General features: G+C 61.3%; 46 protein-coding genes and 1 tRNA gene (2 of these 47 only partly in view). 30 read left to right on the top strand and 17 right to left on the bottom strand.

All coding sequences use genetic code 11. From position 1 onward, the window contains the following. Positions 1 to 433 carry the 5' end (the start) of an asparagine synthase (glutamine-hydrolyzing) gene (gene asnB, locus DKK66_RS09455; RefSeq protein WP_131357435.1) on the bottom strand. The gene continues 1,424 nt to the left of window position 1, outside the view, so the window shows 433 of its 1,857 coding nt (coding positions 1–433); its start codon is at positions 431 to 433; the stop codon falls past the left edge of the window. Positions 434 to 567: 134 nt separating this feature from the next. Then, positions 568 to 1,170, bottom strand: a complete 603-nt coding sequence (wrbA, locus tag DKK66_RS09460) for an NAD(P)H:quinone oxidoreductase (protein WP_131357438.1) — start codon at positions 1,168 to 1,170, stop codon at positions 568 to 570. Between the two features lie 205 nt (positions 1,171 to 1,375). Here wrbA and DKK66_RS09465 point away from each other — a divergent pair, with 205 nt between their 5' ends. Then, positions 1,376 to 2,587 (top strand): YihY family inner membrane protein, encoded by a 1,212-nt coding sequence (locus DKK66_RS09465; protein WP_131357441.1) that lies wholly within the window; start codon positions 1,376 to 1,378, stop codon positions 2,585 to 2,587. On the opposite strand, the gene DKK66_RS09470 is transcribed toward DKK66_RS09465, so the two are convergent. Continuing rightward, positions 2,539 to 3,345, bottom strand: a complete 807-nt coding sequence (locus DKK66_RS09470) for a DUF3025 domain-containing protein (RefSeq protein WP_242673600.1) — start codon at positions 3,343 to 3,345, stop codon at positions 2,539 to 2,541. The genes DKK66_RS09465 and DKK66_RS09470 overlap by 49 nt on opposite strands. A gap of 80 nt (positions 3,346 to 3,425) precedes the next feature. Next, positions 3,426 to 5,708, bottom strand: coding sequence for a diguanylate cyclase (locus tag DKK66_RS09475; RefSeq protein WP_131357447.1), 2,283 nt, complete (start codon positions 5,706 to 5,708; stop codon positions 3,426 to 3,428). Between the two features lie 181 nt (positions 5,709 to 5,889). Between DKK66_RS09475 and cysG the strand changes: the two genes are divergently transcribed. The 9 genes from cysG to msbA all read left to right on the top strand — a co-directional run bounded on the left by cysG (position 5,890) and on the right by msbA (position 16,102). After that, a complete protein-coding gene (gene cysG, locus DKK66_RS09480; protein WP_062787277.1) occupies positions 5,890 to 7,311 on the top strand; it encodes a siroheme synthase CysG in 1,422 nt (473 codons plus the stop codon). 61 nt (positions 7,312 to 7,372) lie between these two features. Continuing rightward, positions 7,373 to 7,780, top strand: a complete 408-nt coding sequence (locus DKK66_RS09485; RefSeq protein WP_045847764.1) for a PTS sugar transporter subunit IIA — start codon at positions 7,373 to 7,375, stop codon at positions 7,778 to 7,780. Beyond that, complete coding sequence (locus DKK66_RS09490) at positions 7,767 to 8,036, top strand: HPr family phosphocarrier protein (RefSeq protein ID WP_131357450.1); 270 nt, start codon at positions 7,767 to 7,769, stop codon at positions 8,034 to 8,036. The genes DKK66_RS09485 and DKK66_RS09490 overlap by 14 nt, the downstream gene beginning before the upstream one ends. Before the next feature lie 29 nt (positions 8,037 to 8,065). Beyond that, positions 8,066 to 9,805: a phosphoenolpyruvate--protein phosphotransferase gene (gene ptsP / locus DKK66_RS09495; RefSeq protein WP_045847766.1), complete on the top strand. Its 1,740-nt coding sequence runs from the start codon at positions 8,066 to 8,068 to the stop codon at positions 9,803 to 9,805. Between the two features lie 22 nt (positions 9,806 to 9,827). Next, positions 9,828 to 10,910: a putative lipopolysaccharide heptosyltransferase III gene (gene rfaQ / locus DKK66_RS09500; protein WP_045847818.1), complete on the top strand. Its 1,083-nt coding sequence runs from the start codon at positions 9,828 to 9,830 to the stop codon at positions 10,908 to 10,910. Beyond that, complete coding sequence (locus tag DKK66_RS09505) at positions 10,907 to 12,070, top strand: glycosyltransferase family 4 protein (RefSeq protein ID WP_131357453.1); 1,164 nt, start codon at positions 10,907 to 10,909, stop codon at positions 12,068 to 12,070. Before rfaQ ends, DKK66_RS09505 begins: the two co-directional genes overlap by 4 nt. After that, complete coding sequence (locus tag DKK66_RS09510; RefSeq protein ID WP_131357456.1) at positions 12,067 to 13,230, top strand: glycosyltransferase family 9 protein; 1,164 nt, start codon at positions 12,067 to 12,069, stop codon at positions 13,228 to 13,230. The genes DKK66_RS09505 and DKK66_RS09510 overlap by 4 nt, the downstream gene beginning before the upstream one ends. After that, on the top strand, positions 13,223 to 14,332 hold the full coding sequence (locus DKK66_RS09515; protein ID WP_131357459.1) for a glycosyltransferase family 4 protein: 1,110 nt from the start codon (positions 13,223 to 13,225) through the stop codon (positions 14,330 to 14,332). The genes DKK66_RS09510 and DKK66_RS09515 overlap by 8 nt, the downstream gene beginning before the upstream one ends. 18 nt (positions 14,333 to 14,350) lie before the next feature. Further along, positions 14,351 to 16,102: a lipid A export permease/ATP-binding protein MsbA gene (msbA, locus tag DKK66_RS09520; RefSeq protein WP_242673601.1), complete on the top strand. Its 1,752-nt coding sequence runs from the start codon at positions 14,351 to 14,353 to the stop codon at positions 16,100 to 16,102. 69 nt (positions 16,103 to 16,171) lie between these two features. Here msbA and DKK66_RS09525 read toward each other — a convergent pair whose 3' ends face one another. From DKK66_RS09525 to DKK66_RS09560, 8 genes are all read right to left on the bottom strand, one after another. Further along, entirely contained in the window at positions 16,172 to 16,555 is a 384-nt protein-coding gene (locus DKK66_RS09525; protein WP_231588907.1) for a FimV family protein, read from the bottom strand. A 120-nt stretch (positions 16,556 to 16,675) separates the two neighbouring features. Further along, positions 16,676 to 17,785: a 3-dehydroquinate synthase gene (gene aroB / locus DKK66_RS09530; protein ID WP_131357465.1), complete on the bottom strand. Its 1,110-nt coding sequence runs from the start codon at positions 17,783 to 17,785 to the stop codon at positions 16,676 to 16,678. A gap of 3 nt (positions 17,786 to 17,788) precedes the next feature. Continuing rightward, on the bottom strand, positions 17,789 to 18,331 hold the full coding sequence (aroK, locus tag DKK66_RS09535) for a shikimate kinase AroK (protein ID WP_045847771.1): 543 nt from the start codon (positions 18,329 to 18,331) through the stop codon (positions 17,789 to 17,791). A 66-nt stretch (positions 18,332 to 18,397) separates the two neighbouring features. Beyond that, positions 18,398 to 20,527, bottom strand: a complete 2,130-nt coding sequence (pilQ, locus tag DKK66_RS09540; RefSeq protein WP_131357468.1) for a type IV pilus secretin PilQ — start codon at positions 20,525 to 20,527, stop codon at positions 18,398 to 18,400. After that, positions 20,527 to 21,048 (bottom strand): pilus assembly protein PilP, encoded by a 522-nt coding sequence (locus DKK66_RS09545; protein ID WP_131357471.1) that lies wholly within the window; start codon positions 21,046 to 21,048, stop codon positions 20,527 to 20,529. The genes pilQ and DKK66_RS09545 overlap by 1 nt, the downstream gene beginning before the upstream one ends. Positions 21,049 to 21,058: 10 nt before the next feature. Beyond that, entirely contained in the window at positions 21,059 to 21,679 is a 621-nt protein-coding gene (locus tag DKK66_RS09550) for a type 4a pilus biogenesis protein PilO (protein WP_045847774.1), read from the bottom strand. Next, positions 21,676 to 22,272 (bottom strand): PilN domain-containing protein, encoded by a 597-nt coding sequence (locus DKK66_RS09555; protein WP_131357474.1) that lies wholly within the window; start codon positions 22,270 to 22,272, stop codon positions 21,676 to 21,678. Before DKK66_RS09555 ends, DKK66_RS09550 begins: the two co-directional genes overlap by 4 nt. Further along, positions 22,272 to 23,333: a pilus assembly protein PilM gene (locus tag DKK66_RS09560; protein WP_242673602.1), complete on the bottom strand. Its 1,062-nt coding sequence runs from the start codon at positions 23,331 to 23,333 to the stop codon at positions 22,272 to 22,274. Before DKK66_RS09560 ends, DKK66_RS09555 begins: the two co-directional genes overlap by 1 nt. Before the next feature lie 170 nt (positions 23,334 to 23,503). Here DKK66_RS09560 and DKK66_RS09565 point away from each other — a divergent pair, with 170 nt between their 5' ends. From DKK66_RS09565 to DKK66_RS09585, 5 genes are all read left to right on the top strand, one after another. Continuing rightward, positions 23,504 to 25,876, top strand: a complete 2,373-nt coding sequence (locus DKK66_RS09565; protein WP_131357480.1) for a penicillin-binding protein 1A — start codon at positions 23,504 to 23,506, stop codon at positions 25,874 to 25,876. Positions 25,877 to 26,112: 236 nt separating this feature from the next. Next, positions 26,113 to 27,372, top strand: a complete 1,260-nt coding sequence (locus DKK66_RS09570) for an MdtA/MuxA family multidrug efflux RND transporter periplasmic adaptor subunit (protein ID WP_131357483.1) — start codon at positions 26,113 to 26,115, stop codon at positions 27,370 to 27,372. 15 nt (positions 27,373 to 27,387) lie between these two features. Next, positions 27,388 to 30,495, top strand: a complete 3,108-nt coding sequence (locus tag DKK66_RS09575; RefSeq protein WP_131357486.1) for an MdtB/MuxB family multidrug efflux RND transporter permease subunit — start codon at positions 27,388 to 27,390, stop codon at positions 30,493 to 30,495. Then, entirely contained in the window at positions 30,492 to 33,593 is a 3,102-nt protein-coding gene (locus DKK66_RS09580; RefSeq protein WP_131357490.1) for a multidrug efflux RND transporter permease subunit, read from the top strand. Before DKK66_RS09575 ends, DKK66_RS09580 begins: the two co-directional genes overlap by 4 nt. 5 nt (positions 33,594 to 33,598) lie before the next feature. Further along, entirely contained in the window at positions 33,599 to 34,984 is a 1,386-nt protein-coding gene (locus DKK66_RS09585) for an efflux transporter outer membrane subunit (RefSeq protein WP_165494143.1), read from the top strand. A gap of 77 nt (positions 34,985 to 35,061) precedes the next feature. Here DKK66_RS09585 and DKK66_RS09590 read toward each other — a convergent pair whose 3' ends face one another. Then, a complete protein-coding gene (locus tag DKK66_RS09590) occupies positions 35,062 to 35,919 on the bottom strand; it encodes a formyltransferase family protein (RefSeq protein WP_131357497.1) in 858 nt (285 codons plus the stop codon). 88 nt (positions 35,920 to 36,007) lie between these two features. Next, positions 36,008 to 37,735 (bottom strand): Na/Pi cotransporter family protein, encoded by a 1,728-nt coding sequence (locus tag DKK66_RS09595; protein ID WP_131357500.1) that lies wholly within the window; start codon positions 37,733 to 37,735, stop codon positions 36,008 to 36,010. A gap of 353 nt (positions 37,736 to 38,088) precedes the next feature. Here DKK66_RS09595 and DKK66_RS09600 point away from each other — a divergent pair, with 353 nt between their 5' ends. Continuing rightward, positions 38,089 to 40,182 carry an acyltransferase family protein gene (locus tag DKK66_RS09600; RefSeq protein WP_165494144.1) on the top strand — a complete coding sequence of 698 codons (2,094 nt, stop codon included), beginning with the start codon at positions 38,089 to 38,091 and terminating at the stop codon, positions 40,180 to 40,182. Between the two features lie 443 nt (positions 40,183 to 40,625). Beyond that, positions 40,626 to 41,318, top strand: a complete 693-nt coding sequence (locus DKK66_RS09605) for a hypothetical protein (RefSeq protein WP_131357506.1) — start codon at positions 40,626 to 40,628, stop codon at positions 41,316 to 41,318. A 107-nt stretch (positions 41,319 to 41,425) separates the two neighbouring features. On the opposite strand, the gene DKK66_RS09610 is transcribed toward DKK66_RS09605, so the two are convergent. Both DKK66_RS09610 and ispB read right to left on the bottom strand, forming a co-directional pair. Next, positions 41,426 to 41,500: transfer RNA gene (locus tag DKK66_RS09610), tRNA-Arg, on the bottom strand. An 11-nt stretch (positions 41,501 to 41,511) separates the two neighbouring features. After that, positions 41,512 to 42,480: an octaprenyl diphosphate synthase gene (gene ispB, locus DKK66_RS09615; protein WP_131357509.1), complete on the bottom strand. Its 969-nt coding sequence runs from the start codon at positions 42,478 to 42,480 to the stop codon at positions 41,512 to 41,514. 194 nt (positions 42,481 to 42,674) lie between these two features. Between ispB and rplU the strand changes: the two genes are divergently transcribed. The 7 genes from rplU to DKK66_RS09650 all read left to right on the top strand — a co-directional run bounded on the left by rplU (position 42,675) and on the right by DKK66_RS09650 (position 48,234). Beyond that, positions 42,675 to 42,986: a 50S ribosomal protein L21 gene (rplU, locus tag DKK66_RS09620; protein ID WP_045847786.1), complete on the top strand. Its 312-nt coding sequence runs from the start codon at positions 42,675 to 42,677 to the stop codon at positions 42,984 to 42,986. A gap of 12 nt (positions 42,987 to 42,998) precedes the next feature. Further along, the gene (rpmA, locus tag DKK66_RS09625; protein ID WP_045847787.1) at positions 42,999 to 43,274 is read left to right on the top strand and encodes a 50S ribosomal protein L27; all 276 of its coding nucleotides are present in this window, start codon (positions 42,999 to 43,001) and stop codon (positions 43,272 to 43,274) included. Positions 43,275 to 43,419: 145 nt separating this feature from the next. Next, a complete protein-coding gene (gene obgE, locus DKK66_RS09630; RefSeq protein ID WP_045847788.1) occupies positions 43,420 to 44,622 on the top strand; it encodes a GTPase ObgE in 1,203 nt (400 codons plus the stop codon). A gap of 416 nt (positions 44,623 to 45,038) precedes the next feature. Beyond that, a complete protein-coding gene (locus tag DKK66_RS09635; protein WP_062787219.1) occupies positions 45,039 to 45,818 on the top strand; it encodes an ABC transporter substrate-binding protein in 780 nt (259 codons plus the stop codon). A 228-nt stretch (positions 45,819 to 46,046) separates the two neighbouring features. After that, complete coding sequence (locus DKK66_RS09640; RefSeq protein ID WP_131357512.1) at positions 46,047 to 46,736, top strand: ABC transporter permease; 690 nt, start codon at positions 46,047 to 46,049, stop codon at positions 46,734 to 46,736. Next, positions 46,733 to 47,446, top strand: a complete 714-nt coding sequence (locus DKK66_RS09645) for an ABC transporter permease (RefSeq protein ID WP_089085200.1) — start codon at positions 46,733 to 46,735, stop codon at positions 47,444 to 47,446. Before DKK66_RS09640 ends, DKK66_RS09645 begins: the two co-directional genes overlap by 4 nt. A 20-nt stretch (positions 47,447 to 47,466) precedes the next feature. Further along, the gene (locus tag DKK66_RS09650; RefSeq protein WP_045847792.1) at positions 47,467 to 48,234 is read left to right on the top strand and encodes an ABC transporter ATP-binding protein; all 768 of its coding nucleotides are present in this window, start codon (positions 47,467 to 47,469) and stop codon (positions 48,232 to 48,234) included. 75 nt (positions 48,235 to 48,309) lie between these two features. Here DKK66_RS09650 and DKK66_RS09655 read toward each other — a convergent pair whose 3' ends face one another. Then, the gene (locus DKK66_RS09655; protein ID WP_131357515.1) at positions 48,310 to 49,215 is read right to left on the bottom strand and encodes a LysR family transcriptional regulator; all 906 of its coding nucleotides are present in this window, start codon (positions 49,213 to 49,215) and stop codon (positions 48,310 to 48,312) included. A gap of 121 nt (positions 49,216 to 49,336) precedes the next feature. On the opposite strand from DKK66_RS09655, the gene DKK66_RS09660 reads away from it, so the two are divergent. The 6 genes from DKK66_RS09660 to DKK66_RS09685 form a co-directional block, all read left to right on the top strand. Beyond that, positions 49,337 to 50,782, top strand: coding sequence for a M20 family metallopeptidase (locus DKK66_RS09660; protein WP_131357518.1), 1,446 nt, complete (start codon positions 49,337 to 49,339; stop codon positions 50,780 to 50,782). Next, a complete protein-coding gene (locus tag DKK66_RS09665) occupies positions 50,769 to 52,046 on the top strand; it encodes an MFS transporter (RefSeq protein ID WP_131357521.1) in 1,278 nt (425 codons plus the stop codon). Before DKK66_RS09660 ends, DKK66_RS09665 begins: the two co-directional genes overlap by 14 nt. A gap of 106 nt (positions 52,047 to 52,152) precedes the next feature. Beyond that, complete coding sequence (locus tag DKK66_RS09670; protein ID WP_131357524.1) at positions 52,153 to 53,436, top strand: hypothetical protein; 1,284 nt, start codon at positions 52,153 to 52,155, stop codon at positions 53,434 to 53,436. Positions 53,437 to 53,439: 3 nt separating this feature from the next. After that, on the top strand, positions 53,440 to 54,219 hold the full coding sequence (locus DKK66_RS09675; RefSeq protein ID WP_242673603.1) for a hypothetical protein: 780 nt from the start codon (positions 53,440 to 53,442) through the stop codon (positions 54,217 to 54,219). After that, the gene (locus tag DKK66_RS09680) at positions 54,219 to 57,038 is read left to right on the top strand and encodes an ATP-binding protein (protein ID WP_131357527.1); all 2,820 of its coding nucleotides are present in this window, start codon (positions 54,219 to 54,221) and stop codon (positions 57,036 to 57,038) included. The genes DKK66_RS09675 and DKK66_RS09680 overlap by 1 nt, the downstream gene beginning before the upstream one ends. A 74-nt stretch (positions 57,039 to 57,112) precedes the next feature. Further along, a protein-coding gene (locus DKK66_RS09685; protein ID WP_131357530.1) for a DUF2399 domain-containing protein crosses the window boundary here: on the top strand, positions 57,113 to 57,671 show its 5' end (the start). It continues 671 nt past the right edge of the window; the window shows 559 of its 1,230 coding nt (coding positions 1–559); the start codon lies at positions 57,113 to 57,115; its stop codon lies beyond the right edge, outside the window.

Consider the following 57,671-nt stretch of genomic DNA (forward strand, 5'->3'; position numbering starts at 1 on the left):
CCTTGCCCTGGCGCAGGTCGAGAATGGCAAAGGCAAACATGCCGCGCAGGCGCGTCAGCAAGCCGTCAATGCCCCAGGCTTCGTAGGCCCGCAGAATGAATTCGGTATCGGAATGGGTGCGGAACACTACGCCAGCCTGTTCCAGCTCGCGTTTGCCGTCTTCCCAGTCGTACACCTCGCCGTTGTAGCAGATCCACAGCTGGCCATCGTCGTTGCGCATCGGCTGGTCGGCCTCGGGGCGCGGGTCGATGATGGACAGCCGCGCATGCAGCAAGGCGTTGTGGATGGCATCATCCGCCGCGACCTGGCCTTGCTGGTCCAGTCGCAACTGATGGGCAGCATCCGGGCCGCGGCGGGCCAGCTCCAGCAGCATGGCATCGGCGGTGGCCGCTGCCACCGGTTGTCGGGAGAAGAAACCTGCGATTCCGCACATAGTAAAGATGATCCTGATCCTGACCGCGGCACCGGGCTGGCGGTCAGTCGTCGCAAAAATGGAAAACCGGCTAGTTGCGCCGTGTTCAGCGCACCGCCGGTATCAAGCAGACAGCCTGCTGTCTGGCCTGTGGTTTACTGCTGCGTGTTATGCAAACGCAGCGCAGCCTCGGCCAGGCGTTTGCCTTGGGCCAGCGCCAGCTTGCGTTCGTCTTCGGACAGCGTCCGGTCGTTCTTGACCCCCGCCACATGGCTGACACCATAAGGGGTACCGCCGGTCTGGGTGGCTGCCAGCGCTGCTTCGGCATAGGGCAGGCCGACAATCAGCATGCCGTGGTGCAAGAGCGGCAGCATCATGCTCAGCAAGGTGGATTCCTGCCCGCCGTGCATGGACGAGGAGCTGGTAAACACGCAACCGGGCTTGCCGGCCAGCGCGCCCGCCAGCCATTCGCCACTGGTGCTGTCGATAAAGTACTTCATGGCCGCCGCCATATTGCCAAAGCGGGTGGGGCTGCCCAGCGCCAAGCCTATGCATTCGGCCAGATCGCTTTTTTCCACATAGGGTGCGCCCTGTGCCGGAATGGCCGGTTCACTGGCTTCGCACACGGTGGATACCTTGGGCACGGTACGCAGCCGTGCCTGGCAGCCGGGCACACTTTCGATGCCACGGGCAATCAGTCGGGCCAGTTCGGCAGTGGCACCATGCTGGCTGTAATAGAGAACAAGAATGTCTTGCACGGCAATGTCCAGTGATATGTCATCGTCAAAAGATGACCTCGATAACTGGCTGCATGATACCAGCTTCCAATCGTTAATTTGTATGAAGAAGGTGTGTGTAACATTACACCCTCAATCAGTGCGCCTGCATGGCCCTGGCCTTGGGCAGGGCCTGTCTTGTGGCTGTCACTTGCCAGCGGCGAAAGGCTGCATTACCTTGCCGCAGATGAAACTGCCGCATAAATACGCTACTCAGGCAGGCTTTGTCGGTTTTCTGGTCAGACGCATGGGCAGCCATCGTGTGATGCAGGTGGCTGGCAGCCTGACTTTCACCACACTGCTGGCGCTGGTGCCGCTGTTCACCATTGCGCTGACGGTGATATCCGCTTTCCCGGTGTTTTCCGATTACAGCACGCGTTTCAAGGTGATGCTGCTGTCCACCCTGGTGCCGGAATTCGCCGGCAAGGTGATATCCGTCTACATGCGCCAGTTTGCCGATAATGCGGAAAAACTGACCGCAGCCGGCATCGTGATGCTGGGTGTGACGGCCTTGATGCTGATGTCCACCATCGAGCGCACCTTCAATGCCATCTGGAGCGTGCGCCGTGGCCGCCCCTGGCTGCAGCAGAGCATGGTGTACTGGACGGTGCTGACGCTAGGCCCGCTGGTGCTGGGGGGCGGCCTGTTGTCCTGGCGCTGGCTGCTCAAGTTCACCCGCTTTGAAAAGACCATGCCGCTGTTGGCCAGTACGGTCGAGGCGGGCGGCACCATTTTGCTGACCGGCATTGTCTTGTCGCTGCTGTACCGCATTGTGCCCAACCGCTTTGTCCCGATCCGTCATGCCGTGCTGGGCGCGATGATTACCGCGGTGTTGCTGGAACTGACCAAGCTGCTGTTTGGCTACTACATCGGGCAGGTCGCCAATTACCAGCTGGTGTATGGCGCTTTTGCCAGCATTCCGATTTTCCTGCTGTGGGTGTACTGCTTGTGGATGGTGGTGCTGGCCGGTGCGGTATTCACCGCCTCCCTGTCTTACTGGGAGGGTGGGGCCTGGCGGCGCCGCTTTGAACCGCGCCGCCGTTTTCTGGATGCGGTGGAAGTATTGCTGATGCTGGATGCGGCCCAGGTGCAAGGCCGCAGCCTGACGCCGGTTCAGCTGCGCGAGCAGGTGAAGATCGGTTATGACGAACTGGGACTGGTGCTGGACAAGCTGGCACAGCATGGTTACGTGCAGAAAGGCCAGCGTGATGGCTGGGTGCTGATGCGCAAACTGGCCAGCGTGCACTTGTCCGACCTGTTCCAGCTGTTTGTCTACCGGGCCGACCTGGCCAATGACGATGATGTCGGCCAGGGCATTGAAGCCTTGCTGGGCAGTGTCACCGAACGGCTTCAGACCGTGACGCTGGAGGATTTTGCCCGCCGGCTGGGGCGGAAGTAGTCGGTATTCTGGTAGAAGGCCGGGTTTTCATTGTCCGGCCACCAGCCCGGTATGCCCAGCAGGGGCAGCGGCCACAGCTGGCGCGGGCTGGTCAGCCAGTTGTCATCGGCCAGCAGCGCAGCCAGCCTGGCATCCAGCCAGGCCCGTTGCGTGTGTTCATCCAGCTGGAAAAATCCGGTGTCGACATCCAGCAGCAAGGCTTTGCCGCACCAGCCGATATGCGGCTGCAAGCCTACTTCGAAAATGGCGTGTCCCAGCGTATGCACGCTGATGTGCCGTCCCCAGGCAGCACGCTCATCGACAAACAGCGTGTGCCACTGCATGTCATCCAGCGCCTGGCCCAGTTCCGGACGGGCACAGGCCACGATCACCCCGCATTCATCCAGCAAGGTGGCGGCATCACGCTGTGGCCCGCGTTTGACCTCGCCACGGCTGATGGCGCGCACATGGCGCGCGTTCAGTGCCTCCTTGCTGCGCGGCCATGCCAGCCAGGCCAGCGCATTGAACCAGTCATGCCAATTGTGGCTGCGGGTGGGCACCTCGCCGGTGCTGCCGATGTGCATTTCATAGTAGGCGTCTGCTTGCAAGTCACAGCAAAAACGCAGCTGAGCGGGGAGCTGGCAGCGCAGGCGGGCCTGTTGCAGCAGTTGGTCGTAGTCCTGTTGATCCGGCCAGTCCACCAGCGGCAGCAGGGTGGCAAAATCGGCAACCGGCTGGTACAGCGGGTGGCTGAGGTAGTGCTTGCTCCAGTCTTTCACGGCAGCGGCCATCGCGGGAAAACGCGTATTCTAGAGCCACAGTCGCCGGCTGGGATAGCCGCCTTGGCTGCTGCTGTCCCTCACCCCACCTTGAGCGCCAGGTCATGGCATACCCGGTTGCGTCCCTCGTGCTTGGCCTGGTACAGCAGTTTGTCCGCCCGTTTGAGCAAGTCGTCCACATGCAAGTCGGTTTCGCGCAATAGCGTCATGCCCAGGCTGACGGTGTAACGGATGTCCTGGCCATTGACCGTCACCTGGCTGTCGCTGACGGCCTGCCGCAGGCGTTCGGCCGCGGCCAGTGCCGCGCTGCTGTCGGTGTTGGGCAGGATGGCGGCAAACTCTTCACCTCCCAGCCGGCCGGTCAGGTCACTGGTGCGCAACACTTCGCGGCACAGGCGGGCAAAGTGGGTGATTACTTCATCCCCGGCGGCATGACCGTACTGGTCGTTGATGTTCTTGAAATGGTCCAGATCCATCATCAGCACCGCCATCGGCGTCTGGTAGCGCTGGCAGCGCTTGAGCTCGCGCCCGGCTTGTTGCAGGAAGTGGCGACGGTTATCCAGGTGGGTCAGTTCATCAATGGTGGCCAGCTGCACCAGCTTCTGTTCATGCAGGTCGCTTTGCAGGGCAATGGCGGTGATATGCGAGCTGCGGTACACCAGACGCATTTCCTCCGGGGTTGGCGTGCGTGGCTCGCTGTAATAAATGGCAAAAGTGCCCAGCAGCTCGCGCTGGCTGCTAAACAGCGGTGTGGACCAGCATGCACGCAGCTCGAAGCGGCGCGTCAGTTCCAGATAGGGCTGCCACAAGGGGCTGCTTTCCATATCCTCGACAATGATGGTGCGCTTCCAGTAGGCGGCGGTGCCGCAGGAGCCGACCTCCGGGCCGATGGCGATGCCCTCTATCCGGGAGGTGTAGCCCGCAGGCAGTCTGGGGCCGGATGCCACATGCAGGTGCTGGCCGTCTTCGGTCAGCAGCATCACCGAACAGCGTCCTCCCGCCAGCTGGGTCTCAATCATGGTGCAGATCTGCGCCAGCGTGTCTTCCAGCGGCTGATTGGAGGCAATCATCTCCATCACGGCGTTTTCTTCACTGAGCAGGCGCTGGGCCAGTCGACTGTCGGTGACTTCCCGGTCCACTGACAGGATGCTGGTGAGCTTGCCCTGGCTGTCGAATTCGGGAAACAGCCGGGTTTCGAAGATATGACGCCGGTTGAGCAGCAGCAATTCCATCTCGAAACAGCGTGGCTGCCCGGTGTCGATCAGCGTCTGGCATTCACTTTCAAACTGCTGGACGATATCGGCGGGCCAGCCTTTTTCCGCCACGGTCTTGCCGATGTGTTCATCGCGGATCAGCGGCGAATAACGGCTGACACTGCGGTTGATGAACTGGCAGCGCAGCGACAGATCGTAACGGGCAATGATGTCGCTGGAATTCTCCACCAGCGTGCGGAATTCCTGCTCCCGCCGGCGGATGGCCGCCTCGGCCAGTTTGCGCGGGGTGATCACCTGGCTGAGGGCCAGCACGCGATGCGTATCGTCCGCACAGTCCTTGCCCTGCAGGATTTGCTCCAGCCATTCCCAGTGCTGTTTTTCGTGGCGGATACGGTATTCCAGCTCCTGACTGGTCTGCCCGCTGTGGGCGATGGCTTGCAGGGCGTTTTCCAGCAGCGCTCTGTCATCCGGGTGCACGCGCTCCAGCCAGTCGCCCAGATCCAGCTGCATGTCGCTGGCGGGCAGGCCCAGCAGGGTGGACAAGGCTGCGGGTGAGCCTTGTACCAGGTTCTTGTCGAGGTCGAATTCGCACAGGCCGATGCGTGCCCCTTGCATGGCGGTCAGCATGGCCTGGGCTTGCGGTACGGCCAGCACCGCCTCGTCAAGCGCATGCAGCTGGATGATGCGCCAGCGTGCGGGCAGGAACTCCGCCGGCAGCACCAGTTGCTGAATGCCCAGCCGGGTATGGCCGCAGCGCTCATCGGTCCACACCAGGGGCTGGGCGCTAGCCAGCAAGGCAGTCTGTTGCTGCAAGCGTGCGTAAAGTGTTTCGGGCAAGCGCTGGTCGGGGCCGATGTCCAGCCACTTGGCACAGGCCTCACCAGCAGCCTGTACCCGGCCCTGTTCGTCCAGAATCAGCATGGCCTCGCCGGAATGCTGCACATTGAAACGCAGGGAATCCTCCTGCAGCTGGCGCAGGCGCCAGCGTTGCCAGAAACTGCCCAGCCATGCGGCCAACGCCAAACCCACGATGCATAGCAACGGCCATTCCCATGGGGTTTTGATGGCAGGTGCCGCCCATGCCGAACTACTGAACAGCAGCAGGGCGCTGCCAGACCGGATGACATGGCTACCGGTATTTGCGCTCAATTTATCCAAATGCCTACCCGCCGCTTTCTGATGCCGCCCCTGTTAACGTTTGTGCGGGGCTTTACTTCATCATGGCACCTGATTCGGAAATTGTGATGATGAAAATCAGACTGCATATGCCGTGGTCGTCGTTTTTGTGCAACAAATAAAGTATGCTGTGCCGATTGTTGCGGAGTGTTGCATGGATTATTTCCCGATTTTTCTCAAGCTGCAGGACGCCGCCTGCCTGGTGGTGGGCGGGGGCGATGTCGCCCTGCGCAAGGTGCGTCTGCTCAAGGCTGCCGGTGCACGCCTGACCGTACTTGCGCCGGAAGTGACGGCGGAACTGGCCCGGATGATTGAGCAAGGCGAGCTGGAGTGGCTGCCGGAGCGGTTTGAGGCATCCCGCGTTGCCGGCATGCGGCTGGTGGTTGCGGCCACCAATTTGCGGGAGGTCAACCAGCAAGTATCGGCCGCAGCGCAAGCACAGAATATTCCGGTCAACGTGGTGGATGATCCGGAACTCTCCACCTACATCACCCCTGCCATCATCGACCGCTCGCCGCTGGTGATTGCCGTGTCATCCGGCGGTGCCGTTCCGGTGCTGGCCCGTCTGGTACGGGCACGGCTGGAAAGTATCATTCCGGCCGGTTTCGGCCTGCTGGCGGCATTTTCGGCACGCTTTCGCGACCGGGTAAAGGCCCGCTTTGCCGACGTGGAGTCACGCCGCATTTTCTGGGAAAACGTACTGGAAGGGCCGATTGCCGAAGCGGTGATGAATGGCCGCGAGGCGGTGGCCAGCGCCGAAATGGAACAGCGCCTGGCCAGCGCGGAAGACCGTCCCAGTGGTGCCGTGTATCTGGTAGGTGCCGGACCGGGCAATCCCGACCTGCTTACCTTCCGTGCCCTGCGCCTGATGCAGCAGGCCGATGTGGTGCTGCATGACAACCTGGTTGCGCCGGAATTGCTGGAGCTGGTGCGGCGCGATGCCGAGCGCATTTACGTGGGCAAGGCTCGTGCCAATCACACCTTGCCGCAGGAAGACATCAATCAGCTGATGGTGCGTCTGGCCAGCGAAGGCCGCCGCGTATTGCGCTTGAAAGGCGGCGATCCGTTTACTTTTGGCCGTGGTGGTGAGGAAATCGAAACCCTGGCCGCCCACGGCATTCCGTTTGAAGTAGTGCCGGGCATTACCTCGGCAAATGGCGCAGCCAGCTATGCCGGTATACCCTTGACCCATCGTGATCATGCCCAGTCGGTGACTTTTGTCACCGGCCACAAGAAAGACGGCAGCATCGATCTGGACTGGCCAGCCCTTACCCGGCCGGACCAGACGGTGGTGGTGTACATGGGGCTGACCATGGCGGCTGATTTGTGTGCGGCCTTCATCGCCCACGGCAAACCGGCCGATACCCCGGCGGCGGTCATCGAATGGGCCACCACCACGCGTCAGCGCACGCTGACCGGAACGCTTCAGAGCCTGCCGGCACTGATTTCTTCCTATGGTGTTGCGTCGCCAGCGCTTATCATTGTGGGCAGCGTTGTCACGCTGGCAGATAAACTGGCCTGGTTCCGCCGTGTGGAAAACGGGCCTGCTACAATGGCGGATTCGCAGCAGAAATGAGCGCAGCCTGCCCCCGGGGCAGCTGTGTGCCGATCATCGTTACGGACAAGAAGACGCGGGCATGGTAGGTGTATTGGTCATATCGCATGGCAATCTGGGCGCTTGTCTACTGGACTGCGCCCGGCATGTATTAGGACGGGACCCGGACAATATCGCCACGCTGGCGGTAGAAAAAACCGAGGATCCGGATCAGAAACTGGTCGAGGCTTCTGCGCTGGTGGCACGCCTGGAACAAGGCGATGGCGTAGTGGTACTGACTGATATGTATGGTGGCACACCATCCAATATTGCCAGCCGGCTGATCGACCCGGGCAAGGTGGAAGCCGTTGCCGGGGTCAGTCTGCCCATGCTGGTACGTGCGCTCAGTTATAGCAGCCAGCCGCTGGAAATCGTGGTCAGCAAGGCCATTACCGGTGGGTTGGAGGGCGTGCTTTATATTCTTCCAGGGGACGGTAATGCTGCGCGTTGAAATACAAATTATCAATAAACTTGGCCTGCATGCGCGGGCTTCGAGTAAATTCACCCAGCTGGCCAGCCGCTTCAAGAGCGATGTGGGCATTGCCCGCAACGGCAGGCGTGTCAACGGCAAGAGCATCATGGGCGTGATGATGCTGGCCGCGGCCAAGGGGGCTACCGTGGTGCTGGACGTGGATGGTCCGGACGAGCAGGAAGCGCTGGATGCGCTGGTGGCACTGATCAACAATCGTTTTGACGAGGCTGAATGAATCAGCCCGCTTGAGGAGGGGATGGGACGATGAATATCACCCTGCACGGTGTAGCCATTGGTGGCGGCATCGCCATTGGCCGGGCCCATCTCATCTCGCGCAGCATGGACGATGTGGCGCATTACGGCCTGGAAGAGAAGGACATTCCGGCCGAAATGGCGCGCTTCGACGAAGCCGTCCGCGCCACGCGCAAGGAACTGGAGATGCTGTGGGGCAGCATCCCGGAAAATGCCCCGGCCGAGCTGGGTGCCTTCCTGTCCTTGCACATCATGTTGCTGGGTGATGTCACCATTTCGCGCGAACCACGCGAAATCATCGAAAAGCAGCACTGCAATGCCGAATGGGCGCTGAAACTGCAATGCGACCTGCTGGTGGAGCAGTTTGACGCCATCGAGGAAGACTACCTGCGCGAACGCAAGAACGACGTGCTGCAGGTGGTGGAACGCATTTTCAAGAATCTGGACGGCCACACGCCGCAACTGCCGGCACCGGGCGACCTGCTGGACGACACCATCCTGGTGGCCCACGACCTGTCACCTGCCGACATGGTGTATTTCAAGGATTCCAGCTTTGCCGCCTTTGTCACCGATGTGGGCGGCGCGACTTCACACACCGCCATTCTGGGGCGCAGCCTCGACCTGCCTTCCGTCATCGCCCTGCATCACGCGCGTGAGCTGATCCGCGAGGAAGAACAGATCATCGTCGATGGTCAGCAAGGCGTGCTGATCATCAACCCGGACGAACTGGTGCTGAGCGAGTACCGCCGGCGTCAGCGTGCCTGGCGCGACGCCAAGCGCAAGCTGTCCTCCATCCGCAAATCCGATGCCAAAACCAAAGATGGCACGGTGATCGAACTGCTGGCCAATATCGAGCTGCCGCAGGATGTGGACGTGGTGAAAGGCTCCGGCGCAGCCGGGGTGGGGCTGTTCCGCAGCGAGTTCCTGTTTCTGGGGCGCGACACCCTGCCAACCGAGGACGAACAGTTCGAGGCCTACCGCAAGGTGGCTGAAGACATGAAAGGCCTGCCGGTCACCATCCGCACCATGGACCTGGGAGCCGACAAGAACCCCAAGTGGCTGAACCATGATGTGGCGGACAACCCGGCGCTGGGCCTCACCGGCATTCGCCTGTGCCTGGCCGAGCCATTGATGTTCCGTGCCCAGCTGCGTGCGCTGTTGCGCGCCTCGCACTATGGCAAGGTGAAGATCCTGTTCCCCATGCTCAATTCACTGGGCGAACTCAAGCAGTCCATTGCCCAGCTGGATTACGCCAAGCAGGAATTGCACGAAGAAGGCCTGCCATTCGATGAAAAGGTGGAAGTCGGCGCGATGATTGAAATTCCGTCCGCCGCACTGGTGGTGGGGAGTTTCATCAAGTACGTCGATTTCCTGTCCATCGGCACCAACGACCTGATCCAGTACACCCTGGCCATCGACCGTAACGATGATTCGGTCAGCCACCTGTACGACCCGGTGCATCCGGCGGTGCTCAAGCTCATCCTGCATACCATCCGCACCGGCATCAAGGGTGGGGTACCGGTATCGGTGTGCGGCGAGATGGCGGGCGACCCGCGCCTGACCCGCCTGCTGCTGGGCATGGGCTTGCGCAAGTTCTCCATGCATCCGGCCAGCCTGCTGTCGGTCAAGCGCATGGTGCTCAACACCCATCTGGACGATATCGCACCCATTGCAGGGCGCATGCTTCGATCCGAAGACCCTGATAAAATCGCCGATCTTTTGCAACTGCTGAATGCCGAGCCGGATGCCTGATCCGGCTTTTTTCACCCTATCTATGCTGAACGACTCCATCGATCTGAACCAGGTGCGCCGCGTCTTGGTCATCAAACTGCGCCACCATGGGGATGTGCTGCTCACCTCTCCGGTATTCAGCGTCCTCAAACAGCAGGCTCCGCAGCTGGAAATCGATGCGCTGGTGTATCGGGATACGCAGGAAATGCTCAGCCTGCATCCGGCCATCAGCCAGTTGCACACCATAGACCGCAACTGGAAAAAGCTGGGCCTCATCGGTCAGTGCAAGGCCGAGCTGGGGCTGATCAACCGGCTGCGTCAGCGCCAGTACGACCTGGTCATCACCCTGACCGAACACAAGCGCGGCGCCTGGCTGGTCCGCCTGCTGTCGCCACGCTGGTCGGTGGGGCCGGATGGCCCGTATGGCAAGATGTTCCGCAAAAGCTTTACCCACCGTTATTTGCAGGTGCCGGGCAACCGCCGCCATACCATTGAAATCCATCTGGATGCGCTGCGGCGTATCGGGGTGTATCCGGCAGAACAACAGCGTCAGCTGACCCTGGTGGCGGGGCATAATGCCGAGGCTACGCTGGCTGCCAAGCTGGAACAGCAAGGCTTGCAAGCTGGGCAGTACATTCTGGTGCACCCCACCTCGCGCTGGTTGTTCAAAAGCTGGACGGTGGAAAACATGGCCGCGCTGATCAACACCCTGCAGCAGCGTGGCCAGCGCGTACTGCTGACGGCCGCGCCCAGCCCGGATGAAATGGCCATGCTGGCCGATATCCAGTCGCGGCTGACGCAGCCGGTTGCCAGCCTGGCCGGCCAGCTGACCCTGAAAGAGCTCGCAGCAGCCATCGACAATGCCCGCCTGTACATCGGCGTGGATTCGGTGCCCATGCATATTGCGTCGGCCATGAAAACGCCCTGTGTGGCGCTGTTTGGTCCATCCGGTGACATCGAATGGGGGCCGTGGCAGGTGCCGCACCGTGTTGTTGCAGCCCGTGTGCCCTGTCGTCCCTGCGGTAACGCCGGTTGCGGCGGCGGCTGGAACAGCGAATGCCTGAACATGATCAGCCTGCAGCAAGTGCTGGATGCGGTGGATGCCGTACTGGGAGAAACCGCATGAGCCGTCTGGCCATTGTGCGGCAGAAATACAATCCGGCCGGTGGGGCAGAACGGATTGTCAGCGCCATTCTGGGTCAGCTCAAACAGCAGGATGAACTGCAGCCGGTGCTGATCAACCGTAACTGGGAACAACTGGATGGCGTGGCCGTGTGTCGCGTCAATCCCTTCTATCTGGGTAGCATCTGGCGTGACTGGGGTTTTGCCCGCGCCGCGCGCCGGGCCTGGTTGCAGGTGGGGGCCGATCTGGTGCAGTCGCACGAACGCATTCCGGGTTGTCATATCTTCCGTGCCGGCGATGGCGTGCATGCAGCCTGGCTGGCGGCCAGAGCGGAAGGCAAGGGCTGGTGGCACAAGCTGTCGGTCTGGTGTAATCCCTATCATCATTTCATGCTGAGCATGGAAAAAACCATGTTCAAGCACCCGGCTTTGCAGGTGGTGATTTGCAATTCGGAGATGGTAAAACAGGACGTATTGCAGCGTTTTCCGCTCCGGCCAGAGCAGTGTGTGGTGATTCATAACGGCGTGGATGCACAGCGGTTCAACCCTGCTGCTGCCCGCCAACAGCGCAGCACACTGCGTGCGCAATACGGTATTCCCCCAGCAGCACCAGTGCTGGTGTATGTGGGTTCAGGTTTTGAGCGCAAGGGCGTGGCGCAGGCGCTGCATGCCATCCAGCCTCATCCGGATGTATGGCTGGTGGTGGTGGGGGGCGACAAGAAACTGGCCGCTTACCGGGAACTCGCCAGCCAGTTGGGTATTGCCGGACGGGTGGTGTTTACCGGCCCGCAAAAGGATGTGCTCAGCCATTACGGCATGGCCGATGGTTTTATTCTGCCCACCATGTACGAACCGTTCGGCTCGGTGGTGGGGGAAGCCATGGCCTGCGGGCTGCCGGTACTCACCAGTACCCGCTGTGGTGGTGCCGAGTGGGTGAGCCCGGCCACCGGCTGGCTGGCCGCCCCGCACGATACGGCAGCCTGGCAACGCAATGTGGCTGCCTGGCTGGCAGCACAGGACAGTTGGCCGACCATGGCAGCCCAGGCCCGCCAGCGGGTAGAGGGCCAAACCGAGCAACACATGGTGGCGCAAATGCTGGCCTTGTACCGCAGCCTGCTGTCAGACCAGCACGGCCATGCATCCCAAGCAGTGAGGCTGGCATGATGAAGGCGAGTCGATTTCCCGGCCGGGCGCTGATTTTCCTGTCCCTGTTATTACGTCTGCCCTGGCAATGGTTGCGGCGCAAGCCCCGGCCTGAACAAGTACAGCGTGTACTGATCCTGCACCAGTTCCTGCTGGGCGATGCGCTGATGGCCACCAGCCTGCTGGCCAAGGCCAGACAGTGTTATCCACAGGCCGACATCGTGATGGCCTGCCCACCCGGTCAGGCAGCGCTTTATGCTGGTCAACCTTATGGTGTGCGGGCTTTTGGCTGGCATATCCGCAACTTTGCCTCGGTGTGCCAGTTGTTTGCCATGCCGCGTTTTGACCTGGTGCTGCTGATGGGCGAAAACCGGCTGAGTTATCTGGCACGGGCCATCGGGGCGCGCTGGATTGTCGGCTTTGCTGCTGAACAACCAGCACACAAGAACTGGCTGCTGGATGAGGCTGTGCCCTATGCCAGCCAGCCGGAATCCTGGACCGAGACCGCCGCCAGACTGGTGGAAGGGCCGGAACCTGCTCCTTATCAGTTGGCCGACTGGCCGATGCCGCCGCAGAGCCTGCCAGTCTTGCCGGACAACTATATCGTCCTGCATGTGGGAGCCAGCTCGGCCACCCGCTTCTGGCCTGCTGAACACTGGCGGGCACTGGCGGATGCCATTCGTGCCGCCCGGCTGTCTGTGGTGTGGTCTTGCGGGCCGGGCGAGGATGCTCTGCTGCGCCAAATCGACCCGCCTGCCAGTGATGTACGCATGGCTGGCTGCCTGAGCCTGCTGCAACTGCGTCAGCTGTTGGCCGGCGCGCGCGCCTGTGTTTGCCCTGATACCGGTGTGGCGCATCTGGCCAAGGTAGCCGGTACGCCATTGCTGATGTTGTTTGGCCCCGGCAGCGAGGTGTTGTTTGGTGCCAGCCGTTTCTTTGCGCACCATCACTGCCTGGGGGTAGGGCCTGCCATCTTCCCCTGTCGTAACCAGCGCAGTGTGCACCATCGCGATGTGGACTGGGCTTTGCGCTGTTTCCGCCGTTTTGGCAACGGTGCCAATGAATGTCGTCGTGCCCTGTGCATGGAAGCCATCAGCAGCGCCGAGGCATGGCAAACCCTGCAACAGCTGCTGCGTATCAGCCAGCCAGCCGGCGCTGCCGAAGGAAATCATCATGACTGACTGGGTGTTGTTCACCGAGTCATCCGACAATGTGGGTGGCCAGGAGCTACAACTGATGCAGCAAATGCGTCAGATGCAGTCGCACGGCCTGCGCACCATGCTGGCCTGCCGTCCCGGTAGCCGGGTGGAGCAGGTGGCCTTGCAACAAGGGCTGTCGGTGCTGCCGGTGCGCTTCCGTAACAGCCTGCACCTGCCCTCCATTGCCATTTTACGGTGCTGGATCAGCCGGCATCAGCCGCGCCTGGCCATTTGCCACAGCGGGCATGACAGCAATAATCTGGCCATTGCCGCGCGCCTGGTATGGCGCCGGCCGTTCCTGCTGCGCTCGCGTACCTATCAGCCGGGCAAGCCTTCGGCATGGTCGTATAACCAGCTGGTGGATGCCACCATGGTGCCCAGTCATTACCTGCGTGATGCCTTGCTGCAGAATCCGGCCATCCGGCCCGAACGCATCCACGTGGTGTATCCGGGGATAGACTTCGCCGGGCTGGATGCCGCCGTTGATCAGGCGGTGCCGCCTCATATCGCCAGCTGGCTGGCGGCAGATGACAGCCCGGTGCTGCTGCATGCCGCCATGCTGCGCGGTGAAAAGGGGCATCTGACCATCCTGCAAGCAATGAATATCCTGCGTGACAGCCATCCGCACTGGCGCTATCTGGTGGCGGGCGATGGGGTGGCAAGGGCGGATATCGAGGCTGAAATCCAGCGGCTGGGTTTGCAGTCGCGTGTGCTGCTGGCGGGTGTGGTATCCCCGGTGGCACCGCTGTATCGGCGTGCCGACCTGTTGCTGATGCCATCCACCTACGAGCCGTTGGGCATGTCGCAAATCGAAGCACTGGCCTTGCACTGCCCGGTGCTGGCCAGCCTTACCGGCGGTATTCCCGAAACGGTAAAACAAGGCCAGACCGGCACCCTGGTGGAGGCTGGCAATGCCCAGGCCTGGGCGGACGCGATTGCCAGCGCGCTGGATGCGATGCCGCAGCAGCGTGCCATGGCGGCGGCCGGAGCGCTTGATGTCCGGCAACGCTTTGCGCCGGACAGCAATCTGCAGCAGATCATGGCCTTGAGCGGGCTTTCCGGCCTGCTGGCCGCATCACATTGAACTGATTGGACTATCAACTTGAAACATAGCTGGCCCATCTACCGACGACTGCTGGGTTACCTGGCCCAGTACTGGAAAGTATTCGCCCTGTCATTGGTCTCCATGACCATTGCCGCGCTGACCGAACCGGCGTTTGCCCGGCTGATGAAACCGCTGATTGATGGCGGCTTTGTCAACAAGGACCCAAAGGCCATTGTCTGGGTGCCGATGGCCATTGTCGGGGTATTCCTGGTACGCGGTATCACCAGTTTCATCAACGAATACACCTCCAGCTGGCTGGCCGGGCATCTGGTACAAACCCTGCGCCAGCAAATGTTTGCCAAGATGTTGCGCCTGCCGGTGCCGTATTACGCCGACAATCAGTCCGGTCGTCTGGTGTCGCGCATCTCCTTTGATGTCAATCAGGTGACCGAAGCAGGTTTCAATGTCATCACCGTCACGGTCAAGGACGGTGTGACTGCTGTCAGCCTGCTGGCCTGGCTGCTGTATATCGACTGGCAACTGACCATTATCTGCCTGGTGGTGATGCCGGTGGTCACCGTCTGTATGCGCATGGTGGCCAAGCGTCTGCGTGGTCTGGCGCTGGAGAATCAGCAACACATGGCTGACCTGACCCAGATTCTGGGCGAAGGGGTGGATTGTCAGAAAGTCATCAAGGTTTATGGCGGCGAAGAATATGAAGAAAGCCGCTTCAATGCTGCAGCCCAGGCCATCCGCCGCAACGGGGTGAAGCAGAGCGCTGCCAGTTCGGCCAATACCGGGGTGACCCAGCTGATGATTGCCTGTGCGCTGGCCGCCATCCTGTATTTTGCCGCCTTGCGTGCCCAGCATGGATCGTTCACCGCCGGTGACTTCATGTCCTTCCTCACTGCCATGATGTTGCTGTTCGCACCGGTGAAGCGGATTACCGGCATTTCCCAGGCCATGCAGCGCGGCCTTGCGGCTGCAGAAAGCGTATTCAATTTCCTGGACGAGGCGGGCGAGCCGGATCACGGTACACGCCGTCTGCCACAAACCCAGGGCCGACTGCGCTTTGACAATGTGTCTTTCCGTTATCCGAATGCCGAACGCGATGTGTTGCAGCAGGTCAGCCTGGAGGTGAATTCGGGTGAAACCGTGGCGCTGGTGGGTTCTTCCGGCAGCGGCAAAACCACGCTGGTCAGCCTGATTCCGCGTTTTTACCAGCCCTTGTCCGGGCAGATCACGCTGGACGGTATTGCGCTGGATGACATCGTGCTGGCTGATCTGCGCCAGCATATCGCCATGGTGAGTCAGGATGTGGTGCTGTTCAACGACACTGTGGCTGCCAATATCGCCTATGGCGCACGTGATAACATTACCCGCGAGCAGATCATCGAAGCGGCACGTGCGGCAAATGCGCTGGAGTTCATTGAGGCGATGCCGGAAGGGCTGGATACCCAGATTGGCGAGAACGGTGTGCGTCTGTCAGGTGGCCAGCGTCAACGTCTGGCCATTGCCCGTGCACTGCTGAAAAACGCCCCGCTGCTGATTCTGGACGAAGCAACCTCTGCACTGGATACCCAATCCGAACGACTGGTACAGGCTGCGCTGGAAAACCTGATGAAGAACCGTACCACCATCGTGATTGCCCACCGGCTGTCCACCATCGAGAACGCCGACCGTATCATCGTGATGCATCAGGGCAAGGTGGCGGAGCAGGGCAGTCATCAGCAGTTGATGCAGCAGGATGGTATCTACGCACGTCTGCACAGCTTGCAGTTCCGCGAACCGGAAGCTGACGCCAGCTGAGTTTTCCATCGTGATGGTACAAAACAAGACAGGCGGCCCTCGGGCAGCCTGTCTTGTTTCGGAATGGCATCAAGCCTTGGCGGCGAACAGTGGATCCTGTGGAGCCAGCAGCCGACCATTCTCCTGGATGGTGCGCCATACCGGCTGATCCTTCACCTGGGCCTGTACATCTCGCGCCAGACGGCAGTAGGCTTTGCAGTTACCTGCCGAGGAATAGGCACGCAGCAGCGTCACCTTGATGGAAAGATTCTGTGGCTCATCTTTCATCGCCTCTTTCAGTACCCGCACTGCATCGCTGCTGCGGCCATAAGCCAGAAACACCTCGGCCTCACCGACAGGGTCGATACCCCGCGCACGCGGTTTCTTGTAAGTTGCCTTGCGCCAGACACGGCGGGCAAGACCATAAGTACACATCAGGCCAAAACTGGCGACCAAGGCTGTTATTGCATCCACCGCGGCTTCCCTCCGAGATTCTCTCTCTGCTTGAATTATGCAGTCGATTATTCGGGGAGGCGTGCAGGGCCGCAATCCGTAAAAATCCTTAATGGGGTCAAGGTTTCCGTGGCAACAGCCTCAAGCGCCATGCCGTCCAAGGGCCGGATTGATGTGCGAGGACTGGAACAGCTGCTCCAGCAGCGCGGCCGGCAGCCCGGCTTGAATCACGGCTTGTCCCAGTTGCTTGAGCAGGACAAAGCGGATGACGCCGCTTTCCACTTTCTTGTCGTGGCCCATGTGGCCCATCCATTCCTCAAGGCCGAAGTCGGGGCTTTGCACCGGCAATCCGGCAGCGGCAATCAGTGTCACCACCCGCTGGACATCTTGCGCACTCAGCCAGCCAAGTTCCTGTGACGCGGCAGCAGCCAGCACCATGCCAGCGCCAACCGCCTCGCCATGCAGCCATGCACCATAACCAAGGCCGGCTTCGATGGCGTGGCCAAAGGTATGACCAAGATTGAGCAAGGCCCGTACGCCCTGTTCTTTTTCATCCTGGCCGACAATTTCAGCTTTCATTTCGCACGAGCGGCGCACGGCATATTGCAGCGCTGCCGGGTCGCGCGCGCGCAGTTTGTCCATATTGGCTTCCAGCCAGGCGAGGAAGTCGGCATCGCCCAGCAAGCCATACTTGATGACTTCAGCAATACCGGCCGACAGTTCCCGCTCGGGCAGGGTGGCCAGCAGATCCATGTCGGCCAGCACCATACGGGGTTGGTAGAAAGCACCAATCATGTTCTTGCCCAGCGGGTGGTTGATGGCGGTCTTGCCGCCCACCGAGGAGTCAACCTGCGCCAGCAAGGTGGTGGGAATCTGGATGAAGGGCGCACCGCGCTGGTAGCAGGCGGCGGCAAAGCCGGTCATGTCGCCCACCACACCGCCACCGAGGGCAATCAGCGTGGTTTTGCGTTCGGCATTGTGGCTGAGCAGGGCGTCGAAGATCAGGTTCAGCGTCTGCCAGTTCTTGTTGGCCTCACCGTCCGGCAACACCACCGGAATGCAATGCACGCCGTGGTTTTCCAATTGTCGGGTCAGGCGCTCCAGATAGAGCGGGGCAACAACGTCGTTGGTGACGATGGCAACCTGGGGAATGGGCAGGTGCGGCAGGATCAGTTCAACCTGATCAAGCAGTCCGTGGCCAATGTGAATGGGGTAGCGGGTATCCGGCAGGGTCAGGTCTAGCGTAATCATGCGTCAGGTCTTGGCTGGAATGTTATGCAGCTGATCGAGCAGGCGGCTGACCAGCAGGTTGACGTTCTGTTGCGAGGTATCAACCACGATGTCGGCGACTTCGCGGTACAAGGGGTCGCGCTGCTCCAGCAGGCTTTGCAGTTTCGCGCGCGGGTCGGCGGTTTGCAGCAGCGGACGGTTCTTGTCGTGCATGGTGCGCGCCAGCAGGTCATCAATCGAGGCGCGCAGGTAGATCACCACGCCGTGTCTTGATAGCTCGGCCCGGTTTTCCGGACGCAGTACGGCGCCCCCACCGGTGGCCAGCACGATATTGTTCATTTTTGCCAGATCGGCAATCACGCTGCTTTCACGGTCGCGAAAGCGCAGTTCGCCTTCTATCTCGAAAATGGTGGCGACGCGAACGCCAGTGCGCGCCTCGATTTCATGATCCGAGTCGTAGAAGGTCTTGCCGGTCTTGCGTGCCAGTGCCCTGCCAACGGTGGTCTTGCCGGCACCCATCAGCCCGACAAGAAAAAAATTGCCTGCCATGTTCTCCATGGCAGGCATTGTAGCTGATGCTGGCTGGGTCTGTCTGCGCGGGCAGAGGACAAAATGCGCGCAGATGCCCTGTGTTCAGCGATTTTGCAGGTTCAGGTCTTCAACCACCTTAGGCGTGATGAATACCAGCAGCTCGGTGCGGTTGTTCTTGTCCACCTTGCTGCGGAACAGCGCGCCCAGGAAGGGGATATCACCCAGCAGCGGTACCTTGTTGATCGTGGTATCCAGTGTTTGTTGGTAAATACCGCCAATCACCACGGTGCCGCCATTTTCCACCATCACCTGGGTTTTCACCACCTTGGTGTCGATGGCCGGGGTGCTGTTGACAAACAAGGTGCTGCTGACGCTGTCCTTGTTGATCTGGATTTCCATGAGCACACGGTTGTCCGGCGTGATTTGCGGGGTCACTTTCAGGCTGAGGTTGGCCTTTTTGAACGACACAGATGTTGCACCACTGGAGCTGGCTTCCTGATACGGAATTTCCGTACCCTGTTCGATGCTGGCCTCTACCCGGTCGGCAGTCATGATGCGTGGGCTGGCCAGAATCTTGCCCTTGTCGGCGGTTTCCATGGCGTCCAGCTCCAGGCCGATGGCAGCGCGCGAACCAGCACCAAACACGGCACCGATGGAGTTATAGGTACCGGACAGGCCCAGGTTCACCCCGGAGGTCAGCGGGATGGTGCCAGTAGTCGTTCCGCGGGCGATATTGAAGCTGGTGGTGGCATCAGCCAGCGAACCACCAATGCTGGTACCGCCACTGGCGCGTGCCACATTGAGTTTCACCCCCAGGCTCTTGCTCCAGTTGTCGGTGGCTTCGACGATGCGCGCTTCAATCAGCACCTGCTTGACCGGAATGTCGGTCTTGGTCACCAGATCGCGGATCTTGTCGATCACGGTCTGGGTATCGTTGATGATCAGGGTATTGGTTTTCGGGTCGATCATGAAGCTGCCTCGGGCCGACAGCAGGCCGTTGCCGCCGCTGTTGCCCGTTGCACTGGAGCCGGACGTGGTGGTGCTGCCATCCAGAATCTTCTTGAAGTCTTCGGCTGAGCGGTAGCGCAGGACGAAGGTTTCCGAGCGGATGGGCTCCAGTGCGGTCAGTTGCTGCTTGCCTTCCAGAATCTGCTTGTCGCGGTTGAGCAGCTCTTCACGCGGGGCAATATTGATGATGTTGCCATTGCGGCGCTGATCCAGGCCCTTGGTTTGCAGGATCAGGTCCAGCGCCTGATCCCACGGCACGTCTTTCAGGCGCAAGGTGATATTGCCGGTGACCGAGTCGCTGGTAACGATGTTTAGCCCGGTGAATTCGGCAATCACCTGCAGTACGGTGCGTACTTCAATGTTCTGGAAGTTGAGCGACAGCTTGTCGCCCTTGTATTGCGGCTTGCTGTTCAGCTCGTTCTTGCTGGCACTTTCCACCACGGCCTTGCGTACTTCCACCACCAGTTTGCGCTCGGTCTGGTAGGAAGAGAATTCCCAGTCACCCTGCGGTTGAATCACGACACGGCTGTTGCGACCCTGATTGCTGGCAATCACCTTGTCCACCGGTGTGGCAAAGTCGCTGACATCCATGCGCTTTTCCAGCGAACGCGGCAGATTGGCGCCCATCACATCCAGCACCAGGTTCTTGCCCTCACGGCGGATATCCACCGGTGTACTCTCGGTTGGCAGGTTGATTTCCACCCGGCCTTCGCCGCCACGGCCACGCCGGAAGTCCAGACCCAGCGGGGTGGTGGCCACGGCAGCCTGGGCACTGGCTTGGGCGGCGGCCGAAGCGGTACTGGCCGGCTGTTCTTGCGAAGTGGCCGACTGCTGCGGGGAAGACATGGTGTTGTTGATGCGGATCAGCAGTTTGTTGCCGGAGATGCTGGTGCTGTAGGACACATTGTGTGCCAGGTTCAGCACCAGGCGGGAGCGGCCATTGGCCTCAACCGCGACAGCGGACTTGACGATGGGATTGCCCAGCTCAACCGTGTTCTTCGGCAGCTTCACCTGTGTATCGGCAAAGTCGAAGGCAACGCGTGCCGGGTTGGCAATGGCGAAGCTGTTGGGCTTGCTGGCCGGCCCGTCAAAGGTGATCTGCAGCAACTGGGCATCGCCATCGGTCTGGGCGATGTCGATCGCGGTGATGGATGCAGCATGGGCAATGGAAAATGCAATGGACAGACCCAGCCCCGACAACAGTTTGATTGAATGGTTTTTCATTATTTCTGCCCTTGTTCATCCAGGTACATGCTGGTTTCGCGTTGTACCCATTCTCCGTTCAGATCTTCCACGGTCTCGGAAAGTACTAGTTCGGTATCGCTGATACGTTTGATCTGGCCGAAATTGGGGCCAATGAAATTACCCGGTTGCACGCGGTAGATACTGCCTTCCGGCGTACGGATCAAGGCATAGGTAATATTGTTGCGCTTGAGCAAGCCGGTCATTTTCAGCTTGTCCAGATCATAGTTTTCCAGCAGTTCGCGCGGGCGCTTGAAGTCGGGCGCATTGGCCGAGTTCTGTCGTTTTGCCATTTGCAGCTTGACCGGGTTGAACGGATCGGGCAGGTCAAACGCATTGTAGGCAAACGGCTGGTAGCTCTGTGCCTGGGGCAGGGGGTCGATCTGACCGCGCAAACCCTGGCTGGCCTGCAACATCCAGGCATGCAGGTCGTCGGTATTGCTGCCACTGCAGGCTGTCAGCAGCAGCGGGCACAGCAAGATGGCGTAAGTTTTTTTCAGCATGAAGTCACACTCACTTCTTCGGCGGCTGTGCCGCTGCGATGCGCTCTTCCGGCTCCAGCGACCGGTAGGTCTTGGCCGTGGCTTCCATGGTCATGCGTGCAGCATCCTTGCCCTGGCCCGGAGTCAGCTTGATGTCGCCGATGGTGACAATGCGCGAGAGCTGTGCCACATCGCTGACAAAGGCAGCCAGGTCGTTGTAGCTGCCGGTCAGGCGGATGGCGATCGGCACTTCCGCCATTTCGGCAGTCTTCACCTCGCCGCTGGGGCGGAACAGGTCAAACTGCAGTCCGCGACCGATGCCGGCCTGGTTGATTTCGGTCAGCAGCGCATCCATTTCTGCCTTGGTGGGCAGCTGTTTGAGCAGGGCACCGAAGGACAGCTGGATTTCTTTCAATTGCTGTTGCAGCGCTTCCAGGTTGATGGCCTGGCGCTTTTTGTCGACGAAGGTTTGCTTGAGCTGTTCTTCCTGTTGCTGGGCATTGTGCAGCTTGTCCAGCTGGTCGCTCAGCACGAAGAAATACCCCAGTCCCAAAAAGGCCACGGCGATGAAGATTGCCACGAATACCTGGGCCGGGAAGGGCCAGTTGGGCATGTCCTTGGGGTCAAGGTTGCGGAACTCGTCTAGGGTCATGGCTTGGCTCCCTGCGGTGCGACCTGGCCTTGCGGTGCGCTGGCAGCCGGGGCTGTCTGTTTGAAGGTGCTGGTCAGGCTGAACTCGCTCACGCGCTGGTTGCTGGCGGTGGAGGCTTTCACTTCCACCAGCTGCGGTTCGGTGAACACCGTGGACTGTGCCAGGGTACGCATGTAATTGGACACGCGGGCCCCGGACAGGCCATAGCCGCTGAAGCTGAAGTTGTTGCCGCTCTGGCTGAAGCTCTTCAGATAGATGCCATCCGGCGTCTGGCGAACCAGCTGGTCGAAAATGTGTACGGCATCATTACGACCCTGTTGCAGGCGTTCCACCAGCTGTTTGCGGGCCAGCAGGTCGTCACGCTGCTTCTTGAGTGCGCCGATGTCCTTGATTTGCTGATCCAGCTTGGCAATTTCGCCTTGCAGGAACTGGTTGCGCTCTTCCTGGTGCGATTCACGGGTGTCCAGAACGAAATAGCTCAGTCCGACAATCAGCAGGGCTGCACCGAAGGCACTGCCCAGCAACAGCTGGAAGCGCAGGCGGTGTGCGGCTTTTTTCTGCTCGCGGTGCGGCAGGAGGTTGATGCGGATCATCAGTCAAACCTCCGCATGGCAAGTCCACATGCAATGAGCAGTGCAGGCGCATCCAGCAGCAATTCCTTCAGCCGGATTGAACTGGACTGCACCATGGAGGTGAAGGGGTTGGCAATCATGGTACTGATCTGGGTGCGGGATGCCACTGCGTCGTCCAGTCCGGACAGCATGCTGCAGCCGCCGCCCAGGAGGATGTAGTCCACGCGCAGGTATTGCGACACGCTGACCGTGGTGTAGAAAAACTGCAGTGCGCGCTGGATTTCTTGTGCCAGCGCGTCGACAAAGGGATGCAGCAGTTCCGACTCATAACCGTCCGGCATCGCCATGCTGCGTTTGCCGTTTTCCGCTTCGTCAAAGCTGATGCCGTAGCGGCGCTGGATGTCGCGCGTCAGTTGCAGGCCGCCAAACATCTGTTCGCGGTAGTAGATTTGCTGGCCGTTACGGATGACATTGCAGTGGATCTTGCTGGCACCGATATCAAACAGGGCAAAAGTCTGGTTCATGCCATGATCGGGCAGTTGCTGCTGGATCTGCTCGAAGGCCGTCATCATGGCGAAGGATTCCACATCCACCAGATGGGCGCGCAGGCCAGCCATTTCCACTACAGCCACCCGTTCTTCCACTTTTTCCTTGCGCGCGGCACACAGCAGGACTTCCAGATCATCCAGACTGCTACTGGATGGGCCCAGCACCTGGTAATCCAGATTCACTTCATCGAGCGGAAAGGGGATGATCTGGTCGGCTTCGGACTCGATCATGCCTTCCATGTCCTCGGATTGGCTGACCGGTACCAGAAGCTTTTTGTAGATGGCCATCGAAGTGGGAATGGCGATGGCGACATTCCGGATAGGGCTGCCAAGTCGCTTCCATGCTTTGCGCAAGGTCTCGGCAATCCCTTCGATATCCACCAGATTGCCTTCGGAAACGGCTTCCTTGGGCAGGTTTTCAATTACATATCGCTCGATCTGGAAGTTTTTGCCCGATCTGGACAGCTCTACCAGCTTGACCGAGGTAGTGCTGATATCAAGACCCAGCAGAGGAACATTCTTGGATTTCCCCAATCCAAGCTGATCCAGCCAGTCCGTACTGAACCGAAATTTGTCGGATAGCATCAGTTAAGGCCCCGAAATGGTCTAGTGCGACAGTTTTTGCACTGTCGCTGTCAATGTTTGTCTTGCTAGTTCTCACAAGACGTTATAATCCGCTTTCTTCCGAAAGCCTATTTGTAATTATGTTCAAACGACTTCTTGCGATTCTGGCCGGTTTGGTCATTGGTGGGGCCGTGCTGGCAGCCGGTGCGGCAGCCATTGCCATCATCATAACCTACCCGCGTTTGCCAAGTCTTGATGTGCTGACGGATTACCGTCCAAAAATTCCACTGCGCGTCTACTCGGCAGATGGCCAGTTGCTGGGAGAGTTCGGTGAAGAGCGCCGTTCGTTCGCCCGCATCCATGAAGTCCCGCAACTGATGAAACAAGCACTGCTGGCTGCCGAGGATGAAAGATTCTATCAGCATAGCGGCATCGACTACATGGGTGTCATGCGTGCTGCCGTCGGTAATCTGGTGTCCGGTCATGCCCGTTCCGGTGCCAGTACCATCACCATGCAGGTGGCCAAGAATTTCTTTCTTTCCAGTGAAAAGACTTTCACACGTAAGTTTAATGAAGCTTTGCTTGCTTTCAAAATCGAACATACGCTTTCCAAGGATCAGATTCTCGAGTTGTACTTCAACCAGATTTATCTTGGGCAGCGCGCTTACGGTTTTTCGGCTGCCGCACAAGCTTATTTCGGCAAGCCCATCACCGACCTGAGCGTTGCCGAAATGGCCATGCTGGCCGGCCTGCCCAAGGCACCTTCCGCCTATAACCCCATCGTCAATCCGGAGCGTGCCCACCTGCGTCAGCTGTATGTGCTGCGCCGCATGCGCGAGTTGAATTTCATTACCCAGGACCAGTATGACGCGGCCATCAAAGAGCCGCTGCATCTGGCCAGCGCCAGTGTTGACGCCAATCAGCCGGCCCTGTACGTGGCGGAAATGGTCCGTCAGGCCATGTACGAACGCTACAAGGATGCTGCCTATACCGAGGGCTACAAGGTCTACACCACGCTGGACAGCCATCACCAGCAATGGGCTTATGACGCACTGCGTGCCGGCCTGATCGATTTCGACCGCAAGCAGGGTTATCGTGCCCCGGAAAGTTATATCGATCTGGCCTCGGCAGAGGGAGAAGACCAGACCGAAGTGCTGGACGATGCACTGTCTGAAATTCGCGACAGTGGCGACATGCAGGCGGCCATTGTGCTGTCTGCCAGCCCGTCCGAAGTGCGCGCCTACCTGCGCGGCGGCAAGGTGGCGGTCATCAAGGGGCCGGGCCTGGAATTTGCCCGCCGTGCGCTCAACCCCAAGTTGGCAGCGGATAAACAGATTCGCCGCGGTGCGGTCATCCGTGTGCGTGCCAATGACAAGGGCTACTGGGAAATCGTACAGATGCCGGATGTCGAAGGGGCATTCGTGTCGATGGACCCGCGTAGCGGTGCCATCAAGTCGCTGGTGGGCGGCTTTGACTTCAACCGTCGCAGCTTCAACCACGTGACCCAGGCATGGCGTCAGCCGGGCTCCACCTTCAAGCCCTTTATCTATTCGGCCGGTATCGAACGCGGCGTGACGCCATCCACCATGTTCAACGATGCCCCGCTGACCGTGCCTGGTGCGCCGGGTACCGGTAATTGGGAACCGAAGAACGACGATGGCAAATTTGCCGGCCTGATTACCCTGCGCCGTGCGCTGACCCAATCCAAAAACCTGGTGTCCGTACGCTTGCTGATGGCGCTGGGAACCGATTACGCCCAGCAATATATCCAGCGTTTCGGTTTTTCGCCCAAACAGCATCCTGCCTATCTCACCATGGCGCTGGGGGCCGGTGCGGCCACGCCGCTGCAGATGGCGGAAGGCTATTCGGTGTTCTCCAATGGTGGCTACCGCATCAAGGCCTACTTCATTGACCGCATCGAAGACCAGTCCGGCCATGTACTGGCCAAGACCCAGCCTGCGGTGGCCGGCCAGAATGCCACGCAGGCCATCGACCCGCGCAATGCTTTCATCATGACTTCCATGCTGAAAGATGTGGTGCGCTACGGTACGGCAGCCAAGGCAATGAGCCTGGGCCGCATGGACCTGGCCGGCAAGACCGGTACCACCAGCGACTGGAAGGATGCCTGGTTTGTCGGCTTCAACCCCAATCTGGTGGCAGCCACCTGGGTGGGTTACGACCAGCCGCGCTCGCTGGGCCGTTACGGTTATGGCGGCACCGCCGCGCTGCCGGTATGGATGAACTACATGGCCAACGCGCTCAAGGGCGTGCCGGAAGTGGAACTGCCAGTGCCTGCCGGCATCGTGGTGAAACCGGGTGCGGGTCAGCGTGGTGGTGACGAGTACTACTACGAAGAATTCCAGAAGACCAATCCGGAACTGAAGATTGACAACCACGGCAGCATTCCGGGCGGTAACGCTTCTGATGCTGCGGCAGACGACCCTGCCGCGAAAGATCCGAACGCGCCTGCTGCCAAGGATGCCGTGGAAAACGTCAAGGAAATGCTGTTCTGAGCCAGATTGCAGTCCATCACAGCCCACCCCGTCCAGGGTGGGCTTTTTCATGTCTGCTTGGCGGTCACATCCGGCAGGATGTAGCGGATGCCGGACGATTAACAACTATAAACAGCTTGTCGATAGGCAAGGGCAAAGGGATTCCATATCATCTCAGCCTGTTTGCTGCTTTGCATCAGGCCTGTCGATCCTGACTCCGCTGACAATTTAAGCTGCTCCTTTCCCGGAAAACCAATATGTCTGCCGCTCCTGCCAAATCCACCCATACCTTGCGCAATGTTTCCCTGTTACTGCTGGCACTGGCGGCTGGTGGCTGGTGGTGGAGCAGTCATCGCAGTGCCGCACCGGATGCAGCCGCACCCAAGCGCGGTGGCGGCCCGGTAGCCGTGGCGGTGGCCCCGGTGATGCAGCAGGATGCGCCCTTGCAGCTGGAGGCTCTGGGCACGGTGACTGCCACCAATACGGTGACGGTGCACAGCCGGGTGGATGGCCAGTTGATGGCCCTGCATTTTGAGGAGGGCCAGCTGGTACAGAAAGGCCAGCTGCTGGCCGAACTGGACCCGCGTCCCTTTCAGGCTGCGCTGACTCAGGCCGAAGGCCAGCTGATGCGCGACCAGGCACTGCTGCAAAACGCCAGGCTGGACCTCACCCGTTACCAGCAGCTGCTGGCGCAGAATTCCATTGCCAAGCAGCAGGTGGATACCCAGCAGGCACTGGTGGCCCAGTATCAGGGTACGGTGAAGCTGGATCAGGGCGCGGTGGCCACCGCCCGTCTGCAACTGGATTACAGCCGCATCACTGCGCCCTTGTCCGGCCGTGTCGGCCTGCGTCAGGTGGACCTGGGTAATATCGTGCACTCCAGCGACAGCAACGGCGTGGTGGTGATTACCCAGACCCAGCCCATTAATGTGTTGTTTGCCGTGCCGGAAACCAGCCTTGGCCAGGTGCTGGCTGCCGCGCGTGCCGCCAAGGGCAAATTGCAGGTGGAAGCCTGGGACCGTGACAACCGCCACAAGCTGGCCGATGGCGAGCTGCTGGCCATCGACAACCAGCTGAGCACCACCACCGGCACGGTGAACCTGAAGGCGCGCTTTGCCAATGCTGATGCCGTCTTGTTCCCCAACCAGTTTGTCAATGTGCACCTGCAACTGGGCGACCAGCCCGATGCAATCGTAGTCCCCAGCGTGGCCTTGCAGCAGGGCAAGGTGGGCAGCTATGTCTACACGGTGAATCCGGACCAGACCGTCAGCATCAGCAAGGTGAAAACCGGTGCGGTATCCGGCGACAACACCATTATCGAAGAGGGCGTGAAGCCCGGTCAGAAAGTGGTGGTGGATGGCCTGGACAAGCTGCGTGAAGGTGCGCAGATCAAGGTGATCGACCGGGCCATGCAGAATGCAGCCGATGGGAATGGCAAAGGCAAGGGCCGGGGCAAGCAGCATGCCGCCAGTGGCAGCTGGGGCGGCCAGCGCCAGCACGCCTCTGCCGCCAACTAAGCGCGGGATGACGGCATGAACCCTTCACGTCCCTTTATCCTGCGGCCGGTGGCCACCACCTTGCTGATGCTGGCCATCCTGCTCACCGGTCTGGTGGCCTGGAAGCTGCTGCCGGTATCGGCCCTGCCCGAGGTGGACTATCCCACCATTCAGGTGGTGACCCAATACCCCGGTGCCAGCCCGGAAGTCATCACGTCTTCCATTACCGCGCCGCTGGAGCGCCAGTTCGGCCAGATGCCGGGGCTGACCCAGATGTCGTCCACCAGTTCTGGCGGGGCATCGGTGATTACCTTGCAGTTCAGCCTGGAATTGACGCTGGATGTGGCCGAACAGGAAGTGCAGGCCGCCATCAATGCGGCGGGTAACCTGTTGCCCAGCGACCTGCCCAATCCGCCGATCTACAGCAAGGTGAACCCGGCGGATACGCCGATTCTCACCATCGCGGTCAGCTCGGACACCCTGCCGCTGACCAAGCTGGAAGACCTGGTGGACACCCGGCTGGCGCAAAAGCTGTCGCAAGTGCCGGGCGTGGGGCTGGTCAGCCTCAGTGGCGGTCAGCGACCTGCGGTGCGCATCCAGAGCAATCCCAAGGCACTGGCCGCGCGTGGCCTGACGCTGGAGGACATCCGCACTGCCATCAGCAATGCCAATGTGAACCAGGCCAAGGGCAGTTTTGACGGCCCGCAGCAAGCTTCCACCGTGGATGGCAATGACCAGCTGAAGTCAGCCGAGGAATACCAGAACGTCATCATCGCCTACCAGAACGGCGCGGCGGTGCGCTTGCGCGATGTGGCCAAGGTCGTTGATGCGGCGGAAAACATGCGGCTGGCAGCCTGGGCTGGTACGACGCCGTCCATCATCCTGAATGTGCAGCGTCAGCCGGGGGCCAATGTCATCCAGGTGACCGACCGCATCAAGGCCTTGCTGCCGCAATTGCAATCCACCTTGCCCGGCGCGGTGGATGTGAAGGTGCTGAGCGACCGCACTGTCACCATCCGTGCCTCGGTGGAGGATGTCGAGTTTGAACTGATGCTGGCCATCGGCCTGGTGGTGATGGTGATTTTCGTGTTCCTGCGCAATGTGCCGGCCACCATCATTCCTGCCGTGGCGGTGCCGCTGTCGCTGGTGGGCACGTTTGGCGTGATGTACCTCACCGGCTTTTCCATCAACAACCTCACCCTGATGGCGCTGACCATTGCCACCGGCTTTGTGGTGGACGATGCCATCGTGATGATCGAGAACATCGCCCGCTACATCGAGGAAGGCGAAAAGCCGATGGCGGCGGCACTGAAGGGCTCGCAGCAGATTGGCTTTACCATCATCTCGCTCACTTTCTCGCTGATTGCGGTGCTGATTCCGCTGCTGTTCATGGGCGATGTGGTGGGGCGGCTGTTCCGTGAATTTGCCATCACGCTGGCGGTGTCCATCCTGATTTCGGCTTTCATCTCGCTCACCCTGACACCGATGATGTGCGCGCGCCTGCTCAAGCACGTGCCGGAAGAAAAACAGGGCCGTTTCTACCATGCCAGCGGGGCCTTCTTCGACCGCATCATTGCCCGTTACGGCCAGATGCTGGGCTGGGTGCTGGAACGGCAAAAGCTCACCCTGCTGGTGGCATTGGGCACCTTGCTGCTCACCGTGCTGCTGTATGTGGCGGTGCCCAAGGGCTTTTTCCCCTTGCAGGACACCGGCGCCATCATGGGCAGCAGCGAGGCGGCGCAGAGTATTTCTTTCAGCGCCATGGCGCAGAAGCAGGAACAACTGGCCCAGGCCTTGCTGAAAGACCCGGCGGTGGACAGCCTGTCGTCCTTCATCGGGGTGGATGGCAATAATGCCTCGCTCAACAGCGGCCGCCTGCAAATCAACCTCAAGCCCAAGGGCGAGCGTGATGACATCCGCACCGTGCTGGCACGGCTGCAGCAAAGTGCGGCCAGCGTGCCGGGCATGTCGCTGTATTTGCAGCCGGTGCAGGATTTGTCCATCGACACCCGTGTCAGCCGCACCCAGTACCAGTTCACCCTGCAGGCCACCAATCCGGACGACCTGTCGCAATGGGTGCCCAAGCTGGTGCACAAGCTGAACCAGCTGCCGCAACTGGCGGATGTGGCCAGCGACTTGCAGGACAAGGGCCTGCAAGCCTATGTCAACATCAACCGTGATACCGCCGCCCGGCTGGGCGTCACCACCGCTGCCATCGACAATGCGCTGTACGACGCTTTTGGCCAGCGGCTGATTTCCACCATCTTCACCCAGACCAACCAGTACCGCGTGGTGCTGGAAGTGGACGCGCAGAACCAGCAAGGCCCGCTGTCGCTCAAGGGCATCTACGTGCCCACCGCCAGTGGCGGCCCGGTGCCGCTGGATACGGTGGCCAGCATCGAGCAGCGCCCGACCGCGCTCACCATCAACCATCTGGGGCAGTTCCCCACCACCACCATCTCGTTCAACCTGGCCAAGGGCGCAGCACTAGGCCCGGCGGTGGAGGCCATCCGTCAGGCTGAAGCCGAGCTGGGCATGCCGGCCAGCCTGGATACCAGATTCCAGGGCGCGGCGCTGGCCTTTCAGGCTTCGCTCAGCAACACGCTGTGGCTGATCCTGGCGGCCATCATCACCATGTATATCGTGCTGGGGGTGCTGTACGAGAGCTATATCCACCCCATCACCATCCTGTCGACGCTACCCTCGGCCGGTATCGGTGCCCTGCTGGCCTTGCTGGTGTCCGGCAAAGACCTGTCGGTGATTGCCATCATCGGCATCATCCTGCTGATCGGCATCGTCAAGAAAAACGCCATCATGATGATCGACTTTGCGCTGGAGGCCGAGCGCGAGCAGGGCATGAGCCCGCGCGATGCCATCTACCAGGCCTGTCTGCTGCGCTTCCGTCCTATCCTGATGACCACCATGGCGGCGCTGCTGGGCGCGCTGCCGCTGATGTTGGGCAGCGGCATGGGTTCCGAATTGCGCTCGCCGCTGGGTGTCACCATGGTGGGCGGGCTGCTGGTCAGCCAGGTGCTGACGCTGTTTACCACCCCGGTGATTTATCTGGCCTTCGACCGGCTGGCCCGGCGCTGGCGGCGTCCAGGCCATGCCGCTGACGATGACCAGGCAGAGGCCGAGGCATGATACCGTCCGCGCCCTTCATCCGGCGGCCCATTGCCACCACGCTGCTGACGCTGGCCATCCTGCTGGCGGGCTTTCTCGCCTTCAAGCTGCTGCCGGTGTCGCCCTTGCCGCAGGTGGATTTTCCCACCATCTCGGTCAGTGCCAAGCTGCCCGGTGCCAGCCCGGAAACCATGGCGTCCACCGTGGCCACCCCGCTGGAACGGGCGCTGGGGCGTATTGCCGGGGTGACCGAAATCACCTCGTCCAGCTCGCTGGCGTCCACCCGCATTACCTTGCAGTTTGACCTCAACCGCGACATCAACGGTGCCGCACGCGATGTACAGGCCGCCATCAACGCGGCCCGGTCGCTGCTGCCCACCGGCATGCCGTCCAACCCCACCTACCGCAAGGTGAACCCGGCCGACGCGCCCATCATGATCATCGGCCTGACCTCGGACTCGCTCACCCGCGGCCAGATGTACGATGCCGCCGACTCCATCCTTGGCCAGAAGCTGGCCCAGGTGGAGGGTATTGGCGATGTGAATATCGGTGGCGGCGCACAGCCGGCAGTGCGGGTGGAAATGAACCCGCTACAGCTGAACCATTACGGTATCGGCATGGAAACGGTGCGCGCCGCCATCACCAGTACCAATGCCAACCGGCCCAAGGGCTTTGTCGAGGACGGCCAGCGTCACTGGCAGGTACAGGCCAATGACCAGGCCGGCAAGGCCAGCGACTACCTGCCGCTGGTGGTGAGCTACAAGAACGGCGCTGCAGTGCGCCTGTCCGACGTGGCCGAGGTAAAGGATTCGGTACTGGATGTGCGCAATGCCGGTTTGCTGGGCAAGCAACCGGCGGTGATGATCATCCTGTTCCGCCAGCCGGGTGCCAACATCATCGAAACGGTGGAGCGGGTGAAGGCCTTGCTGCCGCAGTTGCAGGCGTCCATTCCCGCCGCCATCAAGATGCAGGTGGTGATGGACCGCACTTCCACCATTCGTGCCTCGCTGTCCGAGGTGGAGCGCTCGCTGCTGATTTCCATCGCGCTGGTCATCCTGGTGGTCTTCCTGTTCTTGCGTAATGGCCGTGCCACCGCCATTCCTGCCATCACCGTGCCGGTATCGCTGGTGGGCACTTTTGCCGTGATGTATCTGTGCGGCTTTTCGCTCAACAACCTCAGCCTGATGGCGCTGACCATTGCCACCGGTTTTGTGGTGGACGACACCATCGTGGTGCTGGAAAACATTGCCCGCCATATCGAAAACGGCATGAAGCCCTTCCAGGCCGCCTTGCAGGGCGCGCGTGAGGTGGGTTTTACCGTGCTGTCGATGAGCATTTCACTGATTGCGGTGTTCATTCCCATCCTGATGATGGGCGGCATCATCGGCCGCCTGTTCCGCGAGTTTGCCGTCACGCTGTCGGTGGCCATTCTGGTGTCGCTGCTGGTGTCGCTCACCACCACGCCCATGCTGTGTGCGCGCTGGCTGAAAAGCCATGGCGAACACAAGCCGGGCCGCCTGTTTGTCTGGAGCGAGCGCATGTTCGACGCCATGCTGGCCGGCTATCGCCGCAGCCTTGGCTGGGCGCTGCGCCACGGCCCGCTGATGATGCTGATGCTGGCGGCCACCATTGCGCTGAATGTCTATCTGTATGTGATCGTGCCCAAAGGCTTTTTCCCGCAGCAGGACACCGGCCGTCTCACCGGCATGATCAAGGCCGATCAGAGCATTTCCTTCCAGGCCATGCAGCAAAAGCTGCAACGCTTTATCGACGCGGTAGGGCAGGACCCGGCCGTGGACAAGGTGATCGGCTTTACCGGCGGCGGCCAGCGCAACACCGCCAATATGTTTGTCAGCCTCAAGCCGCTGGGCGAGCGCACGGAAAGCGCCGATCAGGTGATTGCCCGCCTGCGCAAGCGGCTGGCGCGCGAGCCGGGGGCGCAGTTGTTCTTGCAGTCGGTGCAGGACATCCGCGTGGGTGGGCGGGCGGCTAATGCCCAGTACCAGTACACCCTGCAAGGGGATGATCTGGAAGAGCTGCGCCGCTGGACGCCCAGGGTGCAGCAGGCGCTGCAAAAACTGCCGATGCTGGCCGATGTCAGCAGCGATCAGGAAATCAAGGGCCTGCAAACCACGCTCACCTTCGACCGTGACGCCATGGCGCGCCTGGGCCTGACCCAGTCGCAAGTGGATTCGGTGCTGAACGACGCCTTCGGCCAGCGCCAGGTGTCCACCATCTACAACCCGCTCAACCAGTACCACGTGGTGCTGGAAGTGGCACCCCAGTACTGGCAAAGCGCCGAAGGCCTGCGCAGCATCTATCTGCAAACCACCACCGGCCAGCCGATTCCGCTATCCGCCTTTGCCCGCTGGCAGCCCACCAATACCGCGCTGGCGGTGAACCACCAGAGCCAGTTTGCCGCCACCACCGTGTCCTTCAACCTGCCACCGGGCAGTTCGCTGTCCGACGCTACTGCCGCCATCGACAAGGCGACCGCGGACATCGGTATGCCATCGTCGATACACGGCAGCTTCCAGGGTACGGCCAAGTCCTTCCAGGATTCGCTGGGCAGCCAGCCGGTGCTGATTCTGGCGGCCATGGTGGCGGTGTATATCGTGCTGGGCATGCTGTATGAAAGCGTGGTGCATCCGCTCACCATCCTGTCCACGTTGCCGTCGGCCGGGGTAGGGGCCTTGCTGGCGCTGCTGGCCACCGGTGGCGAATTCAACATCATCGCGCTGATCGGCGTGCTGCTGCTGATCGGCATCGTCAAGAAAAACGCCATCATGATGATCGACTTTGCCCTCAGCGCCGAACGCGAGCAGGGCCTCAGTTCGCACGATGCCATTCTGCAAGCCTGCCTGCTGCGCTTCCGCCCCATCATGATGACCACGCTGGCCGCCCTGTTTGGCGCATTGCCGCTGGCACTGGGGCATGGCGACGGTGCCGAGATGCGCACCCCGCTGGGCATCTCCATTGTCGGTGGCCTGCTGCTCAGCCAGTTGCTGACGCTGTACACCACGCCGGTGGTTTACCTGTATCTGGACCGTTTCCGCCTGTGGTGCCAGCAATGGCGTGACAACTGGCGCAGCCGGGCTGCTGCCGCACACAAGGAATGACACGCATGTCTGCATTCACCCCGTCCCGGCTGGCACTGGCCGGCCTGATCAGCCTGCTGCTGGCAGGCTGCGCCATCGGCCCGGACTATACCCGGCCCAAGATGGACATTCCGGCAACGTACAAGGAAGACGGCCGCTGGAAAACCGCCACCCCGCAAGATGCCGCCCCGCGTGGCAACTGGTGGGCGGTGTATCAGGACCCGCAGCTCGATAGCCTGATGGACACCCTCAACCGGCAAAGCCCCACCATTGCCCAGGCCGAGGCCAATTACCGTAATGCCCGCGCCTTGCTGGATCAGGCCGAAGCCAGCCTGTGGCCCACCATCAGCAGCACCGCCAGCAAAACCCGCGGGGTGACAACGGCGGGCGGCAGTGTCAGCAATCAGTACAATCTGTCCGCCAGCGCCAGCTGGGAAGTGGACCTGTGGGGTACGGTGCGCCGCGCGGTGGAGGCGGGCAATGCCAAGGAGGCGGCCAGCGCCGCCCAGCTGGCGTCCATCCGCCTGAGCAGCCAGGCCCAGCTGGCTACTGCCTACCTGCAACTGGTGGCGGCCGATGTGCAGCTCAAGCAATTGCAGGACAGCGAGGCCAATCTGCTGCAAACCCTGCAGCTCACCCGCAACCAGTTTGCCGTGGGCATGGTGTCGGATGATGCCGTGGCGCAGGCGGAAAGCAGCTGGAAAACCGCTCAGGCCGCCCGCGTGGACAAGCAGCTGAGCCGTGCCCAGCTGGAGCACGCCATCGCCGCCTCGCTGGGTGTGGCCCCGGCCAGCTTCACGCTGCCGGTCAGCAAAACCCTGCCCCATCTGCCACAACTGCCAGCCGGCCTGCCGTCCACCTTGCTGGAGCGCCGGCCGGACATCGCGGCGGCGGAGCGGGCGGTGGCACAGGCCAATGCCGAAATCGGCATTGCCAAGGCCGCGTTCTTTCCCACGCTGAACCTGACTGCCAGCGGCGGTTACAAGAGCAGCAGCTTTGCCGACTGGGTAAGCCTGCCCAACCGTATCTGGAGCGTGGGGCCGCAACTGGCACTCACCCTGTTTGACGGTGGCTTGCGCCGCGCACAGACTGCCGCTGCCGTGGCCAGCTACGACGCCAGCGTGGCCAGCTACCGCCAGACCGTGCTGAGTGCATTTCAGGCGGTAGAGGACAATCTGTCGGCCCAGGCGCTGCTGGACGAGGAAATGCAGTACCAGCAAGCGGCACTGGCTGCGGCGCAGCGGGCGGAAACCATTGCGCTCAACCAGTATCGCGCCGGGGTGGTGAGTTATCTGAATGTGCTGACCGCACAAAACAGCCGCATCAGCGCCGAAAACAGCCTGTGGACCCTGAAAAACCGCCAGTACACCGCCAGCGTGGCCTTGATTGCTGCTCTCGGTGGTCAGTGGTAGCTTCCGCCATTTTTCCCGCAAAAACAGCCCGTCACGACGGGCTGTTTTGCATCAGACAAGCCGCTGGCTGAGGGGACTCAGAACGGCCTTCTGCCGCTGATGGCAGCGGGAGGCTGTACGCTCCACTCGCTGATCACCAGATAGCCATCCTGCACGGCAAACAGCATGGACAGGTCCACGCTGCGCAGCAGGGTGCCGGGCGTGTGGCTGTGTGGCTCCAGCCAGCCGTGGGCGCGATGCACCACAAAGCCCACGCCATTGGCCTCGGCCAGGCAGTTGATATCGCCAAAGGCGCGCAACTGGCGCAGGACGGCGTCCAGCGGGCCGCGCAGGTTCAGCGTGCGCTCGGCATCGCTCCAGCGTGGCCAGTAGCTGCCAGCCCCCTGTGGCCGGGCCTGTTGCCACAAGCTGGTGAAATCCGCGATGACGCGGCGGCCCAGTTGCTCCAGTGCCAGTTGGCACTTCCATTCCAGCGTGGCCAGGGTTTCATCCGGACTCAGGGCAAACAGTTGCTGATCCAGCAGCGCGCCGCTGTCAAAGCGCGGCTCCACCACATGGCAGCTCACCCCCCATTCGCTGCGTTGCTCCAGAATGGCGCGCACCAGCGGAAACGGCCCGCGCGCCTCCGGCAGCGGCGAGGGGTGGAAGTTGACCGCACGGGGCAGGTAAGGCCGCCAGTCCGGTACTTTCCAGTCATAACTGCCCAGCAGCAGGGCTTCGCAGCCCTGGGCGGCCAGTGCGGCCAGATCCGCCTCGCTCATTGGTGACAGCTGCACGGGAATGCCCAGCCGGGCCGCCTGCTCCACCACCTGCCGGTTGTCGTGGATCCTGCCATCCAGCGGGCAGGTGAAGATTTTCAACGGCTGCCAGCCTGCCAGCAAGGCAAGGTCCAGCAGCACCTTGAAACGGTCGGTCAGGGTAATGGCAAAGCGCATGGCGGCATCCGGGCATGAATCAGGCTGACAGATATACCAGCTTGTCGGCCTGTCGGGGCCGGACTGGCAAACACCTTAACAATTCTGCTCAGCACGCCCCGGCTGACGGCGGCGGGGCCGGATGTACGCTGCCAGCGCCATCACTGCTGGCTGGTGTGGCGGACACCGCCGGTTTGCGCAGGCGGCTGGGGCGCAGCTGACCACTGGCTTCCAGCGCCGGATAGGCGGTGGCGCACAGATGGGAGTGGATACGCTTGAAGTCACGCAGGATATCCAGATGCAGCGAGCTGGTTTCCATGCTTTCCAGTCGGCCTTCGCGCAGCCGTGCCATATGGCTTTCGGCGGCTTGCATTTCCAGTTCGCGCACCCGGGTTTTTTCGTCCAGCAACTGGCGTGCCGCCTTGACGTCGCCGGTCAGGAACACGGAGAAGGACAACTTGAGATTGTCGATGATCAGGCGGTGAAAGGCCTCCAGTTCCTGCGCTCCTTCGCGCGAGAACTGCAGCTGATGCTTGATCTTCTTGTTGGCCAGCTCCATCAGGTTCTTGTCGATGATGTCGCCGATATGCTCCAGATTGATCGACAAGGCCATGATTTCCATCGCCCGACGCCCTTCGGCCTCATCCAGGCTGTCACGGGTCAGCTGCACCACGTACAGCTTGATGGCCTCGTACAGGCTGTCCACCGCGTTGTCGCGTTGCGAAACCGCCAGTGCCAGCTTGCGGTCATTGCCCAGCAACACCTGCATGGATTCGCGCAGCATGGTTTCCACGATATCGCCCATGTGCAGGGCCTCGCGGGCGGCACAGGCCAGCGCCACGCTGGGTGTGCCCTGTACGCTGGCATCCAGATACAGCGGTTGCGCCGGGTCGTCCGCGGCCTTGCTGTCCGGCAGCCAGCGGCACAGCAAGCGCGACAAGGGCTGGATGGGCGGCAGGAAAACCAGCGCCACCACCACATTGAACAGGGTGTGGAAGTCCGCCGCCAGCCGCGCCGGATTGTCCTCCAGCTGGCCCAGCCAGCCCAGCAACGGGTCCAGCAAGGGCAGAAACAGCGCACAGCCTGCCAGCCGGGTGAGCAGATTACCCGCCGGCAGTCGGCGGTGCGCCGGATTGCTGCTGGACAAACCTTCGATGAAGGGGTTGAGCGCGCTGCCCAGATTGGCACCCAGAATCAGCGCACAGGCGGCCAGTGGCGGAATGAAGCCGGAATAGGCCAGCGACATGGTGAGCAAGACCGTGGCCACACTGGAATGCGCCAGCCAGGTCAGCACTGCGCCCAGCAGCAGGGTAAGCAGCGGCTCGCCGGTAATGGCCGACAGGATTTCGCGCACCAGCGGCGCGTTTTCCGCCGGCGCCAGGCTGGTGAGCAGCAAGTGCAGCGACAGCAGCATCAAGCCCAGGCCAATGGCCACCCGGCCCAGGTCACGCCCCCGGGCATCACGGCTGCGCTTGAAAGCCACCACACCCAGCACCAGCAACAAGGGCGAGATGGCGGAGGAGTCAAACGACAGCAGCTGCACAATCAGCGTGGTGCCGACATTGGCCCCCAGCATCACCGCCAGCGCCGGGGCCAGCTCCACCATGCCGGAGGCAGAAAACGATGACAGCATCAGCGCGGTGGCAGTGCTGCTTTGCAGCAGGGCGGTAATGCCCAGCCCGGCCAGAAAGGCCTGCAGGCGGGTGCGCAATACCGTGGCCATGACCCGGCGCAGGCTGGCACCAAAGGCGCGCACGATGCCGCTGTGCACCATGTGCAGGCCCCACAGCAATAGCGCCACGCCTCCCATCAGGTCCAGCAGGATGGAAGTCACCATATTGTTCTCCCCGACGATGTGCTGCCTGGGTCAGCCCGCAGCAGGCGTGCTGTGGCTGACCAGTGGGCGGCGGCCCGGCTGACATCCTGCCAGTGTAGGAGGGGTCAACCGGCAAAATCCGCCAGCAGGCGACCTGTTCTTGTGTAAATCCGTAGCAAAAGCCGTGCCGGCAGCTGATTTCGGTATACCTCACCCACCACACAAGCGCCATGTGGACTTTGCAGTGCAACACCAAGCTGCGCCGTGCTTTGACGCATGCGCCGCCCGCTATACAATGGGCGGCTCTTTATCCACAGATAGCCACCTGTTGCGCTGCATCCATCCGATGCCGTCTGCCGGGTGCCAGGCCTTCCATGTCTCTTCGTCCTTCCTCCAGCGTGAATGCTGGCAGTTACCGTCCCGATATCGATGGCCTGCGTGCACTGGCCGTGCTGGCCGTGGTGCTGTTTCACATCGGCGTGCCGGGTTTTGGCGGCGGTTTTGTCGGGGTGGATATCTTTTTCGTCATTTCCGGCTTCCTGATCAGCGGCTTGCTGCGGCAGGAGCTCATCAGCCAGGGGCGCATCGACTTCAAGGCCTTTTATGCCCGGCGTTTTCGCCGTCTGGGCCCGGCCCTGTTGCTGATGGTATGCGTGGTGTTGCTGCTGTCCTACTTTGTGCTGTTGCCGGACGACCAGAACAAGCTGGGCCGGGAAATCCGCGGCGTGGCATTGCTGTCGGCCAACCTGCATTTCTTGCAGCATGCGTTTGATTATTTCAATTCCGCGTCCGACCTCACCGTCATGCTGCACACCTGGTCGCTGGCGGTGGAAGAACAGTATTACCTGGCCTGGCCCTTCATCATGTGGGGGCTGTACCGCCTGAATGGCCGTCAGCCGGACAAGGTGGTGCGCAGCCTGCCTCCCTTGCTGTGGCTGATTTTTGTCGCCTCGCTCGCTTACTGCCTGTGGCTGTCCTATCACGAAACCCCGCGCGCTTTTTACCTGATGCCCACCCGCGCCTGGGAATTCGCCGCCGGTGCGCTGCTGGCCATCATTCCGCTACCTGCTGGCTGGAAAGCGCATGCTGGCGTAGCCAGTGGTATCGGCCTGCTGTTGTTGCTGGGCGCGGTGCTGGGCCTGAACGAAACCATGGTGTTCCCTGGTGTCATCGTGCTGTTGCCGGTGCTGGGCAGTGTGCTGTTCCTGCTGGGAGGCCAGCTGAATGCGGACAATGCCGTCAGCCGTCTGGCTGCGCGTCGGCCCTGGACCGACATCGGCATCCTCTCCTACGGCTTTTACCTGTGGCACTGGCCGTTGCTGGCGCTGGGCCGCTACTGGGGCCTGGGTGAGCGCAGCCTGCCGCGCGACCTGCTGCTGGGCGGCGTACTGGCCTTGCTGCTGGCCTGGCTGAGCTATCGCTATGTCGAGCAACCCATCCGCCAGAAAAAACTGCGCGCCTTCACCGCCACCAAGGCCACGCTGTGGAGCGGCTTTGGCATGATCGTGGGCATGTGGCTGCTGGGCAATGTGGCCATGTTCCTGTTGCCACGCGCACCGTGGTCCGGCCATCAGGCACTATTGCAAGCCAAGGGCGACGCCATGGTCATGCACGGCAATTGCGCCATGCCCAAGGACGGCCTGCCCTTGTCGCCGGTGGCGCAGTGCGTGGAAGGCCAGCGCAATGGTCCGGTCAGGCTGCTGGCCTGGGGCGATTCGCACACCGATCACCTGATGCCGCTGTATGAAACCCTGGCGCAGCAACAGCATATTGCCATCCTGCGCCGCGTGTACCACGGCTGCCCGCCACTGCCGGATGTCACCCCGGTGGGCGAGGGCAAGCTGCGCACCTGGTGCACCAACTTCTCCCGCGCGGTACGGGACGAACTGCCGCAGCTCAAGCAACAGGGCGTCAGCGGCGTGCTGATGAATGTGCGCTGGAGCGGCTATGCCGCACTCAACAAACCGGGTGAAAACAGCATCGCCGTGCTGGCCGCCGGGCAGAACGGCATGCCGGACAGCGTGTGGGACAAACAGGTGGGCGTGGCACCGCTGGACCGCGCCACCTCGCTGGCCGTGCTGCAACAGGCGCTACAGCGCAATGCCGCTTACCTGCAGCAACTGGGTCTGAAGCTGGTGCTGGTGTTGCCGGAGCCGGAGATGCAGCGCTCGCCGCCAGAGTGCGTGATACGGCTGGGAGCCGCTGCCTGTAATGTCAGCCGCCAGCAAGCCGAGGCAGAACGCGCCGACGTGGTGGCCATGCTGCGCAAGGTGGCCAGTCAGGCGCCGAATGTGCGCATCTGGGATGGTTTCGACCATTTCTGCGATGCCACCACCTGCTACGCCAGCCAGAACGGCCACATCCGCTATCAGGACAAAAACCACATCACCGCCAGCATGGCCCGTTCCATGGCCGCCGATTTCAAACCGGTATTCGACTGGGCCTTGCAGCCGCTGGCCAAACCCTGACGCCATCAGCCCAGATAGCAAAAGCCGCCAGTGATGGCGGCTTGCAAACCCCCTCTCGCTTTCTGAAAGAAAAGCGAGGCACCCTTACAGGGTAAGGGCGGGGGAATTGGGATTAGATAGATAGGCTGCGGGATCAATTACTTGGTCGGAAGGCCCGGCTTGGCCGGGGCCAATACAAGCGCACCAGATACGCTGGTCAGTAGCCTCAAAGCCGCCTGTGATGGCGGCTTTGTGCTGTGTGGCCGCATTGGCGGCATAGTTGCTTAGCTCACTCTGCATTTCGGCATCCCGGGCCGGTTCATGCACTACCAAGGCCAAGAATCAATCGCCCCAGTGCAAGAATGGACCGCAAGCCAACAAGCCCGCCATACTTGCATCATCAAGCGCAGCGTTGCCAGCTTCGGCAAGCAGGACCACGCCGGAAACATAGAGAGGGCCACACCATGCTCCGGGAACTGGAAATCGTCGAACAACTGATACTGGGCCAGGACCCGCTACACCGTGGCCAGGCCTTGCACACCCCGAAAGACCCGGCGCTGGACCAGGCCCGCGCCATCTACTACCAGCAGCTCAAAAGGGTAAGCAAGCAGCACGCCTCCCAGCCCGTTCCGCCATCTGCCCCGGTCCGCCCCGGTCACAGCCGCGCTGGCGAGCGCTGGAGCATTGCCGAAGACAACCGGCTGAGTGCGCTGTGGGAAACTTCCAGCACCGTCACCAGTGCAGATCTGGCAGAGAAGCTGGGCCGCAGCCGCGCCGCCATCCTCGCCCGGCTGGTGAAGCAAGGCTATTTTGCCGACCAGGCCAGCGCCATGCAGGCGGATGACCAAAGGCTGGAACAAGCCGGCCAGCCCGCCTGGTGGGCCAGCCAGCCGCCACCGTTGCCACTGTCAGACCTCGACCAGCAGCGAGACAGCAATCCCAACGCCGGCAAAGCCTGGAGCACCAGCGACGACGCCCGGCTACGCGCCAGCTGGCACGACCCCGCAGCTCCCGACTGTGCCAGCATCGCGCAAAGCATGGGCCGCAGCCGCGCCGCCATCATCGCCCGGCTGGTGCGCATCGGCGAATATCCCGACCGCGATGCGGTACGGGCGGCGGACAGGGAGAGGGGAAGCAATTTGGGGCGGGATGACTGAATGCTGGCAATGACAGCTGACTGCTGTAGCGCAATACATAAAAAAAGCCGCATGCCTTTATAGGATGCGGCTTTGTGGATTTTTATGAATGCACAGTGCAGTGCAAGTGGTGCCCCCGACAGGAATCGAACCTGTAACTGCCCCTTAGGAGGGGGCCGTTATATCCATTTAACTACGGAGACCTAAATCCGGATCAGGCGTTGCGCTCCACCGACAGGCGGGCCAGTTCTACCAGTGCCTGTTTCACCGGGGTGTCCGGCAGGTCGGCAATGGCGGCCACGGCTTGTTCGGCGGCTTTGATGGCTTCGTTTTTGGCGTAGTCCAGCGCGCCGCAGGATTGTACCGCAGCCAATACATCGTGGAAACGGTCGCGGCTGGCGTTTTCCAGTGCCTGGCGCACTACGTCGGCAGCGGTGGCGGGGCCTTGGCGCATGGTGTAGATCAAGGGCAGGGTGGCCTTGCCTTCGGCCAGGTCGTCACCCAGGCTCTTGCCGATGGTGTCGGCGTCGCCGCTGTAGTCCAGTACGTCGTCGATGATCTGGAAGGCGGTGCCCAGGTACATGCCGTAGTCGGCCAGTGCCTTGACCTGGGCGTCGCTGCCGTTTGCAATCAGCGCGCCCACGCGGGCAGCGGCTTCAAACAGCTTGGCGGTCTTGTACTGGATGACTTGCAGGTAGTCCTGTTCGGACAGTTCGGTATTGCCGATATTCAACAGTTGCAGCACTTCGCCTTCGGCGATGATGTTGGTGGCTTCGGCCATCACCTGCAGGATCTGCATGTTGTTGGTGGTCACCATCATCTGGAAGGCGCGGGTGTACAGGAAGTCACCCACCAGCACGCTGGCGGCATTGCCGAACAGGGCATTGGCGGTTTCGCGGCCACGGCGCATGTCGGACTCGTCCACCACGTCATCGTGCAGCAAGGTGGCGGTGTGAATGAATTCGATCATTGCCGCCAGTTCGTACAGATGGTCGCCTTCATAACCCAGTGCCTTGCCGGACAGCAGGGTCAGTACCGGGCGCAGGCGTTTGCCGCCGGCGGTGATGATGTATTCCGCCACCTGGCGGATGAGAACTACATCGGAGTGCAGGCGTGCGCGGATGACGCGGTCTACGGTCTGCATGTCTTCAGCGATCAGGGTGCGGAATAGCGGGGTGGACACGGTTTTAGCCAGATGTTGGTGTTAGCGGAGCCAGAAGCGCGGAATGTTACCAGAAAAGCCATGCAGCCAGCCATGCCCACCTTTGTTGCGGGGCTAAACTGATGAAATTATTGACAACTTTTTGCACACTGCGTATAGTTTCGCGTTCTTCTTCGCGTGATGCGGGGAAGATTCCCTCTTTAGGAGCTATGCGAATGTATGCGGTCATAAAAACCGGCGGCAAGCAGTACAAGGTTGCCATCGGTGAAAAACTCAAAGTAGAACAGATACCTGCAGACGTCGACAGCCAAATCGTACTCGAAGAAGTGCTGATGGTCGCTGACGGTGAACAGGTTGTTGTAGGCGCCCCGCTGGTTGCAGGTGCCACCGTTACGGCTACTGTTGTTTCCCACGGTCGTGGCGACAAGGTACGTATCTTCAAGATGCGTCGTCGCAAGCACTACCAGAAACATCAGGGTCATCGTCAGAACTTCACCGAAATCCGCATCGACGCGATTTCGAAGTAAGGATAAACAGTCATGGCACACAAAAAAGCAGGCGGTAGCTCCCGCAACGGTCGTGACTCCGAAGCCAAACGCCTGGGCGTTAAGGCTTACGGTGGCGAACTGATTCCGGCAGGTTCCATTATTGTTCGTCAGCGTGGTACCCGTTTCCACGCTGGTGAAAATGTTGGTCAGGGCAAGGATCACACCCTGTTTGCCAAGGTTGACGGCTATGTTCAGTTCACCGTTAAGGGTGCTCTGCAACGCAAGATCGTTACCGTGGTACCGTACACCGGTGTAGACGGCGAATAATCGCTTTCTGCAGACAAGAAAGCCCTATCCTGTGAGATAGGGCTTTTTTTTATCCGGCTTGCCATGTGGCGGGCCAGACGAGGGGCAAGGCGTGAGGGCTGGTTGCCGGATGCAACCTTGACGCCTGACTCCTCAAGGAGGATGTATGAAGTTTATCGACGAAGCCCGTATCGAAGTGTTTGCGGGCAAGGGCGGCAATGGTGCCGCCAGTTTCCGTCGCGAAAAGTACGTGCCGTTTGGCGGCCCGGACGGTGGCGACGGTGGCAAGGGTGGCAGCGTGTTTGCCGTGGCAGACGAAAACGTCAACACCCTGGTGGAATACCGTTTCGTCAAGAAATACCTGGCGCAGCATGGCGAGCGTGGCCGTGGTGCCGATTGCTACGGCAAGGGCGGTGACGATATCGAACTGCACATGCCGGTGGGCACGGTGATTACCGACCACGACACCGGCGAGCTGGTGGCCGACCTTACTCATCACGGCCAGCGGGTGATGATTGCCCGTGGCGGCAAGGGTGGCCTGGGCAATATCCACTTCAAGTCGTCCACCAACCGTGCGCCGCGTCAGAGCACGCCGGGTGAAGAGGGTGAACAGCGTACGCTGAAGCTGGAACTGAAAGTACTGGCAGACGTGGGCCTGTTGGGCATGCCCAACGCCGGCAAGTCCACCTTTATCCGCTCGGTGTCGGCCGCGCGCCCCAAGGTGGCGGACTATCCGTTTACCACCCTGCACCCCAATCTGGGTGTGGTGCGCATGGACGATACCAGCAGCTTCGTGATTGCCGATATTCCGGGGCTGATTGAAGGTGCTGCCGAAGGCGCTGGCCTGGGTCATCGCTTCCTCAAGCATTTGCAACGGACCGGCCTGCTGTTGCACATCGTGGATATCGCCCCGTTCGACCCGGATGTCGACCCGGTACGCGAAGCACGCGCCATCGTGGCCGAGCTGGAAAAATACGATGCCGAACTGCACGGCAAGCCGCGCTGGCTGGTGCTGAACAAGCTGGACATGCTGCCGGAAGAAGAGCGCGACCTGACGGTAAGCGCCTTCCTGGAAGCCTATGGCTGGCCCAAGACCCAGCCGGACGACAGCCTGGCGTTTGATGTCGACACCCCGCGTGTATTTGCCATTTCTGCGCTGACCCACGAAGGCACCCGTGAGCTGGTGCGCGCGATTGATAACTATCTGCGCATCATGCGTGCCCGCGCCCGTGCTGCTGCCGAAGAAGCCGAACGTCAGGCCGAAGAAGCCCGCCTGGCCCGCAAGGCCGCGGCCCGCGCCCAGCTGGAAGCGGCTGAAGCCGCCAAGGCAGCTGCCGCTGCTGCCAAGGCGGCTGGCGAAGAAAACTAAGCCAGATACTGTCCCAAAAGCCGGTTTCCAGAAGAAACCGGCTTTTTTACGTCTTTTTCACGCAATGTGCGGGTGCACACTTTGAAAATTTGATGTCGCACTGCAAAATACGCTACGTAGTTTTACGTGGGTTTGTTGTATTTTGTACTCAAGAATACAATCGAATGCGACTTGATCTTCCAGAAATCGGCCCAGCCTTGATCTGCTGTCCTCTCCGGTCAGGGCGGATGCGTTATTTATCCTGTATCCGGAGTCGTGCTTCTGGACAATTTGCGCTATTCATATAACCATTGCTGCCAGTCAGTTTGACCCGCCCACAAGGCAGGCAGACTGATTACAGCGTATCGGTATGTTGCGGTGGCAGGGGCTGCCCGGCATGGTGTGAACAATAAAACCAAGCAGTAAGGAGAAGTTTGATGAGAAAAGTGATTACCGCCGTTTCTCTGGCACTGATGGCCACTTCTTTTGGCGCATTTGCCAAAGACTGGAAAGAAGTCCGTTTTGGCGTTGACGCCAGCTATGCTCCGTTCGAGTCCAAGGCCCCGAATGGCCAGCTGGTGGGTTTTGACATCGACCTTGGCAATGAAATCTGTGCACGCCTGAAAGCCAAGTGTGTATGGGTGGAAAACGACTTCGACGGCATGATCCCGGCCCTGAAGGCCAAGAAATTTGATGGCGTGCTGTCCTCCATGTCCATCAACGAAGCACGTCTGAAAGAAATCAACTTCTCCGCCAAGCTGTTCAATACCCCGACCCGCATGGTTGCCAAGGCGGGTTCCGGCCTGCAGCCGACTGCCGCTTCCCTGAAGGGCAAGCGCGTTGGTGTTGAGCAAGGCACCATCCAGGAAGCTTACGCCAAGGCCCACTGGGCACCGGGCGGTGTAGAAGTGGTTCCGTACCAGAACCAGAGCCTGGTGCTGGCTGACCTGGCATCCGGTCGTCTGGACGCTTCCCTGCAAGACGCCATCCAGGCTGATGAAGGCTTCCTGAAAAAACCGGAAGGCAAAGGCTTTGCCTTCGCCGGCGGCAACCTGAACGACCCGAAAACCCTGGGTACCGGTGCCGGCATCGGCCTGCGCAAGGAAGATACCGACCTGAAAGCTGCCATCGACAAGGCGATTGCCGGCATGCTGAAAGACGGCACCTACAAGAAAATCGAAAAGAAATACTTCACGTTTGATGTATACGGCAAATAAGTCGTAACACTGACGGAAGCACCGCGCCCCGGTGATATCAGCGGGGCGCGTTTTCATCACGGCTGCGGAGGAGATGCGTAACACCCACTGTTACGTCCGCTGCCAACTTCGCTGACACACTGCGCCCCGGTGACAAACTCACGCTGCTGCCTGCCTTGCGGGACTGGCGGTGGATATCTGCGCGCGCGGGACAGGGTGTGGCGAGCACAACATACAGGGGAAACGGCCATGTTTCTGGATGGATTCGGGCCAATCATCCTGGACGGTGCATGGGTCACGCTGGAGCTGGCAGTCATGTCGCTTCTGGTGTCCTTCATCATCGGTCTGGGTGGCGCTGGCGCCAAGCTGTCGAGCAATCCCGTGCTCAAGGGCATTGCCACGCTTTACACCACATTGATTCGCGGCGTACCGGACCTGGTACTGATGCTGCTGATCTTCTACAGCCTGCAAATCGGTATGAATCACCTGACCGAGTGGCAAGGCATGGAGCAGATCAACCTCAACCCCTTTGTGTCCGGTGTGTTTACCCTGGGCTTCATTTACGGGGCCTACTTTACCGAGACTTTCCGCGGGGCGTTCCTGTCTGTGCCCAAAGGCCAGATCGAAGCCGGCATCGCCTATGGCATGAGCAGCTGGCAAACCTTCTCCCGCATCCAGTTTCCCCAGGTCATGCGCTTTGCCCTGCCGGGTATTTCCAATAACTGGCAAGTCATGCTCAAGGCCACCGCGCTGGTGTCCATCATCGGCTTGTCCGATGTGGTGAAAGCATCGATTGATGCGGGCAAGAGCTCCTACCGCGTGTTCTTCTTCACCCTGGTGGCCGGTGCCATTTACCTGATTCTGACAACGGTTTCCAGCCTGGTGCTGATGTGGCTGGAACGCCGCTACTCCACCGGCGTGCGGGAGGCAGACCTGTGATCGACATCATCCAACAATACTGGAAAGCCTTCCTGTGGTCGGACGGCTATCACCTGTCCGGCCTGGCGGTCACCATGTGGCTGCTGGTGGTTTCCATTGCCTTCGGTTTTTGCGCATCCATTCCGCTGGCCATTGCCCGGGTCTCCAAGTCCAAATGGCTGTCCAGCCCGGTATGGCTGTTTTCCTACGTGTTCCGTGGCACGCCGCTGTACATCCAGCTGCTGTTCTTTTACACCGGCATGTACAGCCTGGACGTGGTGCGCGAAGTGGGCTTTCTCAACCACTTCTTCCGCGAAGGGTATAACTGCACCATTCTGGCTTTCGGCCTGAATACCTGTGCCTATACCACCGAAATCTTCGCCGGTGCCATCAAGGCCACGCCGTATGGTGAAATCGAAGCGGGCCGTGCCTACGGCATGAGCAAGTTCACCCTGTATCGTCGGGTCATCATTCCGTCGGCCTTGCGCCGCGCGCTGCCGGCCTACAGCAACGAGGTGATCCTGATGCTGCATGCCACCACCGTTGCCTTTACCGCCACCGTGCCGGACATCCTGAAAGTGGCGCGCGATGCCAATGCCGCCACCTATGATTCGTTCAATGCCTTTGGTCTGGCCGCATTGATTTACCTGTGTATCACCTTTGTTCTGGTGGCCCTGTTCCGCAAGGCGGAAAGCAAGTGGCTGGCGCATTTGCGCCCGATGAAGGCCTGAGTTACCCGCAAGGATAAAAGATGGAAAAGCTAGTCGTTAAAGACCTGCACAAGAGCTATGGCAGCCACGAAGTGCTCAAGGGCATCTCGCTCAAGGCCAAGGCAGGCGATGTAATCAGCATCATCGGTTCTTCCGGCTCCGGGAAAAGTACCTTCCTGCGCTGCATCAACTTCCTGGAAAAACCCAACGCCGGCAGCATCAGCCTGGGTGGCGAGGAAATCACCCTGCAAAAGAACAAGCAGGGCGAACTGGTGCCGGCCGACCACAAACAGCTGCAAGCCATGCGTGCCAAGCTGGCCATGGTGTTCCAGCATTTCAATCTGTGGAGCCACATGACGGTGCTGGAAAATGTCATCGAAGCCCCCATTCATGTGCTGGGCCTGTCGCGTGACGAAGCCATTGCCCGCGCCGAAAAATACCTGCGCAAGGTAGGGCTGGACGCCCAGGCCCAGGCCAAGTATCCGGCGCACATGTCCGGCGGCCAGCAGCAGCGTGTGGCCATTGCCCGTGCGCTGGCGATGGAGCCGGAAGTGATGCTGTTTGACGAACCCACCTCGGCGCTGGACCCGGAACTGGTGGGCGAAGTGCTCAAGGTGATGCAGACCCTGGCCGAAGAAGGCCGCACCATGGTGGTGGTGACCCATGAAATGGGCTTTGCCCGTAATGTGTCCAACCACGTGATGTTCCTGCATCAGGGCCGGGTGGAAGAAGAAGGCCACCCGGACGAAGTATTCGGCAATACCAAGAGCGAACGCCTGAAAGCCTTCCTGTCCGGCAGCCTGAAATAAGTTGTCGGTTTTATAGAAAGCAAAAGCGGCCCATTGATGAGATGGGCCGCTTTTTTCTTGTCCAAACCAGGCGGTTCAGTCCGCCAGTACCTCGCGCAATTGTTGCGCCAGCAACTGCAGGAACTGGCTGACCGCCGGTGGCAGGCGGCGGTCCTGCATGGTCATCAGCTGTAGCTGTCTTTGTTGCAGCAGTGGTTCGTCGATGCTTTTTGCCAGCAGCTTGCTGCATTCCGGCAGGCCGTGAATGGCCAGACGGCTGCCCAGCGCAATGGTATCGGTACGGGCGGCAAAGCGGTGCAGGGTGCTGGAGTGACCGCTGCTCAGCAGCGGGCTGAATACCTTGCCCTGTGCGCTAAAGCTCCATTCCAGCAATTGCCGCACGGTGTTGCCGCGCTCCAGGATGGCCAGCGGATAGCCGGTGAGGTCGTCAAGGCTCAGGGTCTCTTGTCCGGCCAGCGGGTGGCCGGGGCGCAGCAGGGCGCATACCGGCAGTTCGTGCTGCAGGACAACGTCCACTTTATGGCTGTCCACCATGGCAAAGCCCAGCCCGATATCGGCTTCGCCGGTTTCCACCCAGTGCCGTACCTGTTCCGGGCTACCGTTTTCCAGCGAAAAGCGCGTTGCCGGGTGTTGCTGGTGATAAAGCAGCATGATGTCCGGCAACAGGCTATGGGCAAACCCGTCAGTACACGCCAATCGCACCAGGCCGCCTTGCCTGGCATGGCGTGATGAGATTTCACCCAGCACGGTTTGCGCATCCAGCAGTGTGCGGCGTGCATGTTCTGCCAGCAATTCTCCGGCCTCGGTCAGCACCATGCCACGGGGCAGTCGTTCAAACAGTGCCGTACCGGCTTCTTGCTCCAGTTTGGCTATTTGCCGGCTGATGGCGGATACCGCGACATGCAGTTCTTCTGATGCCGCAGCCAGTGATCCGGTACGCGCCACTTCCACGAAGTAGCGCAGAGCGATGCCGTGTATCACCTTGATCTCCCTTGCTTTTATGGCAACAAGCCTGGCTTTTTTTGCAATTGTCATTGCCGTTTGCCCGCTTCTAGACTGCGCAAACCATCCCACCATATTGAATTCCCATTGGAGAAACCAGATGACGCAAGGGCAGGTTTTACGAAGTCAGGCACTGGAGCGGGCGTATGCCTATTTTGATCAAGGCGGTTTGCTGGGCGATCTGCAACGCCGGGTGGGCTTTCATACTGAAAGCCAGGACCCGGCACAGGCGGCCACCCATCTGGCCTATTTCCAGCAGGAGCTGATACCCGGCTTGCAGGCCATGGGTTTTCACTGCCGGATACTGGACAACCCGGTGGCACCGCTGGCGCCCTTCCTGCTGGCAGAGCGGCATGAAGCCGACGACTTGCCCACCGTACTGAGCTATGGCCATGCCGATGTGGTGCGCGGTGATGACGTGCATTGGCGCAGCGGTCTGAACCCCTGGCAGGTGACGGTGGAGCAGGGGCGCTGGTATGGCCGTGGCACGGCGGATAACAAGGGCCAGCACACCATCAATCTGGCCGCGCTGGAGGCGGTGCGGCAAAGCCGTGGCGGCCGGCTGGGCTTCAACAGCAAATGGCTGTTTGAAAGTGGCGAGGAAATCGGCTCGCCCGGTTTGCGTGAAATCTGCCTGCAAGAACAGGCAGCCTTGCGGGCCGATGTCTTTATTGCTTCGGACGGGCCACGGGTGAGTGCCGAGCGGCCGACCTTGTTTCTGGGTTCGCGCGGCAATGTGCTGTTCGAACTGAATATCCTGTTGCGCGAAGGCGGCCATCATTCCGGCAACTGGGGCGGTGCCCTGCGCAACCCGGCCGTAGTGCTGGCGCACGCGCTTTCTTGTCTGGTGGATGCACGCGGGGTGATTCAGGTACCCGGCCTGCGGCCGCCACCGCTGGACGAGCGGGTGCGCCGTGCACTGTCCGGCCTGACGCTGGCGGGCGAAGCAAACAGCCCGGCGGTGGATACAGACTGGGGCGAGCCGGGCCTGACGCCGCTGGAGCGGGTGATAGGCTGGAATGCGCTGGAAGTGCTGGCGCTGGAGTCCGGCAATGCCCGCAAACCGGTGAATGCGATTCCACCCAGCGCCAAGGCGGTATGCCAACTGCGCTTTGTAGTGGGGACGGACTGGCGCAATACCCGGCAGCATATTGCGTCGCACTTGCAACAGCATGGGCTGGAACATGTGCAGGTGCGCATTCTGTCCAGTTCTGCGGCTACCCGGCTGCCGCTGGACCATCCCTGGGTCGAGTGGGCGCTGGCGTCCATGCGTCACAGTACCGGCCAGCCTGCCGCCTTGCTGCCCAATCTGGGCGGCACGGTACCGAATGATGCCTTTGCCGACATTCTGGGCCTGCCCACCTTGTGGTTGCCGCACTCCTACCCCGGCTGTGCGCAACATGCGCCCAACGAGCACCTGCTGGCACCGGTGGCGCGGCAGGCCCTGGGGCTGATGGCCGGCATCTGGTGGGATCTGGGCGAGCAGGGCAGCCAGTTGGTGGCACAGGCCAGGGCATACACAGGAGAAAACCATGTCGACAGCTAAACCTATCAGCCTGACCCGCATCGTGGTGGCCACTTCCATCGGCAATGCGCTGGAATGGTTTGATATCGCCATTTATGCCTTTTTTGCCGTTTATATCGCCCACAATTTCTTCCCGGCAGGGAATGAAACCGCCTCCATGCTGCTGACCTTCGGGTCGTTTGGTGCCTCCTACCTGATCCGGCCGCTGGGCGGCGTGGTACTGGGCAGCTATGCCGACCGGCATGGCCGCAAGGCCGCGCTGCTGCTGACGGTCAGCCTGATGATGGTGGGCACCGCCATCATCGCCCTGCTGCCTACTTATGCGCAGATTGGCGTGGCGGCACCCATCGGCATTTTCCTGGCGCGGCTGATTCAGGGCTTTTCTGCAGGCGGCGAGTTCGGCGCGTCCACCGCCATGCTTATCGAGCATGCCCCGCACCGCCGGGGGTTTCTCGCCAGCTGGCAGTTTGCCACCCAGGGCTTGTCCACCTTGCTGGCGTCACTGTTTGGTTATGGCCTGGTCAAGCTGCTGACACATGAGGAACTGCTGGCCTGGGGCTGGCGCATTCCCTTCTTCTTCGGCTTGCTGATTGGCCCGGCCGGTTTGCTGATGCGGCGCTGTCTGGACGATGCGCATAGCTTCAAGGAAGCCGAGCACACCGCCACGCCGGTGCGTGATGTCCTGCTCAGCCAGAAAAGCATGGTGCTGGCGGCCATCGGCGTGATTACCGTGTCCACCGCAGTCAATTACATGCTGCAATACGTGCCCACCTTTGCCATCCGCCAGTTGAAGATGGATGCCGCCACCGGTTTTGCCGCCAGCATTCTGGCCGGGGTAATCCTTACCGTGGTGACGCCGTTTTCCGGCTGGCTGTCCGACCGCATCGGGCGGCTGAAGCAAATGGCCATGGCTGGTGTGCTGTTTGCCCTCACCATTTACCCGGTATTCCTGTATGTCTCGGTGAGTGGCAGTGCCTGGGCGCTGTATGTGCTGGTGGGCTGGCTGGCCTTGCTCAAGTCCGTCTACTTTGGCGCCTTGCCTGCCCTGATGTCGGAAATCTTCCCGCCCGCCACCCGCGCCACCGGCATGGCCATTGGCTATAACGTGGGCGTGACGGTGTTTGGTGGTTTTGCCCCGGCCATCATCGTGTGGCTGATCAGCGCCACCGGCAGCAATCAGGCCCCCAGCTTTTACCTGATGTTCACCACCCTGATCAGCCTGGCCGCCTTGGCCTATATCGCGCAAAGCCGGCGTCCACCACAAGTGCAGACGTCGGCAGCCTGAGCATGGGGGGCGTGCCCTGCCCTGGTACGCACCCCCAGTCATGCAAGATGCGTTGACTTACCCCCGCCCGGCCTTGGACAATCCGCTTTTGCTTTTTGATGCCGGAATGTCATTGGAATCGCTCGCCGACTTTTTCCAGCCGGGCATTGCGCCGGATTCGCTGTCTGCGGTCAATCGCCTGCAACAGGCCTGGCCGTATCTGTCCGTGTTTGTCACCTTGTTTCGCGGTGGCGACGAGGAGGTGCTGATGCGCCTCCTGGTGCTGCGCGAACTGGGCAGCCGCGCCGACGCCCCGCGCTGGACGCCGCAGGAAATCGCCCAGCGGTTTGCTTATCTCAACGACACCAAGCTGGCCACCATTCTGGGCCGCCTGCGCGAGGGCGAATTGCTGGTGTACGACAGTGATGGCGGCCAGTACCAGTTGTCCGAAGGCGCCCGCGTGGCGCTGGCGGCGCTGGCCACGCTGATTGACTTTGCCGGTGATGATGTCGAGCTGGGCTATCTCACCAGCCAGGTGGCCGCCGGGCAGGCGGTGGGGCAGTTGTCGGACGACGCCCTCAAGCACCTGCTGGCGCGGCTGAACGAGCTGTATGGCGAGTTTGAAGAAGCGCTGGAATCGCAATCCGAATTCCGCATCCGCGCTGCTCAGCACCGGCTGGAAGCCGTGTGGCGCTGGGTGGCCAAATCGACAGAAGTGATCTGCAGCCTGACCGCCGACGACACACTCAGCCTGTCCGCCCTCAATCAGGCGCAGGCGGTGGCGCTGGCGCAAAGCCGCATGCTGGCGCTGGCAGGTACTTTCGAACGCCGTCTGGCGCAGCTGGCCGCGCAGCGTGTGCATCTGGGCAGCTCCGGCCTTACCTCCACCGATATTGCCGACTGGCTGCGCCATCAGGCGGTGGGCCAGCTGGCCGATCAGTTGACCGGCTGCCTGTCCATCAACCCGGAACCCGCCTTCATTGCCACGCCTGAACTGGCTGACATGGCGGAATTCGAGCTGCTGGCGCGCGAGCGGGCCAAGGCCGGCAATACCACCTTGCCCGGCAGCGTGGCCGCGCCCCTGTCCGGCGAGCTGGAAGTGGAGCGCCTGTTTGCCGCCGAAGCCATGTACGACGAGCTGCTGACCCTGGGCCTGCAACTGGGCGAGAGCGGGGCGGACCACATCCCCATCCGGCAGGCGGTGCTGGCCGACAGCTACAACGAAACCGCCTACCGGTTGTCCTTGCTGTCCTTGATTGGCGACCCGGAAAGCCATGGCGATGCCAGCATTGTGGCGGCGCTGGCCAAATTGCCGTTCACCCTGCACGGCGGCGAAGCCGTGATTGAACCCGAACACCCGGAAGTAGCCACGCTGTCTGATGCGCGCCTGCTTCCCCATACCCCGAATTAAGCCATGGAACAGCAACTGAAAACCCTCACCGCCCGTCTGCTGGCACACCGCGTGGTGCCGCGTGGCGACGCGCTGGCGCGCAAGGCGCTGCTGGACGATATCTTCCGCCAGGAGCTGGACAAGCGGCTGGCCGATGTCGGCCTGCGGCTGGTGGAGAACCCCTATGCCGAGCACATCGCCGTCGCCCTGCTGCCGGAGATGACCGAGCCGGTATTCGGCAGCGGCGAAGCCTGGCTCAACAATAATCTGGGCCTGCCGCGCGATGGCGTGGCGCTGCTGGTCATCCTGTGGGCGCTGATCATCCTGCCCAAGCGCGAACGGCAGATTGCCCGCGTGGAAGCCGGGCGCGAAAACCAGAGCGATATGTTCGGTGCACAAAAACCGCTGGAAACCGGCGAGGGCGTGTCCACCGGCGTGTCGGAAGACGCGCTGTATGCCGACTTCGGCAAGGCGCTGGGCGGCCGTACCCGCTTCAATGCCAACCTGGGCCGGCTGGTGAACCTGGGCTTTGTGGTGCGCCGTAACAAGTGGCTGGATGAAGGCCCGATGCTGGATCTGATGATCGACTACAGCCAGTTGGCCCCGCGCATCATCGAAGGTGCGTTGTCCGAGGTACTGGGCCAGCGCCGCAGCCAGGCCGCCGATGCCCTGGCCGACAAGACCGCCAGCGCCATTGCCCAGGCGGTACAGCCTACGGTGACGGACGATGGCACCGGCCTGTTTGCTGCTGTTGAAGGCCCCGAAGACGACACACAAGCCCCCGCGCAAGAGGAAGACCGCTGATGTTCCAGATGAAATCGGTAGAAATGGTGCACTGGGACTTCTGGCAACGGCTGGCCGTGCCGCTGGACGCACAGATTGTCACCATCATCGGCCCCAATGGTTCGGGCAAAACCACCTTGCTGGATGCCATGCGCACCCTGCTGGCCATCAAGTGCTCGGGCAAGCGCGACTACAAGCGCTATGTGCGCAACAACCGCGAGCCCTTTGCCTACCTGCGCGGCGTGGTGGACAACCCGCGTCGCCCGTCCGGCGGCCTGTATCCCACCCCCTTCTTTCCCATCGTCAGTGAGGCGGTGACGCTGCTGTGCCGCATCAAGAAGCAGGGCGGCGACTGGGTGCGCCATTACGCCATCCTGGATGGTGATGTGCCGCTGGAACTGGCCGAGGCACAAGCGCAATGGCTGGGCGTGCAGGAATATCGCCGCCGGCTGGAAGTGGCCGGCCTCACTCCCGCCGTGGGCGAGGTGCTGGCGCTGGAGCAGGGCGATACCGACAAGCTGACCGAATACAGCCCCAAACAATTGCTGGACCTGGTCTTCCAGGTATTCGGCGACAAGGACGTGCTGGACAACTACCAGCGCGCCCGTGACGAACAACGCGCCACCGAGCTGGAACTGGAAGCCCTCACCCGGCAGGAAGAAGCACTGGAAGCACGGGTGGAAACCATGAAAACCCGCGCCGGGCGTTTTCTGGAATGGCGTCAGCTCAGCCAGACCATCCGCCGCCTGCAGGACGAAGCCCTGCCGGTGCTGGCCTATCTGGATGGCAAGAGCGCGCTGGGCCAGACCTGGCAAAACTACCGCGCCGCCTACGGCCAGCTCAGCCGCACCCGGCGCGAACATCACGACACCTTGCAACTGGTGGCCAAGCTCAAGGCCGCCGAAGTGGCCGCTGGCGAAGCACGCCAGGCAGCTGAACAAGCCCGTTTGCAGGCGCAGGAGCAGTTCATGGCCGCCAAGGCCGAACACGCCAGCGTCAGCGGCCAGCTGAAGGAGCGCGACCGCCTGCAAGCCCTGGCCAGCCGCGAATACGGTGCCGATGCCGCCGCACTGTCCGACAAGCTGTCCGGCCTGCGCAGTGAGGCCGAGCAACTGAAAGACGGCCTGCGCGACCTGAACCGCCAGCGCGTCGACCTGAAAAACCATGTTGAGGCACTGGAAATCGGCCGGGGCCGCTCGCCGGAAGAAGTGCGCCAGTTCAAGGCGGCACTGGACGAGGCCAATATCGGCCACGCCATGCTGTCCGACATCATCGAGGTGATGGACGCCGGCTGGCAGGGTGCGGTGGAAGCCATGCTGCGCCCCTACCGTCATGTGGTGCTGCTGGAAAACCCGCAGCAAAAGGGCGAGGCCTGGCGCCTGGGTGAAAAACTGCGCTTCCGTCACTTTGTGGTGCCGGAACGCAGCAGCCCGCCGCCCGCACGCAAGGGCAGCCTGCTGGAAGTGATCCGCTTTTCCGCCAATGCACCGGACTGGCTGTACCAGCAGCTGAACAAGGTCAGCCGGGTGGAAAACGCCCAGGCCGGTGCCGCGGTGGATGGCGACTGGATTACCCGCGACGGTTACTTCCGCGAACGACGCGGGGCGCGCCATATCGGCGTAGCCGCGCATGAATTTGCCTTTGGCGAAGGTGCGCGCCAGTCGCGCCTGCTGGCACTGCGCGACGAACTGAAGCAGCTGAACGTGCGCATTCTGGCCGATGAAGAACGGCTGGTGACCATCTCCCGCGAGGCGGCCGGGCTGGCCGAATACCTGGGCGGCATGGACGCCATCCGCCAGCTGGACAGCCGTGCCGAAGAATTTGCCGCACTGGCTGCGCGGCTGGACAGCCTGCAAGCGCAGCAGCAGGAGCTGGGTGCACAACTGGCCGAAGCCAGTGCCACCAAGGATGCGGCAGACCAGCGCTACAGCGATGCACGGCTGGAGCACGACCGCATCTGCCAGCGCGAACAGGAAAGCCTGTCGCGTTACGACGGCAAGCGTCAGGAAGTGGAAAACAGCCGCCGCCAGCTGCGCCGCCTGCTGGCCGAACTGCGTGAGTGGGCCGAACGCCTGCCCGCCGATGCCTTGGCCGCCGAGCATGTGGCCGCGCTGGAAGAGGAATACGAAAGCGCCGCCGATGCGCGCCATCAGCTGAATTACCTGCAAGAACGGCTGCAAGGCGGCGAATGGGAAACTGACGAGTCGGTACTGGCGCTGCGCGACAAGCTGGCCGACGACCTGGCGCAGATCGACCGCGAGCGCCAGCGCCGCCAGAGCGAGGTGGACCGCTCGCGTGAACTTACCGACGACGCCCGCGCCGCCTATATGGGCAAGCTGCGCGCCACGGTGCGCGCCTATGGTGCCAATATCAAGCGCCTGGGCGAGCTGGCCGGCATCGGTGTGGATGTGGAACTGCCCACGCTGGAAAACGACGACGCGGCATTGGCACAAGCCGGGCTGACGCTACGCTTCAACTTCGACCAGAAGGGGCTGATGGGCATGAACGACGGCGAGGCTTCCGGCGGCCAGCAGGTGATGAAGTCGCTGATCCTGCTGATCGGCCTGATGATGGACGAGGCCAATCCGTCCGGCTTCGTGTTTATCGATGAACCCTTCGCCCACCTCGACATTTTCAACATCGACCGGGTGGCAGGCTTCCTCAAGGCCACCGAGGCGCAGTACCTGATCACCACGCCCAACACCCACAACATCAATATCTTCGCACCATCGGAACTGACGCTGGCCACCCGCAAGAAGCGGCCGGGCGAGCAGTGGGCCCCGCCCATCCTGCAAACCCGCCGCCGGGTGGATGCGCCGCAGGCAGACCCGCATGCATGATGTTGCCGCCGGACGGGGAAACTTGTTTCCGTCCGGCGGTCTACTCCTTTCACCCTTTACTCTGGCAGAACCCCATGTCCAGCTGGCTTGCCCGTATTTCTCCGGAACTGGTCGAACGCCTGCCCATCGGCGCCCGCGGCCACTACTTGCTGCTGCAACCCACGCTTGCCCCTACACCCTTGCTGTTGCCCCAGACCGACCAGGCTTTGCTGCAGCGCTGGCTGGCCTTGCGCGTGATACGCCAGCGCTGGACTACTCTCGTGGCGCAAAGTGGCGATCCAACCCAGGCCGAAGATTTGCTGCGCCGCCTGCTGGAGTGTGGCTGGTGTGAGGTGGAACTGCATGCCGAGCCCGACCGGCTGGGCCAGTGGGAGCCGTTCTGGGTCAGCTGGCGCGAGGTGTACCAGTTGCGCAGCCTGATCGGCCTGCCGGATACCGATGCGCGTGATGAAGTCGTGCAGCTATGGCGTGGCTGGCAGCCGCAAAACCCGCAGTTGCAAGCACTGGCCGATAGCCTGACCCAGCGCGTGCAGTCCTCCACGCTGGAGCGGCGCTTGAAAATTGCCCAGGGGCTGGACAACTGGCTGACGGCCGGACTGTGGGGCACCGAGCGCCAGTTCTCGCAATACGCGC

Origin of the sequence: Aquitalea sp. USM4, from assembly GCF_004328945.1 — a bacterium.
In the GTDB taxonomy this organism is placed as follows: domain Bacteria; phylum Pseudomonadota; class Gammaproteobacteria; order Burkholderiales; family Chromobacteriaceae; genus Aquitalea; species Aquitalea pelogenes.

Excerpts from the sequence above, each read along its gene's own strand:
- DKK66_RS09465 (WP_131357441.1), top strand. The coding sequence starts at position 1,376 with ATGAAACTGCCGCATAAATACGCTACTCAGGCAGGCTTTGTCGGTTTT.
- cysG (WP_062787277.1), top strand. The coding sequence starts at position 5,890 with ATGGATTATTTCCCGATTTTTCTCAAGCTGCAGGACGCCGCCTGCCTG.
- DKK66_RS09485 (WP_045847764.1), top strand. The coding sequence starts at position 7,373 with ATGGTAGGTGTATTGGTCATATCGCATGGCAATCTGGGCGCTTGTCTA.
- DKK66_RS09490 (WP_131357450.1), top strand. The coding sequence starts at position 7,767 with ATGCTGCGCGTTGAAATACAAATTATCAATAAACTTGGCCTGCATGCG.
- ptsP (WP_045847766.1), top strand. The coding sequence starts at position 8,066 with ATGAATATCACCCTGCACGGTGTAGCCATTGGTGGCGGCATCGCCATT.
- rfaQ (WP_045847818.1), top strand. The coding sequence starts at position 9,828 with ATGCTGAACGACTCCATCGATCTGAACCAGGTGCGCCGCGTCTTGGTC.
- DKK66_RS09505 (WP_131357453.1), top strand. The coding sequence starts at position 10,907 with ATGAGCCGTCTGGCCATTGTGCGGCAGAAATACAATCCGGCCGGTGGG.
- DKK66_RS09510 (WP_131357456.1), top strand. The coding sequence starts at position 12,067 with ATGATGAAGGCGAGTCGATTTCCCGGCCGGGCGCTGATTTTCCTGTCC.
- DKK66_RS09515 (WP_131357459.1), top strand. The coding sequence starts at position 13,223 with ATGACTGACTGGGTGTTGTTCACCGAGTCATCCGACAATGTGGGTGGC.
- aroB (WP_131357465.1), bottom strand. The coding sequence starts at position 17,785 with ATGATTACGCTAGACCTGACCCTGCCGGATACCCGCTACCCCATTCAC.
- aroK (WP_045847771.1), bottom strand. The coding sequence starts at position 18,331 with ATGCCTGCCATGGAGAACATGGCAGGCAATTTTTTTCTTGTCGGGCTG.
- pilQ (WP_131357468.1), bottom strand. The coding sequence starts at position 20,527 with ATGAAAAACCATTCAATCAAACTGTTGTCGGGGCTGGGTCTGTCCATT.
- DKK66_RS09545 (WP_131357471.1), bottom strand. The coding sequence starts at position 21,048 with ATGCTGAAAAAAACTTACGCCATCTTGCTGTGCCCGCTGCTGCTGACA.
- DKK66_RS09550 (WP_045847774.1), bottom strand. The coding sequence starts at position 21,679 with ATGACCCTAGACGAGTTCCGCAACCTTGACCCCAAGGACATGCCCAAC.
- DKK66_RS09555 (WP_131357474.1), bottom strand. The coding sequence starts at position 22,272 with ATGATCCGCATCAACCTCCTGCCGCACCGCGAGCAGAAAAAAGCCGCA.
- DKK66_RS09565 (WP_131357480.1), top strand. The coding sequence starts at position 23,504 with ATGTTCAAACGACTTCTTGCGATTCTGGCCGGTTTGGTCATTGGTGGG.
- DKK66_RS09570 (WP_131357483.1), top strand. The coding sequence starts at position 26,113 with ATGTCTGCCGCTCCTGCCAAATCCACCCATACCTTGCGCAATGTTTCC.
- DKK66_RS09575 (WP_131357486.1), top strand. The coding sequence starts at position 27,388 with ATGAACCCTTCACGTCCCTTTATCCTGCGGCCGGTGGCCACCACCTTG.
- DKK66_RS09580 (WP_131357490.1), top strand. The coding sequence starts at position 30,492 with ATGATACCGTCCGCGCCCTTCATCCGGCGGCCCATTGCCACCACGCTG.
- DKK66_RS09585 (WP_165494143.1), top strand. The coding sequence starts at position 33,599 with ATGTCTGCATTCACCCCGTCCCGGCTGGCACTGGCCGGCCTGATCAGC.
- DKK66_RS09590 (WP_131357497.1), bottom strand. The coding sequence starts at position 35,919 with ATGCGCTTTGCCATTACCCTGACCGACCGTTTCAAGGTGCTGCTGGAC.
- DKK66_RS09595 (WP_131357500.1), bottom strand. The coding sequence starts at position 37,735 with ATGGTGACTTCCATCCTGCTGGACCTGATGGGAGGCGTGGCGCTATTG.
- DKK66_RS09600 (WP_165494144.1), top strand. The coding sequence starts at position 38,089 with ATGTCTCTTCGTCCTTCCTCCAGCGTGAATGCTGGCAGTTACCGTCCC.
- DKK66_RS09605 (WP_131357506.1), top strand. The coding sequence starts at position 40,626 with ATGCTCCGGGAACTGGAAATCGTCGAACAACTGATACTGGGCCAGGAC.
- rplU (WP_045847786.1), top strand. The coding sequence starts at position 42,675 with ATGTATGCGGTCATAAAAACCGGCGGCAAGCAGTACAAGGTTGCCATC.
- rpmA (WP_045847787.1), top strand. The coding sequence starts at position 42,999 with ATGGCACACAAAAAAGCAGGCGGTAGCTCCCGCAACGGTCGTGACTCC.
- obgE (WP_045847788.1), top strand. The coding sequence starts at position 43,420 with ATGAAGTTTATCGACGAAGCCCGTATCGAAGTGTTTGCGGGCAAGGGC.
- DKK66_RS09635 (WP_062787219.1), top strand. The coding sequence starts at position 45,039 with ATGAGAAAAGTGATTACCGCCGTTTCTCTGGCACTGATGGCCACTTCT.
- DKK66_RS09640 (WP_131357512.1), top strand. The coding sequence starts at position 46,047 with ATGTTTCTGGATGGATTCGGGCCAATCATCCTGGACGGTGCATGGGTC.
- DKK66_RS09650 (WP_045847792.1), top strand. The coding sequence starts at position 47,467 with ATGGAAAAGCTAGTCGTTAAAGACCTGCACAAGAGCTATGGCAGCCAC.
- DKK66_RS09660 (WP_131357518.1), top strand. The coding sequence starts at position 49,337 with ATGACGCAAGGGCAGGTTTTACGAAGTCAGGCACTGGAGCGGGCGTAT.
- DKK66_RS09665 (WP_131357521.1), top strand. The coding sequence starts at position 50,769 with ATGTCGACAGCTAAACCTATCAGCCTGACCCGCATCGTGGTGGCCACT.
- DKK66_RS09670 (WP_131357524.1), top strand. The coding sequence starts at position 52,153 with ATGTCATTGGAATCGCTCGCCGACTTTTTCCAGCCGGGCATTGCGCCG.
- DKK66_RS09675 (WP_242673603.1), top strand. The coding sequence starts at position 53,440 with ATGGAACAGCAACTGAAAACCCTCACCGCCCGTCTGCTGGCACACCGC.
- DKK66_RS09680 (WP_131357527.1), top strand. The coding sequence starts at position 54,219 with ATGTTCCAGATGAAATCGGTAGAAATGGTGCACTGGGACTTCTGGCAA.